The organism is Massilia consociata (assembly GCF_042432755.1).
Lineage (GTDB): Bacteria > Pseudomonadota > Gammaproteobacteria > Burkholderiales > Burkholderiaceae_D > Telluria > Telluria consociata.
In genome coordinates, this window is the sequence record NZ_JBHLWP010000009.1 from 57,069 (window position 1) to 112,247 (window position 55,179).

The 55,179-nt window shown below is 66.6% G+C and carries 55 protein-coding genes and 1 tRNA gene (2 of these 56 running past the window's edge); 44 read left to right on the forward strand and 12 right to left on the reverse strand.

The annotated features are described in order from the left end of the window. On the forward strand, nt 1-1,042 hold the 3' portion of the coding sequence (locus ACFFJK_RS07290; RefSeq protein WP_379678514.1) for a metallophosphoesterase. The gene continues 89 nt to the left of window position 1, outside the view; only the last 1,042 of its 1,131 coding nucleotides appear in the window; its start codon lies beyond the left edge, outside the window; its stop codon occupies nt 1,040-1,042. Nucleotides 1,043-1,169: 127 nt separating this feature from the next. After that, the gene (locus ACFFJK_RS07295; protein WP_379678515.1) at nt 1,170-2,600 is read left to right on the forward strand and encodes a M20/M25/M40 family metallo-hydrolase; all 1,431 of its coding nucleotides are present in this window, start codon (nt 1,170-1,172) and stop codon (nt 2,598-2,600) included. Between the two features lie 107 nt (nt 2,601-2,707). Here the strand turns inward: ACFFJK_RS07295 and ACFFJK_RS07300 are convergent, their stop codons facing one another. Beyond that, nucleotides 2,708-3,064, reverse strand: coding sequence for an Lcl C-terminal domain-containing protein (locus ACFFJK_RS07300; RefSeq protein ID WP_379678516.1), 357 nt, complete (start codon nt 3,062-3,064; stop codon nt 2,708-2,710). A gap of 327 nt (nt 3,065-3,391) precedes the next feature. Between ACFFJK_RS07300 and ACFFJK_RS07305 the strand changes: the two genes are divergently transcribed. Next, nucleotides 3,392-4,720, forward strand: a complete 1,329-nt coding sequence (locus ACFFJK_RS07305; protein ID WP_379678517.1) for a DUF1565 domain-containing protein — start codon at nt 3,392-3,394, stop codon at nt 4,718-4,720. Between the two features lie 242 nt (nt 4,721-4,962). Then, a complete protein-coding gene (locus ACFFJK_RS07310) occupies nt 4,963-6,372 on the forward strand; it encodes a choice-of-anchor Q domain-containing protein (RefSeq protein WP_379678518.1) in 1,410 nt (469 codons plus the stop codon). A 120-nt stretch (nt 6,373-6,492) separates the two neighbouring features. Here ACFFJK_RS07310 and ACFFJK_RS07315 read toward each other — a convergent pair whose 3' ends face one another. Further along, nucleotides 6,493-7,164, reverse strand: a complete 672-nt coding sequence (locus tag ACFFJK_RS07315; RefSeq protein WP_379678519.1) for an SOS response-associated peptidase — start codon at nt 7,162-7,164, stop codon at nt 6,493-6,495. A gap of 117 nt (nt 7,165-7,281) precedes the next feature. Between ACFFJK_RS07315 and ACFFJK_RS07320 the strand changes: the two genes are divergently transcribed. Both ACFFJK_RS07320 and ACFFJK_RS07325 read left to right on the forward strand, forming a co-directional pair. Further along, on the forward strand, nt 7,282-7,689 hold the full coding sequence (locus tag ACFFJK_RS07320) for a hypothetical protein (protein WP_379678520.1): 408 nt from the start codon (nt 7,282-7,284) through the stop codon (nt 7,687-7,689). A 9-nt stretch (nt 7,690-7,698) separates the two neighbouring features. Next, on the forward strand, nt 7,699-7,908 hold the full coding sequence (locus ACFFJK_RS07325; RefSeq protein WP_379678521.1) for a hypothetical protein: 210 nt from the start codon (nt 7,699-7,701) through the stop codon (nt 7,906-7,908). A 219-nt stretch (nt 7,909-8,127) separates the two neighbouring features. Here ACFFJK_RS07325 and ACFFJK_RS07330 read toward each other — a convergent pair whose 3' ends face one another. Then, nucleotides 8,128-8,769 carry a PEP-CTERM sorting domain-containing protein gene (locus ACFFJK_RS07330; RefSeq protein ID WP_379678522.1) on the reverse strand — a complete coding sequence of 214 codons (642 nt, stop codon included), beginning with the start codon at nt 8,767-8,769 and terminating at the stop codon, nt 8,128-8,130. A 299-nt stretch (nt 8,770-9,068) separates the two neighbouring features. On the opposite strand from ACFFJK_RS07330, the gene ACFFJK_RS07335 reads away from it, so the two are divergent. The 13 genes from ACFFJK_RS07335 (at nt 9,069) to ACFFJK_RS07395 (ending at nt 22,000) form a co-directional block, all read left to right on the forward strand. Then, nucleotides 9,069-9,470 (forward strand): hypothetical protein, encoded by a 402-nt coding sequence (locus ACFFJK_RS07335; protein ID WP_379678523.1) that lies wholly within the window; start codon nt 9,069-9,071, stop codon nt 9,468-9,470. Nucleotides 9,471-9,665: 195 nt separating this feature from the next. Then, a tRNA-Leu gene (locus ACFFJK_RS07340) sits at nt 9,666-9,750 on the forward strand. 372 nt (nt 9,751-10,122) lie between these two features. Beyond that, the gene (locus ACFFJK_RS07345) at nt 10,123-10,914 is read left to right on the forward strand and encodes a ParB N-terminal domain-containing protein (protein ID WP_379678524.1); all 792 of its coding nucleotides are present in this window, start codon (nt 10,123-10,125) and stop codon (nt 10,912-10,914) included. Nucleotides 10,915-10,957: 43 nt separating this feature from the next. Beyond that, on the forward strand, nt 10,958-13,228 hold the full coding sequence (locus tag ACFFJK_RS07350; protein ID WP_379678525.1) for a penicillin acylase family protein: 2,271 nt from the start codon (nt 10,958-10,960) through the stop codon (nt 13,226-13,228). A 36-nt stretch (nt 13,229-13,264) separates the two neighbouring features. After that, on the forward strand, nt 13,265-13,819 hold the full coding sequence (locus tag ACFFJK_RS07355) for a sugar O-acetyltransferase (RefSeq protein WP_379678526.1): 555 nt from the start codon (nt 13,265-13,267) through the stop codon (nt 13,817-13,819). Nucleotides 13,820-13,943: 124 nt separating this feature from the next. Further along, nucleotides 13,944-14,498: a thymidine kinase gene (locus ACFFJK_RS07360; RefSeq protein ID WP_379678527.1), complete on the forward strand. Its 555-nt coding sequence runs from the start codon at nt 13,944-13,946 to the stop codon at nt 14,496-14,498. A 13-nt stretch (nt 14,499-14,511) separates the two neighbouring features. Continuing rightward, on the forward strand, nt 14,512-15,102 hold the full coding sequence (locus tag ACFFJK_RS07365) for a hypothetical protein (protein ID WP_379678528.1): 591 nt from the start codon (nt 14,512-14,514) through the stop codon (nt 15,100-15,102). A 170-nt stretch (nt 15,103-15,272) separates the two neighbouring features. Beyond that, complete coding sequence (locus ACFFJK_RS07370) at nt 15,273-17,591, forward strand: carboxy terminal-processing peptidase (protein ID WP_379678529.1); 2,319 nt, start codon at nt 15,273-15,275, stop codon at nt 17,589-17,591. Between the two features lie 188 nt (nt 17,592-17,779). Further along, nucleotides 17,780-18,553, forward strand: coding sequence for a PEP-CTERM sorting domain-containing protein (locus ACFFJK_RS07375; RefSeq protein ID WP_379678531.1), 774 nt, complete (start codon nt 17,780-17,782; stop codon nt 18,551-18,553). Nucleotides 18,554-18,681: 128 nt separating this feature from the next. Continuing rightward, nucleotides 18,682-19,884: an acyl-CoA dehydrogenase family protein gene (locus ACFFJK_RS07380; RefSeq protein ID WP_379678532.1), complete on the forward strand. Its 1,203-nt coding sequence runs from the start codon at nt 18,682-18,684 to the stop codon at nt 19,882-19,884. 10 nt (nt 19,885-19,894) lie between these two features. Further along, on the forward strand, nt 19,895-21,043 hold the full coding sequence (locus tag ACFFJK_RS07385; RefSeq protein WP_379678533.1) for an acyl-CoA dehydrogenase family protein: 1,149 nt from the start codon (nt 19,895-19,897) through the stop codon (nt 21,041-21,043). After that, complete coding sequence (locus tag ACFFJK_RS07390) at nt 21,040-21,552, forward strand: MaoC family dehydratase (protein WP_379678534.1); 513 nt, start codon at nt 21,040-21,042, stop codon at nt 21,550-21,552. Before ACFFJK_RS07385 ends, ACFFJK_RS07390 begins: the two co-directional genes overlap by 4 nt. Then, complete coding sequence (locus ACFFJK_RS07395; RefSeq protein WP_379678535.1) at nt 21,545-22,000, forward strand: MaoC family dehydratase; 456 nt, start codon at nt 21,545-21,547, stop codon at nt 21,998-22,000. Before ACFFJK_RS07390 ends, ACFFJK_RS07395 begins: the two co-directional genes overlap by 8 nt. A 205-nt stretch (nt 22,001-22,205) precedes the next feature. Here the strand turns inward: ACFFJK_RS07395 and ACFFJK_RS07400 are convergent, their stop codons facing one another. The 3 genes from ACFFJK_RS07400 to ACFFJK_RS07410 form a co-directional block, all read right to left on the reverse strand. Then, nucleotides 22,206-23,438, reverse strand: coding sequence for an acyl-CoA dehydrogenase family protein (locus ACFFJK_RS07400; protein WP_379678536.1), 1,233 nt, complete (start codon nt 23,436-23,438; stop codon nt 22,206-22,208). Between the two features lie 26 nt (nt 23,439-23,464). Then, a complete protein-coding gene (locus tag ACFFJK_RS07405; RefSeq protein WP_379678537.1) occupies nt 23,465-24,532 on the reverse strand; it encodes a phosphotransferase in 1,068 nt (355 codons plus the stop codon). An 84-nt stretch (nt 24,533-24,616) separates the two neighbouring features. After that, entirely contained in the window at nt 24,617-25,339 is a 723-nt protein-coding gene (locus tag ACFFJK_RS07410) for a histidine phosphatase family protein (protein WP_379678538.1), read from the reverse strand. 155 nt (nt 25,340-25,494) lie between these two features. Between ACFFJK_RS07410 and ACFFJK_RS07415 the strand changes: the two genes are divergently transcribed. The 16 genes from ACFFJK_RS07415 to ACFFJK_RS07490 all read left to right on the forward strand — a co-directional run bounded on the left by ACFFJK_RS07415 (nt 25,495) and on the right by ACFFJK_RS07490 (nt 41,738). Further along, nucleotides 25,495-27,198: a GspE/PulE family protein gene (locus ACFFJK_RS07415; RefSeq protein ID WP_379678540.1), complete on the forward strand. Its 1,704-nt coding sequence runs from the start codon at nt 25,495-25,497 to the stop codon at nt 27,196-27,198. After that, on the forward strand, nt 27,198-28,439 hold the full coding sequence (locus ACFFJK_RS07420; protein WP_379678541.1) for a type II secretion system F family protein: 1,242 nt from the start codon (nt 27,198-27,200) through the stop codon (nt 28,437-28,439). The genes ACFFJK_RS07415 and ACFFJK_RS07420 overlap by 1 nt, the downstream gene beginning before the upstream one ends. Beyond that, on the forward strand, nt 28,439-28,951 hold the full coding sequence (locus ACFFJK_RS07425) for a hypothetical protein (protein WP_379678543.1): 513 nt from the start codon (nt 28,439-28,441) through the stop codon (nt 28,949-28,951). The genes ACFFJK_RS07420 and ACFFJK_RS07425 overlap by 1 nt, the downstream gene beginning before the upstream one ends. A gap of 41 nt (nt 28,952-28,992) precedes the next feature. Continuing rightward, nucleotides 28,993-29,475: a type II secretion system protein gene (locus tag ACFFJK_RS07430; RefSeq protein WP_379678544.1), complete on the forward strand. Its 483-nt coding sequence runs from the start codon at nt 28,993-28,995 to the stop codon at nt 29,473-29,475. 55 nt (nt 29,476-29,530) lie between these two features. Then, the gene (locus tag ACFFJK_RS07435) at nt 29,531-30,064 is read left to right on the forward strand and encodes a GspH/FimT family pseudopilin (protein WP_379678545.1); all 534 of its coding nucleotides are present in this window, start codon (nt 29,531-29,533) and stop codon (nt 30,062-30,064) included. Next, on the forward strand, nt 30,054-30,647 hold the full coding sequence (locus tag ACFFJK_RS07440; protein WP_379678546.1) for a type IV pilus modification PilV family protein: 594 nt from the start codon (nt 30,054-30,056) through the stop codon (nt 30,645-30,647). Before ACFFJK_RS07435 ends, ACFFJK_RS07440 begins: the two co-directional genes overlap by 11 nt. An 11-nt stretch (nt 30,648-30,658) precedes the next feature. Further along, on the forward strand, nt 30,659-31,549 hold the full coding sequence (locus tag ACFFJK_RS07445) for a prepilin-type N-terminal cleavage/methylation domain-containing protein (RefSeq protein ID WP_379678547.1): 891 nt from the start codon (nt 30,659-30,661) through the stop codon (nt 31,547-31,549). Then, complete coding sequence (locus ACFFJK_RS07450) at nt 31,546-32,007, forward strand: pilus assembly PilX family protein (RefSeq protein ID WP_379678548.1); 462 nt, start codon at nt 31,546-31,548, stop codon at nt 32,005-32,007. Before ACFFJK_RS07445 ends, ACFFJK_RS07450 begins: the two co-directional genes overlap by 4 nt. Continuing rightward, on the forward strand, nt 32,004-35,054 hold the full coding sequence (locus tag ACFFJK_RS07455) for a DUF6701 domain-containing protein (protein ID WP_379678549.1): 3,051 nt from the start codon (nt 32,004-32,006) through the stop codon (nt 35,052-35,054). The genes ACFFJK_RS07450 and ACFFJK_RS07455 overlap by 4 nt, the downstream gene beginning before the upstream one ends. Before the next feature lie 135 nt (nt 35,055-35,189). Beyond that, nucleotides 35,190-36,128 (forward strand): type IV pilus biogenesis protein PilM, encoded by a 939-nt coding sequence (gene pilM, locus ACFFJK_RS07460; protein WP_379678550.1) that lies wholly within the window; start codon nt 35,190-35,192, stop codon nt 36,126-36,128. Next, nucleotides 36,125-36,763 (forward strand): PilN domain-containing protein, encoded by a 639-nt coding sequence (locus ACFFJK_RS07465; protein WP_379678551.1) that lies wholly within the window; start codon nt 36,125-36,127, stop codon nt 36,761-36,763. The genes pilM and ACFFJK_RS07465 overlap by 4 nt, the downstream gene beginning before the upstream one ends. Further along, a complete protein-coding gene (locus ACFFJK_RS07470) occupies nt 36,760-37,521 on the forward strand; it encodes a hypothetical protein (RefSeq protein ID WP_379678552.1) in 762 nt (253 codons plus the stop codon). The genes ACFFJK_RS07465 and ACFFJK_RS07470 overlap by 4 nt, the downstream gene beginning before the upstream one ends. Continuing rightward, the gene (locus ACFFJK_RS07475) at nt 37,518-37,940 is read left to right on the forward strand and encodes a hypothetical protein (RefSeq protein ID WP_379678553.1); all 423 of its coding nucleotides are present in this window, start codon (nt 37,518-37,520) and stop codon (nt 37,938-37,940) included. The genes ACFFJK_RS07470 and ACFFJK_RS07475 overlap by 4 nt, the downstream gene beginning before the upstream one ends. Further along, nucleotides 37,937-39,733, forward strand: a complete 1,797-nt coding sequence (gene mshL, locus ACFFJK_RS07480) for a pilus (MSHA type) biogenesis protein MshL (RefSeq protein WP_446686050.1) — start codon at nt 37,937-37,939, stop codon at nt 39,731-39,733. The genes ACFFJK_RS07475 and mshL overlap by 4 nt, the downstream gene beginning before the upstream one ends. Continuing rightward, nucleotides 39,733-40,623 carry an ExeA family protein gene (locus tag ACFFJK_RS07485; protein WP_379678554.1) on the forward strand — a complete coding sequence of 297 codons (891 nt, stop codon included), beginning with the start codon at nt 39,733-39,735 and terminating at the stop codon, nt 40,621-40,623. Before mshL ends, ACFFJK_RS07485 begins: the two co-directional genes overlap by 1 nt. Next, the gene (locus ACFFJK_RS07490; protein ID WP_379678555.1) at nt 40,605-41,738 is read left to right on the forward strand and encodes a tetratricopeptide repeat protein; all 1,134 of its coding nucleotides are present in this window, start codon (nt 40,605-40,607) and stop codon (nt 41,736-41,738) included. The genes ACFFJK_RS07485 and ACFFJK_RS07490 overlap by 19 nt, the downstream gene beginning before the upstream one ends. Before the next feature lie 79 nt (nt 41,739-41,817). On the opposite strand, the gene ACFFJK_RS07495 is transcribed toward ACFFJK_RS07490, so the two are convergent. Both ACFFJK_RS07495 and ACFFJK_RS07500 read right to left on the reverse strand, forming a co-directional pair. After that, nucleotides 41,818-42,975 carry a pyridoxal phosphate-dependent aminotransferase gene (locus ACFFJK_RS07495; protein WP_379678557.1) on the reverse strand — a complete coding sequence of 386 codons (1,158 nt, stop codon included), beginning with the start codon at nt 42,973-42,975 and terminating at the stop codon, nt 41,818-41,820. A gap of 25 nt (nt 42,976-43,000) precedes the next feature. Next, nucleotides 43,001-43,456, reverse strand: coding sequence for a putative toxin-antitoxin system toxin component, PIN family (locus ACFFJK_RS07500; protein ID WP_379678559.1), 456 nt, complete (start codon nt 43,454-43,456; stop codon nt 43,001-43,003). 34 nt (nt 43,457-43,490) lie between these two features. Here ACFFJK_RS07500 and yaaA point away from each other — a divergent pair, with 34 nt between their 5' ends. Then, a complete protein-coding gene (gene yaaA, locus ACFFJK_RS07505) occupies nt 43,491-44,261 on the forward strand; it encodes a peroxide stress protein YaaA (protein ID WP_379678560.1) in 771 nt (256 codons plus the stop codon). A gap of 46 nt (nt 44,262-44,307) precedes the next feature. On the opposite strand, the gene ACFFJK_RS07510 is transcribed toward yaaA, so the two are convergent. Beyond that, nucleotides 44,308-45,147 carry an outer membrane protein assembly factor BamD gene (locus ACFFJK_RS07510; RefSeq protein ID WP_379678561.1) on the reverse strand — a complete coding sequence of 280 codons (840 nt, stop codon included), beginning with the start codon at nt 45,145-45,147 and terminating at the stop codon, nt 44,308-44,310. Nucleotides 45,148-45,244: 97 nt separating this feature from the next. On the opposite strand from ACFFJK_RS07510, the gene ACFFJK_RS07515 reads away from it, so the two are divergent. Continuing rightward, nucleotides 45,245-46,285, forward strand: a complete 1,041-nt coding sequence (locus tag ACFFJK_RS07515) for an RluA family pseudouridine synthase (protein ID WP_379678562.1) — start codon at nt 45,245-45,247, stop codon at nt 46,283-46,285. Further along, nucleotides 46,285-47,061 carry a peptidoglycan editing factor PgeF gene (gene pgeF / locus ACFFJK_RS07520; RefSeq protein ID WP_379678992.1) on the forward strand — a complete coding sequence of 259 codons (777 nt, stop codon included), beginning with the start codon at nt 46,285-46,287 and terminating at the stop codon, nt 47,059-47,061. Before ACFFJK_RS07515 ends, pgeF begins: the two co-directional genes overlap by 1 nt. Before the next feature lie 25 nt (nt 47,062-47,086). On the opposite strand, the gene ACFFJK_RS07525 is transcribed toward pgeF, so the two are convergent. Next, nucleotides 47,087-47,419, reverse strand: coding sequence for a hypothetical protein (locus ACFFJK_RS07525; protein ID WP_379678563.1), 333 nt, complete (start codon nt 47,417-47,419; stop codon nt 47,087-47,089). 66 nt (nt 47,420-47,485) lie between these two features. Here ACFFJK_RS07525 and phaC point away from each other — a divergent pair, with 66 nt between their 5' ends. From phaC to ACFFJK_RS07545, 4 genes are all read left to right on the forward strand, one after another. Further along, entirely contained in the window at nt 47,486-49,264 is a 1,779-nt protein-coding gene (phaC, locus tag ACFFJK_RS07530; protein ID WP_379678564.1) for a class I poly(R)-hydroxyalkanoic acid synthase, read from the forward strand. Between the two features lie 248 nt (nt 49,265-49,512). Continuing rightward, nucleotides 49,513-50,076, forward strand: coding sequence for a polyhydroxyalkanoate synthesis repressor PhaR (gene phaR, locus ACFFJK_RS07535; RefSeq protein WP_379678565.1), 564 nt, complete (start codon nt 49,513-49,515; stop codon nt 50,074-50,076). Between the two features lie 158 nt (nt 50,077-50,234). Further along, nucleotides 50,235-51,689, forward strand: a complete 1,455-nt coding sequence (gene rimO, locus ACFFJK_RS07540; protein ID WP_379678566.1) for a 30S ribosomal protein S12 methylthiotransferase RimO — start codon at nt 50,235-50,237, stop codon at nt 51,687-51,689. A 38-nt stretch (nt 51,690-51,727) separates the two neighbouring features. Continuing rightward, nucleotides 51,728-52,891 carry a cystathionine beta-lyase gene (locus tag ACFFJK_RS07545; protein ID WP_379678567.1) on the forward strand — a complete coding sequence of 388 codons (1,164 nt, stop codon included), beginning with the start codon at nt 51,728-51,730 and terminating at the stop codon, nt 52,889-52,891. 171 nt (nt 52,892-53,062) lie between these two features. Here the strand turns inward: ACFFJK_RS07545 and ACFFJK_RS07550 are convergent, their stop codons facing one another. Both ACFFJK_RS07550 and trxC read right to left on the reverse strand, forming a co-directional pair. Next, on the reverse strand, nt 53,063-53,425 hold the full coding sequence (locus ACFFJK_RS07550; protein WP_379678568.1) for a DUF4870 family protein: 363 nt from the start codon (nt 53,423-53,425) through the stop codon (nt 53,063-53,065). Between the two features lie 40 nt (nt 53,426-53,465). After that, nucleotides 53,466-53,918 (reverse strand): thioredoxin TrxC, encoded by a 453-nt coding sequence (gene trxC, locus ACFFJK_RS07555; RefSeq protein WP_379678569.1) that lies wholly within the window; start codon nt 53,916-53,918, stop codon nt 53,466-53,468. Nucleotides 53,919-54,070: 152 nt separating this feature from the next. On the opposite strand from trxC, the gene ACFFJK_RS07560 reads away from it, so the two are divergent. Both ACFFJK_RS07560 and ACFFJK_RS07565 read left to right on the forward strand, forming a co-directional pair. Next, entirely contained in the window at nt 54,071-54,859 is a 789-nt protein-coding gene (locus ACFFJK_RS07560) for a DUF72 domain-containing protein (RefSeq protein WP_379678570.1), read from the forward strand. Continuing rightward, nucleotides 54,853-55,179 carry the 5' end (the start) of a Mut7-C RNAse domain-containing protein gene (locus ACFFJK_RS07565; protein WP_379678571.1) on the forward strand. The gene runs 456 nt beyond the window's last position, so only the first 327 of its 783 coding nucleotides appear in the window; the start codon lies at nt 54,853-54,855; its stop codon lies off the right edge, out of view. Before ACFFJK_RS07560 ends, ACFFJK_RS07565 begins: the two co-directional genes overlap by 7 nt.

Consider the following 55,179-nt stretch of genomic DNA (forward strand, 5'->3'; position numbering starts at 1 on the left):
CCTGGCTGCCAACGTGGCCGGCGTGCTCTTCCTGGTACTGTTGACCGTGCTGGTGCCGGTCGGGCTGATGTCGGCCTCGCTGCGCCGGCGCCGCTGGTCGGATCTGGTGTCGTGGGCCGGACTGCTGTCGATGGGCCTGTTTTCCTCGCTGCTGGTCACGACCCTGGTGCGCGACCTGGTGCTGCTGGTGCTGCGCATTGCCGGCATGCTGACGCCTGAAATCATCCGCGGCAGCGCCATGGCCGTGCCGCTGGCAGCGCTGGCGGTCACGCTGCTCGGCTTCATCAACGCGCGCCGGCTGGCCCGCGTGAAAAAGGTGGATGTCCCGATCGCCAACCTGCCGCCGGCCCTGCACGGCTATGCCATCGCCCAGGTGTCCGACATCCACGTGGGCCCGACCATCAAGCGTCCCTACCTGAACGCCATCGTCAACCGTGTCAACAAGCTGGGCGCGGACGCGATCGCTGTCACCGGCGACCTGGTGGACGGCAGCGTGCACCGGCTGGCGCTGCACACCCAGCCGCTGTCGCGGCTGGCGGCGCCGGACGGCGTGTTCTTTGTGACCGGCAACCACGAATACTACTCGGGGGCGGAAGAGTGGATCGCGGAAGTGCGGCGCCTGGGCCTGACCGTGCTGCTGAACGAGCACGTGATCCGGCGCCGCGGCGGCGCCGGCCTGATGATCGCGGGCGTGGCGGACTACACGGCGCATTACTTCAACCCGGATCACAAGAGCGACCCGCGCAGGGCGGCCGCCGGCGCCCCGTCCGACGTGCAGGTGCGGGTGCTGCTGGCGCACCAGCCGCGCAGCGCCCCGGAAGCCGAGGAAGCGGGATATCACCTGCAGTTGTCCGGCCACACGCACGGCGGCCAGTTCTTCCCGTGGAACCTGTTCGTTCCGTTGCAGCAGCCTTTCGTGGCCGGCCTGCACCGGGTACGCGACATGTGGGTGTACATCAGCCGCGGCACCGGCTACTGGGGGCCGCCGAAGCGTTTTGGGGCACCCTCGGAAATCACGCTGGTGCGGCTGGTTCCGGCGTGAGCGGTTCGGCCCGCCGCGCCGGCAGCAGGCGCCGGCGGATACCTGTGTAAATACGACAATTTTTCACTGCAAAGTCTTGTCGGATGCGCTATCGTTCGGTTCTTTGAACCGAAGAAGGATTCCACGCATGAACCGCGCCCGCCTCCCTGTCCTGACCGTTCTCGCCGCTGCGCTGCTGAGCGCGCCGGCTTTTGCAGCCAGCCCCGGCAACGATCCGGCAGCACTCGCCAAGATCCGCGACACGGCGATGCAGAGCGACTATGCGTGGGAACGGATGGCGGACATGACCGACCTGATCGGCCCACGCCTGTCGGGCTCCCGGGGAGCGGCGGCCGCGGTCACGCAGGTCGCCGATGCCATGCGCAAGCTCGGCGCCAAGGTGACCCTGCAGCCGGTGAAGGTGCCGCACTGGGTACGCGGCATCGAGACCGGCGAACTGGTCGAATACAAGGGGCGGCCGGACGGCATCACCCAGCGCGTCGTGCTGACCGCGCTCGGCGGTTCCGGCGCGACGCCGGCCAAAGGGCTGACCGCCCCGGTCCTGGTGGTCAAGAGCTTCGACGAACTGAAGGCACGTGGCGCCGAGGTGAAGGGCAAGATCGTCCTGTTCGACGTGGCCTTCGACACGCATATGGCCGACCGCGGCCTGGCCGGTCCGGCCTACGGCCAGGCCTCGGCCTTCCGCCGCGACGGCCCGCGCCTTGCCGCCGAACTCGGCGCTGTCGCGGCGCTGGTGCGCTCGGTGGGCGGTGCGGCATACCGCCTGCCGCACACGGGCTCGACCGCCCTGCAGGACAACGCGCGCATCCCGGCCGCTGCCGTCACCGCCGAAGATGCCATGCTGATGGACCGCCTGTCCAGGCGCGGCCCGCTCAGCATGCGCCTGGTACTGACGCCCCAGAACCTGCCCGACGCCGACAGTTACAACGTGATCGCCGACCTGCCGGGAACCGACAAGCCGGACGAGATCGTCATCGTCTCGGGCCACCTCGATTCCTGGGATCTGGCCACCGGCGCCCACGACGATGCCGCCGGCGTCGCCAGCGCGATGGCGGTGCTCGATGTCCTGAAGAAGCTCGACTACCGTCCGCGCCGCACCATTCGCATGATCGCCTGGATGAACGAAGAGAACGGCACCCGCGGTGCGCGTGGTTATCTCGCGGCCGAGCAGGCCAATGCCGAAAAGCACATTGGCGCGATCGAAAGCGACAACGGCGCAGGCCGTCCGTTCGGCCTGCGCGCGAGCGTACCGGCCGCCTCGAGCAAGCTGTTCGCGCCGCTGCAGGCGGCGCTGCAGCCGATCGGCGCAGGCGTGTTCCAGCGCCAGGACGCGCTGTCGACCGGCGATTTGTCGGGGCTGGAGCGCGCGGGCGTGCCGAGCTTCGCACCGCTCATCGACACCTCGAGCTACTTCAACTATCACCATACCCCCGCCGATACCCTCGACAAGGTCGACCCCGACAACCTGCGCCGCCATGTGGCGGTGATGGCTGCGACGAGCTGGTACCTGGCGAACATCGAGCAGCCGATCGGCCGCGCGAACGTGCCCGAGCGTTAATGTGCCGCGCCTGCGCCCCGTTGGCGCCGGCCGGCGGCGCACGATCTGCCCGCCATCTACTATCTATATAGAAGGGCGGAGAGTGCGCGGCCGGTGCCACCCGTGCGTCAGGGGATGGGAATTCGCCTGATCGCACGGGCGTGGCCCCGGTAGGGGCGGCCGTAGATGGTCTGGATGCCGCTGGCGAAATTCTGCCCCCAGACCAGCTGGGTACGGGTCTCGTGCGGCTCGCTCGACCAGTACCAGTTGCGCTCGAAGGCTTCGCGCAGGTTCGCGAACAGCAGTGCCAGCTCGCGGCGCGTCGGCAGGACGCCGCCGTGGGCTGCCGCCCATTCGGTGGCGGTTGGCCAGCTGACGTCGGCAGCATCGCCGGGCAGCAGGATCAGGTGGTAGTCGGGCTCATCTTTCCCTAGGATCAGGCCCGCGTATGCCTCGCCGTCTTGCAGCGTGGCTCGAACTTGCATGTACTCGCCCATTTAACATTTCCCTTTGGTTGGTAGCAGTCTGTTAAGACAGTACAGACAGGGCTTTAGTTGCGTCGATTGTTCGATCTAGCTCATGCAAGTGTTTGATTTCCCTCTAGAAATTATTCTTAAAGCTTTGTTACTCTCCGAAAATTTTTTGAAAAAAGATTGAACTAAGGAAGTTTCCACCGCTCAAAGGTTACGTATTCACTTTTGATCCTTGGAATCTTCCTCATGAAAAAACTCGTTACTTTTGCTTCGGACGTCCGTGTCAACGCAATGCTGTGCTGCAGCGCTGCAGTACTGCTGACCGCATGCGGTGGCGGCATGACCGACACCACCGGCAGCCAACAGTCCTCCACTGCAGCCCAGGTCACCAGCGACACCGGCGCCGCGGCAACGGTTGAGGCTGCAGCCGCTCCGGTGGCAGCAAGCCCAGCGGCGGACGCCGACCAGGCCGCCACCGCAACGACCCAGGAATTCGAGCTGGCCGGCTACGAAAGCCACCCGCTGGAGCCGCAGGCCGAGCAGTCCGCCGAGACCGCCCCGATCTCGACCGCCGACGGCGCGACGCGCTCGCTGGCCTCGGTCGTCGCGACCCCGGCCACCACCTACAACTACTACGTGTCGCCGAACGGCTCGGACACCGCCGCCGGCACCAAGGCAGCACCGTTCAAGACCCTGGCGCGCGCAGCGAAGGCCGCGACCAAGCCGAGCACCACCGTGTGGGTTGCCCCGGGCACCTACGCCGGCGGAGTCCGTACCACCGCCAACGGCACCGCGGCTGGCCGCATCTATTACGTCTCGACCACCAAGTGGGGCGCCAAGATCGTTCCGCCGGCGAACTCGACCATCAAGAGCGCCTGGGACAACCGCGGCCACTACGTGAGCATCATCGGCTTCGACGTCGACGGCAGCAAGCTCGGCAGCGGCACCAAGTGGACCCTGGGCATCTACACCGGCGGTTCGTACAACGTGATCAAGGCCAACCGCGTGCATCACCTGGCCACCACCATCCCGTGCAACAGCGCAGGCGGCTCGGCGATCGGCGTGGACAGCTACTACAAGGGCGTCAAGGGTGACGTCATCGGCAACACCGTGCACGACATCGGCCCGGCCGGCTGCACCTACGTCCAGGGCATCTACCACTCGACCTCGGGCACCATCATGAACAACGTGGTGTACCGCGTGGGTTCGGCGGCGATCCACCTGTGGCACGATGCGACCGACCTGAAGATCATCAACAACACGGTCAGCTCGTCGGTGTTCGGCATCATCGTCGGCGGCGGCAACTACTACTTCACCTCGGCCGGCGCGAACAACGTCCACGTGCACAACAACATCGTGTTCGACAACAAGTACGGCATTTCGGAGCAGGGCAAGACCGGGACCAGCAACACCTACAAGAACAACCTGATCTTCCAGAACACGACCTACAACATCTCGCTGCGCAACGGCCTGAAGGCCACCAACACCGTCGCCTCGAACCCGCTGTTCGTCGGCTACTCGCGTACCGCGGCAACGCCGAACTTCAAGCTGAGCACCAGCTCGCCGGCAATCGGCCGCGGCCTCGCGACCTACGCGCCGAAGGAAGACATCGACGGCCGCGTACGCAGCACCACCACCGGTTTCGACCTGGGCGCTTACCAGCACTAAGCACCAGGCCGCACCCAGCAGTACCAGGCAGTACCCGTAGTTCTCAAGGCAGTTCCCCCACGCGCATGCGGCCCGGCCGCATGCGCCACCCGAGGGCCACGCACCGAGCGTGCGCCTGATCGAGCAACCCGGAGAACGCCACCGTTGCGGTGGCCTGCTGTACCGGACATCCGGTGCACGGGGCAGTTTTTTGCCGTCGCTCCGACGCCCACTCAAGTTTCGGGCAAACAGGAAAAGATTAGATGAACAAGACCTTCGCTTTCGCTTCGCACATCCGCCACCACGCCGTCCTCTGCAGCAGCGCCGCCATCCTGCTGGGCGCCCTGGGCGCAGGCAACGCCGTTGCCGCCACCTCGGCCCCCGCTCCGACCCTCGAGAGCGCGACCGCAGCACAGAAGGAGCAGATCCGCCAGCTGTACCTGACGCTGCTCGGCCGTGAACCGGATGCCGCGGGCTGGGCATGGTGGGCCGACTCGCTCGACAAGGGCGTGAGCATCGACTACATCGCCGCCCAGATCAAGGCCAGCCCGGAATACGCGAACCGCAAGCCGACCGTCACCCCGAGCGACACCTCGACCGGCGGCATGCCGAAGATCCCGGCCACCACCTATAACTACTACGTGTCGCCGACCGGCTCGGATACCGCCGCCGGCACCAAGGCAGCACCGTTCAAGACCCTGGCGCGCGCCGCCAAGGCCGCGACCAAGCCGAGCACCACCGTGTGGGTTGCCCCGGGCACCTACGCCGGCGGCATCCGCACCACCGCCAACGGCACCGCGGCCGGCCGCATCTATTACGTCTCGACCACCAAGTGGGGCGCCAAGATCGTCCCGCCGGCCAACTCGACCATCAAGAGCGCATGGGACAACCGCGGCCACTACGTGAGCATCATCGGCTTCGACGTCGACGGCAGCAAGCTCGGCAACGGCACCAAGTGGACCCTGGGCATCTACACCGGCGGTTCGTACAACGTGATCCAGGCCAACCGCGTGCATCACCTGGCCACCACCATCCCGTGCAACAGCGCAGGCGGCTCGGCGATCGGCGTGGACAGCTACTACAAGGGCGTCAAGGGTGACGTGATCGGCAACGTGGTGCATGACATCGGCCCGAAGGGCTGCACCTACGTCCAGGGCATCTACCACTCGACCTCGGGCACCATCATGAACAACGTGGTGTACCGCGTGGGTTCGGCGGCGATCCACCTGTGGCACGATGCGACCGACCTGAAGATCATCAACAACACGGTCAGCTCGTCGGTGTTCGGCATCATCGTCGGCGGCGGCAACTACTACTTCACCTCGGCCGGCGCGAACAACGTCCACGTGCACAACAACATTGTGTTCGACAACGAGTACGGCATCTCGGAACAGGGCAAGACCGGCAAGAACAACACCTACCGCAACAACCTGGTGTTCCAGAACCCGAAGTACAACTTCCGCCTGCTCAATGGCCTGACCCACACCAACACGATCAGCTCGAACCCGCTGTTCGTCGGCTACTCGCGTACCGCCGCGACGCCGAACTTCAAGCTGAGTACCAGCTCGCCGGCGATCGGCCGCGGCATCTCGACCTACGCACCGGCAACTGACATCGACGGCCGTGCGCGCAACACGAGCACCGGCTTCGACCTGGGCGCATACCAGCACTGATCAGCACTGATCAGCACTGATCGGTCCGATGCGGGGCGGGCACCATCGCCGCCCCGCCTGCGGACACCCGACGACAAACCCGCACGTGCGAACGTGCGGGTTTTTTACCATCCGGTCAAATCATTCGCCCAGGGGCAGGGCCATCTGCGGGTCCTGGGCGCCGGCGCGGTTCACCGCGGTGCTCACCTTGTACCATTCGAAGGCGTCCGAGGGCAGGGCGGCGCGGCGCGCCAGGTCGAGGGCTTCCTCGGCCGACAGCGCCGGGTCGAGCCAGAGTTCGGCGTCGGGCGCTTCCAGCACCACCGGCCGGCGGTCGTGGATGTCGAGCATGCCCTTGTCGGCCTCGTCGGTCACCAGCACGAAGCCGGCTTCGGCCCGGTTCTCGGTGAAGCTGCCGAAGTTCGCCAGCGCCAGCATGAACAGCGGCTTGCGCTCCTTGCGGTGGATGTGCCAGGGCTGCTTGTGGCCCTTCTCGCCGGTCCATTCGTACCAGCCCTCGGCCGGCACGATGGCGCGCCCGTTCTTGAGCAGCGGCTTCCAGTAGCGGTTGGTGAGCTTGTCCATGCGCGCATTGACCACGATCGGCACCTTGCCCTCGGCCCAGCGGGGGCGGTAGCTCCAGAACACGTCGTCCACGCGGCGCTCGCCGTCCTGCACGTGCATCACGGGGCGGTAGCTGCCGGGCGAGACGTTCCAGGCGGGCCCGGATTCGCTGTCGTAGACCGCGTCCGTCCAGCCGAACACGCCGGCGTAGTAGCGAGCCGTCTGGCTCTGGTCAAATCGTCCACACATGGGGGCATGGTACGCCAGCCGCAGGCAAGGCGTTGCACGGTAGCGTTCCAAGCCGGGCCACCGGGCGCGCGCGCAGTGGTATGCTCGCGGGTGATTCGATCGACAGGAGAAACAAACATGGCATCTGGCTGGTGGAGCGTCCTCAGGACCGTCCCGTGGAGTGAAGTGATCAATGCCGCGCCGCAGGTGGCGACCGGCGCGCGCCGCTTGTGGGACACGGTGGCGCGCAAGTCCGGGGGCACGCCGGGCATGGCGCCGGACCCGATGATGGCCGAGGCCGAAGCGCACGACGACGTGTTCGGCACGCTCGTCATGCGCGTCGAGAAGAACGAGGCGACGCTGGCCGACCTGCGCAACCAGATGCTGCAGGCCTCCGAGATCATCGCCAACCTGGCCGACCAGAACGCACAGCTGATCGCCAAGATGGAAGCGGCGCGCACCCGCATGCTGTGGCTGGGCGTGGCGACCGGCGTGTCCGGCGTGCTGGCGCTGGCGGCGCTGGCGCTGGTCGTGGCGCGCACCTAAAGGAACGGCATGAAAGCGGTACTGATCTTTGCGACGCTGTTCATCTTCATCTCGATGCTGCTGAATGCGTTTCGCAACCGCGGCAAGCTGGACGACAAGGCGAACCGCGCCGTCGCCGGCCTGGCGGGCTCGATGCGGTTCTTCGTGTACGGATTGCTGTTTTTCGTGGGCGTGGTCTGCCTGGCGGTGGCCTACCAGAGCTGGCGGGCGGCGCCATAGCCGCCAGCGGTGCTGGACCCTAGAAAGTTTCAAGAAGGATGTACGAACACGCTGACACGCGGACGGGATGAAGTGGCGCTTGAGAGCCGGGAGGGCAACCCTATCTCGGTATTGTTCTCTGGTGGATAGTTCCACCTTTCTCCGCGTGTCTCCAGCTCAGTGCCAACTGAGTTCTTGACCGCTGCCCGGTGGGCAGCGGTTTTTTTTCGGCTCGCTCTTTCAGTTTGCGGTCTTGCGGCGCATGCCTGCCAGGCCCAGCGCGCCCAGCGCCAGCAGCGCTAGGCTGCCGGGCTCGGGTACCGGGGCGGGGGCCGGACCCGGATTCACGTAGGTCGGGACGGCCGGCGCGATGCCGTCGTAATAGCCGCCGACAAAGTCGAGATAGCTCGCAAGCTGCGGGTCGACGACGCCCCTGGAAGCCGAGCCGGAGAGCGTTCCGGAAAAGCTTTCGAAGCCGCAGCCATTGTCTCCGCACAGGTAGATGGAATTGGCATGGTTCGCGGTGTAGCTGAAACTTCCCTGCGCGCCGCGCGAAAAAGCGATGTCGAGCCAGGTTGTCTGGTCGGCGCCGAAATCGCTGGAGATGGAGAAGTTGGTCGGACCATCGTTGCGGAAATACGTGGTCGTGGCGCGAATGACGGTGGCGCCTTCCCCCTGCTGCACCGGCGTCAGCGACTGGATGAAAGGATAGGGCGTGCCGGTCACCAGTTGGTCGATCCAGAAGTAGGCGATCGACTGGTCGGATTCATGCTGGACGATGTGGCCGGATACGGGGCCGCTCAGGTCATACTGGATGTAGCCCGCAAAGGCGTTCAGGGACAGCAGGGAGCCGGCTGCCAGGGCGAGGAGTCGTTTGATCATGGTAGAGGGGAGGTCGCTGTGGGAACTGCGCCGTACCGTGAGCAATTCTCATGCCACTTAGAAATAAGCTTTTATTATCATCTGCTTGGCTGATTGTTGGTTACTTTTGTTGGGTTCCCTGTAAAACTTTTCGACGGAGTTGCCGAGCCATGTCGGTTGCGCTCCGGTTGCCGCCGCACACGCGCAAGGCCGGAGAGCGTTGCTTACAACGATAGGACAATTGATGACATTTGTACAAATGGCAGGTCCTATAATTTAGTTGCGCAACGGCACGCTACGATGCCGGAACTGAGGTGGAAATGAAAAAGATTGTTTTTGGTGCGGCGATTGCTGTCCTGTTGAGTGCGTGTGCGAGTAGTTCGGTAATTTTGGTTGGCCATGCACGCCCCGCGATTCAGCCGAGTGCGGTGAAGCTGTATCTCGAGCCGCCGGCATCCTATGAGCGCATTGCGCTGCTGGAGACGTCCAGCGAAGCGTCGTGGGCCGTGACCAACCAGGGCAAGACCGACAAGATGGTCGAGCGCCTCAAGGAAGAGGCAGCGAAGCTGGGCGCCAACGGTGTCCTCCTGACGGCTACCGGCAACAAGCAGGAGCCGGGCGCAGTATTCGTCCCGGTGACAACCGGCGGGGCTGTGATCCTGCCGGCCAATGCCGAACACAAGAGCGGCACCGGCATCGCCATTTTCGTTTCTCGAGAATAGACGTGCCTGAGCCGGAGCCCTGTTCTCGTCAGCATGGCCGGTGTTCAGCGGGTTTTTTCGTTTTCCGCACATGGATTCACGGCCAGCTGAGCGCAGCATCCGCCACGCATGGATACCCTGACCACCACCATGGCCGGCACACGTAGCTCAACTACTAACACTGTGGCTGCTGCACGTAGTACAATCCCCGCCGACGCGGGCATGGCGAAATTGGTAGACGCATCAGACTTAAAATCTGCCGCCGTGAGGCGTGCCGGTTCGATTCCGGCTGCCCGCACCACGATCCTCCTGCGCCCAAGCCGTTTGTCACAATGCTTCCCGCTCCCCCGAACATTTCCGACATGGCGGCGAGGATAGTTGCCCTATCGCAGCAATCTCCAACCCCATACAATTTCCTCCTGCGCTTGACTTCGCAATGAACTGTTGAGGTGTCATAAACGCAGCTTCGCCGACACGTCATGTCGTGCGGCGCAAGACAGGCGCTCGAACCTGTTCGCCCTTGGTCGACTATGGATCAGGAGTGGAGGGACAGAAATTCAACTTTACCGCTCGTAACCAGGTTTTTCTCTCATCCATTGGTCCTCCCGCCGGGATGGTGTAGCATGCCGGACGGCGCCCCGACCCTGGCGGCGCAGTAGCAAGAGGACAAGAATTGAACATCACCATCAACGACGAACTGCGTGCCTTCGTCGACCCGCTGACCGACATCGAATATGCCGCGCTCGAGCGCAGCCTCCTTGCCGAGGGCTGCCGCGACGCGCTGGTGCTGTGGCGCGACACGCTCATCGACGGCCACAACCGCTACGAGATCTGCCAGAAGCACGGCATTCCCTTCCGCACCGTCCATAACAACAACTTCGCGTCGATCGACGACGTGATGCTGTGGATGATCGACAACCACCTGGCCCGCCGCAGCGTGTCGGACTTCCAGCGCGGCGTGCTGGCCCTGAAGAAGAAGGAAATCGTCACCGCCCGCCTGGCCGAGCAGATGGCCCAGGAGCCGCCCAAGCCCGAGGCTGACGACCTGGATTCGCGCCCGCCGCCGCCGTGGAACACCCGCGAAGAGGTGGCCAAGGCGGCGCGCGTGTCGGCCAACACCATCAGCCAGATCGAGCGCATCCAGAAAGCCGCGACGCCGGAACTGCGCGAGGCCGTGCGCACCGGCGCCATCTCGATCAATGCCGCCGCCAACGTCGCCCAGCTGCCCGAAGAAGTGCAGAAGGCGGCCGTCGCGGGCGGGCGTAAGGAGCTGCAGCAGGCCGCGCGCCAGGTGCGCGAACAGAAGATGGCCAGCCGCCCGAAGAAGGAGACGCCGCCAGCCGACCCGGCCGACGAGCTGGCCGCCGCGCGCGCCGAGATCGCCTCGCTGAAGGACCGCGTCGCCACGCTGCTGAACGAGAACGAAGTGCTCAAGCAGCGCCTGGTCCACGCCGGCGCCGCCTAGGCGCCATCGCCCATAACAACAAGGAACAACAAGGAGACCACGCATGTTCATCCCCCGCCACATCCTGCCGTTCGCGCTTGCCGGCGCGTTCGGCGCCGCCTTTCCCATGGCCGCCGTTGCGCGCGATGCGGCGCCCGAGGCGGTGCCCGAGGCTGCGCCCGCGGTAAATCAGGCCGCAAGGCAGGCCCCCGGCGCCGCCGAACTGGCGCGCTGGAAGAAGACGGCGGCGCGGGTGACGATCATGCGCGACAAGTGGGGCATTCCGCACGTGTTCGGCAAGACCGATGCGGACGCCGTGTTCGGCCTGCTGTACGCCCAGGCCGAGGACGACTTCAACCGCGTCGAGCTCAACTACATCAACGCGATGGGCCGCCTGGCCGAGGTCGAAGGCGAGAAGGAGATCTGGCGCGACCTGCGCATGAAGATGTACATCCAGCCTTCCGACATGCAGGCCAAGTACGCGGCCAGCCCGGCCTGGCTCAAGGCATTGATGAACGCCTTCGCCGACGGCCTGAACTACTACCTGCATACGCACCCGGAAGTGAAGCCGAAGCTGATCACCCGCTTCGAGCCCTGGATGGCGCTCTCGTTCAGCGAGGGCAGCATCGGCGGCGACATCGAATCGATCGACCTGAAGGAACTGGAGCGCTTCTACGGCAAGCGCCCGCAGGCGACGCCACGGGACACGGCGGCGCTGGCCAACGGCCACGATGCCGAGCCGCGCGGCTCGAACGGCTTCGCCATCGCCCCCAAGCTGTCCGCTTCCGGCAATGCGCTGCTCCTGATTAACCCCCATACCTCGTTCTACTTCCGTCCGGAAGTGCACATGGTCAGCGAAGAGGGCTTGAACGCCTATGGCGCCGTCACCTGGGGCCAGTTCTTCATCTACCAGGGCTTCAACGACAAGACCGGCTGGATGCACACCTCGGGCGGCGGCGACGTGATCGACGAGTACCTCGAAACGGTGGTCGAGAAGGGCGGCAAGTTCTTCTACAAGTACGGCAAGCAGGAGCGGCAGGTAAAGGCGGTGCCGGTCACGCTGCCCTACAAGACCCCGTCCGGCGCCATGGCCAGCAAGACCATCACCGCTTATTTCACCCACCACGGCCCGATCGTGCGCGAGGAAGCGGGCAAGTGGGTGTCCGTCAAGATGATGGACGAGCCGCTCAAGGCCCTCACGCAGTCGTACACCCGCACCAAGGCGCGCGACTACGACGCCTTCTACAAGGCGATGGAACTGCGCACGAATTCCTCGAACAACACCGTGTACGCCGATGCGAAGGGCAACATCGCCTACTTCCACGGCAACTTCATCCCGAAGCGCGACCCGCGCTTCGACTGGACCAAGCCTGTGGACGGCAGCAACCCGGCCACGGAATGGCAGGGTCTGCACCAGATCAAAGAAACGATCACGCTGTTCAATCCGGCCAGCGGCTACATTTCGAACACCAACAACTGGCCGTTCAGCGCCTCGGGTGCGAGCAGCCCGAAGCGCCAGGACTACCCTGACTACATGTGGTCGCTGCCCGAAAACGCGCGCGGACGTCACGCCGAGCGCGTGCTCAAGGATGCCAAGGGCTTCACCCTCGACAGCCTGATCGCGGCTGCCTACGACAGCCACCTGACCGCCTTCGAGCCGCTGCTGCCGCAGCTGCTGGCCGACTACGACGCACTGCCCGCAAGCGACGCGCGCAAGGCCGCGCTGGCAGGGCAGGTCGCGGCGCTGCGCGCCTGGGACCTGCGCTATGGCGTGGCCTCGGTGCCGACTTCGCTGGCGATCTACTGGGGCCAGGACATGGTCGCCCAGCACGCGCAGCGCGCCCGTGCGGCGAACGTGCCAACCGTCGACTTCATCACGAACAGCCTGAACCCGCAGGAGCGCCTGGCGTCGCTGCAGCGCGCCTCCGACAAGCTGGTCGCCGACTTCGGCACCTGGCAGACGCCGTGGGGCGAGATCAACCGCTTCCAGCGCATCAGCGGCGACATCGACCAGCAGTACGACGACAGCAAGCCGAGCTGGCCGGTGGCCTTTGCCTCGGCCAACTGGGGTTCGCTGGCCTCGTTCGGCATGGTGGCCAAGCAGAAGACCAAGCGCATCTACGGCGATCGCGGCAACAGCTTCGTCGCCGTGGTCGAGTTCGGTCCAAAGGTGCGGGCCAAGAGCATCCTGGCCGGCGGCAACAGCAGCAACCCGGCCTCGAAGCACTTCGCCGACCAGGCCGAGATGTACAGCCGCGGCGAGTTCAAGGATGTCCTGTTCTACAAGGAAGACATCGAGCAGCACCTGGAGCGCAAGTACCATCCGGGCGAGTAGGGTGTGCGGCTGCGTCACGCCCACGGGAGAACCAGAATGCGGATGAGCGAGCGAGACAAGATGCTGGCGGGCCAACCCTACCATGCCGGCGACCCGGAACTGGTGGCCGAGCAGGCCGCCACCGCCGCCTGGCTCGCGCGCTACAATGCCGCGCTGGGCCAGCCGGCGGCGGTCTGGCGCACCCTGCTGGCCGAACGCCTGGCGGGCCTGGGCGAGGGCAGCATCGTGCGCCCGCCGTTCCACTGCGACTACGGCTGGAACATCCGCATCGGCAGCAGGGTCTTCGTCAACTTCAACTGCATCATCCTCGACGTCGCCGCGGTGCGCATCGGCGACGACACCCGCATCGGCCCGGCGGTGCAAATCTATACCGCCGAGCATCCGATGGACGCGGCCGTGCGCCGCGGCGGCCTGGAGTCGGGGCGGCCGGTGACGATCGGCAGCAACGTCTGGATCGGCGGCGGCGCCATCATCCTGCCCGGGATCACGATCGGCGACGATGCCGTGATCGGGGCTGGGAGCGTGGTCACGCACGACGTGCCGGCAGGCGTTTGCGTGGCCGGTAATCCGGCCCGTCCGCACGGTGCCTGAGGCGGCTTCCCCACTGGTGCCGCCGCGACCCCGCTTGTTATAATTCCAAAATTCTCCCGCACTTCGACGTCGGCAGCATCTGTACGCAACCCCGCACGCAAACTCCGCACGCAAAAACAAGGCCGTGGCAAAACTCTATTTCAGGTATTCGGCGATGAACGCCGGCAAATCGACCTCGCTGCTGCAGGTGGCGCACAACTATGAAGAGCAGGGCCAGCAGGTCAAGCTCTACACGGCGGCGATCGACGACCGCTACGGCGTCGGCGTGATCACGTCGCGCCTGGGACCGCAGCGCCAGGTCGACCTGTTCGACCGCGACACCGATTTCCTGGCCACGGCGCCGGCGGTGGCCTGCATCCTGGTGGACGAAGCCCAGTTCCTCACCACCGCGCAGGTGCAGCAACTGCACCAGGTGGCCCAGGTGCGCGGCGTTCCCGTCATCTGCTACGGCCTGCGCAGCGACTTCCGCGGCGAACCCTTCCCCGGTTCGGCCTACCTGCTGGCGCTGGCCGACGACATCGAGGAAATCAAGAACATCTGTACCTGCGGCAAGAAGGCGACCATGAACATCCGCGTCGATGCCGAGGGACGGCGCATCCGCGAAGGCGAGCAGGTGAGCATTGGCGGCAACGAAAGCTACCGCCAGGCCTGCGGCCGCTGCTTCTACAGTTCCAACTGACCCGGACCGGACCATGGCGCTGCAGGACTGCGCGGCCTGGCTGCCGTCCACGGCGTGTGGCGGCGCCGGCGTGTTCGCCGACATGCTGCTGTACCTGGTGCCGTCGGGCGCCCTGGCCCTGCTGCTGTGGATCGCATCGCGCGCCCATCCGGCCTTCTTCGTGTTCACGGCGGCCGGCACCCTGTGCCACGAACTGGCGCATTTCTCGGTCGGCCTGCTGACCAATGCCGAGCCGGTCGGCATGAGCGTGATCCCGCGCCGTATCAAGCGCCCCCGCGGCGCAGCGGGGAAGGGTCATAACTGGGAACTCGGTTCGGTGACCTTCGCCAACCTGCGCTGGTATAACGCGGCCCCGAGCGCCCTGGCGCCGCTGCTGGTGCTGGGCCTGCCGTTCGCCGTGGCCTGGTGGCGCACCCGGCACGGCTGGGTGTTCGAACCGCTCGACCTGCTGCTGGCGCTGTTGCTCGCACCCCAGTTCCTGTCCTTCTGGCCGTCGCCGGTCGACTGGCGGCTGGCCGCGCGCTCCTGGCCCTGGATCCCCTTGATCCTTGCCGTACTGGCCATCATCTGGCACGTCGAACTGCTCCAGCTTGTCAAAGGGTGAATGCTTGGCTTATGCCAGCCTTAAGTCCTTCGCCTTTGCCGCCTTAAAAGCATGCAAGCTGGCTCTGCCCGCATACGGCTTCCTGTAGAATGGGCCGCATCGTGCGGTCAGTGCCGCCAGCCCCGGCGCCAGCGCCGGGGGCGCAAGAATTCCGATTCGGAGAGCAACGAATGAAGAAGCACCATCTGTTCATGGCCGCAATGGCCTTCGCCATGTCCGCCCACGTGGTGACCGCCCAGCCGGAAAAGGAAAAGGCCGCGCCCGCGCCCGCGCAGCCGGTGAAGGTCGCGTCCGTCAAGGCCGCCGCCGCCGGCTCTGCCGCGGGAACGCTGCAGATGAAACCGCTTGCCGAGCAGACCCAGGCGGCGCTGTGGGCCTCGCGGGTGCTGGGCCGCTACCACTACAAGGTGGTGCCGCTCGACGACGCGATGTCGGTCAAGATCTTCGACAATTACTTCCAGTCGCTCGACAGCGAGAAGCTCTACTTCACGCAGGTCGACATGGACGGCTTCGCGCCGCTGCGCACCAAGATGGACGATGCGATCAACCAGGAGGACCTGACCGGTCCGTTCGCCATCTACAACCTGTACCAGAAGCGTTTCACCGAGCGCATGACCTACGCGCGCGAGCTGCTCAAGACCACGCCCGATTTCACCCTCGACGAGACGCTCGAGCTCGACCGCGAAAAGGCGCCGTGGGCCAAGTCCGAGGCCGAGATCCGCGAGCTGTGGCGCAAGCGCGTCAAGAACGACTGGCTGCGCCTGAAGCTTGCAGGCAAGGACGATAAGGCAATCCGCGCGACGCTCGACAAGCGCTACGACAACTATGTCGGCCGCATCCGCAAGCTGAACAACGAGGACGTGTTCCAGATGTTCATGAACGCGTACGCCACTGCCATCGAGCCGCATACCAACTACCTGGGTCCGCGCTCGGCCGACAACTTCGACATCGCCATGCGCCTGTCTCTGGAAGGCATCGGCGCGGTGCTGCAGTCGCGCGACGAATACACGGTGATCCGCGAGATCGTCCCGGGCAGCCCGGCGGCGCTGTCGGGCAAGCTGAAGGTCGGCGACCGTATCGTCGGGGTGGCGCAGGGCAATGGCCCGTTCACCGACGTGCTCGGCTGGCGCATCGACGACGTCGTGCAGCTGGTGCGCGGCGAGAAGGGCTCGGTCGTGCGCCTGGACGTGCTGCCGGGCGATGCCGGTCCGGACGCCAAGCACGTGACCGTGTCGATGGTGCGCAAGAAGATCAGCATGGAAGAGCAGGCGGCCAAGAAGTCGATCATCGAAGTCAAGGACGGCGCCGTCAAACGCCGCATCGGCGTCATCTCGCTGCCGACCTTCTATCTCGATTTCGAAGGGCGCCGCCGCGGCGACAAGGATTATCGCAGCGCGACGCGCGACGTGGCCCGCATCCTTGGCGAACTCAAGAAGGAGAAGGTCGACAATGTCCTGATCGACCTGCGCAACAACGGCGGCGGTTCCCTCACCGAGGCCGTCGAGCTGACCGGCCTGTTCATCGACAAGGGGCCGGTGGTGCAGCAGCGTGACGCGAGCGGCCGGGTCGAAGTGGAATACGACACGGTCCCGGGCCTGGCCTGGGATGGCCCGGTGGGCGTCCTGATCAACCGCGGCTCGGCCTCGGCATCCGAGATCTTCGCCGCCGCGATCCAGGACTACGGCCGCGGTCTCGTCATCGGCGAGCCGAGCTTCGGCAAGGGCACGGTCCAGACCCTGATCAACCTCGACCGCTTCTCGCCTGGTGAAAAGGTGCGCTACGGCGAGCTCAAGATGACCATCGCCCAGTTCTTCCGCATCAATGGCGGCACGACGCAGCTGCGCGGCGTGACGCCGGACATCAAGCTGCCGGTGCTGTCGGACGTCGAGAACTTCGGCGAATCGTCCTACCAGAACGCGTTGCCGTGGGTGGCGATCAAGCCGGCCTCGTACACGGCAGCAGGCGACATCAAGGAGCTGATCGCTCCGCTGCAGAAGCGCCACGAGACGCGCATCGCCAAGGACAAGGAGTTCCAGTTCCTGCAGGAAGACATTGCCGAGGTCATGCGGGTGCGCAAGGAAAATGCGATTTCGCTGAACGAGGCCGTGCGCCGGAAGGAGCGTGACGCCCAGGAAGCGCGCGCCAAGCTGCGCGAGGCGCGCCTGGCAGGGGCCAGCGGCACGGCGAGCGACGAGCCGGCTGCCGGGCCGGGCGGCAAGGAAGCCCGTGGCAAGGTCCCGGCGTCGACCAAACCGGCCAAGGCGGTAGTGGCGGTGCGCGGTGCGCCGCGCCAGGACGATGGCCTCCAGTTCGACGAGCGCGACCTGCAGGCGGAACTGGCGGCCGAGAAGGCGGCCAAGGACGCCAAGGACATCCTGCTGCAGGAAGCCGCTCATATCCTCGCGGATACCGTCGGCATGCTGCGCACCGACACCCGCATGGCCGCGCGCGCCATGCCTTACATGAACCAGCCACGCAGCGGCAATTGACGAGCTTGCGGCGCCCGTATGGGCCGCTGCACGCAAGCCAGCCTCGATCACGAGGCTGGCTTTTTTTTTGCCCGTACATACCCCGCGCACTGTTGAGCTAGCTCTAATGTTGAGTTTTTTTTATTTATGTTAGGATAACTTTACAGTTGCAATAACAATAATTGAACGTCATCTAAGGAGTTAATATCATGGCAATTCGTCACCTCGTTGTTGCTGCGCTGCTCGTCGGCGCAGGTGCTGCCCAGGCTGATACGGTTTCGAGCACGTCCGCACCACCGACCTTCCTGTCCAACTGGACGGCTGGCAACGGGGTTGACGTCCTGGGCTCGGGTGTCCTGCAAGGCAATCTCAAGCTGATCGGCGGAGTTGCTCACTCGGCAGGCTCGGACGCGCGTCTGGAAGACATCCTGAGCGGTGCTGCTGCCGGGACCGTCGGCCAGGACGGCGGACAGGCCACCGTCTTCTTCGCTCGCGGGATCGAAGCGAACTACGCAATCGGACAAAACCTGGCGATCATGGCTGCATCGATGGGCGCCAGCACCTCGCTGGTGAACTCGGCCGAGGGCGCCAAGATCCAGACCGGCGCGCCGGCTACCTCCGGCGGGGGCGCTGCCACGGGCGGCGGCAACGCCGGCGGCAATGGCGCTGGCAATGGTAACGGTGCCGGCAACGGCAACGGTGCTGGCAATGGCAACGGCGCCGGCGCCGGCAATGGCAATGGCAACGGGAACGGCGCCGGCAACGGCAATGGAAACGGTCTCGGCAACGGCAATGTGCCGAATGACAGCGGCCTGATCCCAGCGCCTGGCAATTCCGAAAACGCCAACCTGGGCAACAGCGGCCAGCAGCGTCCGGGCCAGGGCCAGCAGAATTCGACCGCCATCCCTGAGCCGTCGAGCGTCGCACTGATGCTCGCAGGCCTGCTGGGTGCCGGTGCGCTGACCCGCCGCCGCGCACGCTGATCGGTCGCGCCGCAGGGCTGGCCGCCGGCCCTGCAGCTAGCGCAGCAATCCCCCTCGGCGGCAAGTTTGTCATGTACAATCCTTGTGAACGATCGTGCTTTTCCGGGCGACGATAACAAGGAGACGACATGGACCTGCATTACACGGACGAGGACCTGGCCTTTCGCGACCAGGTCCGCGCCTTTCTCGATTCCCACCTTCCCAAAGACCTGCAAGCCAAGGTGCTGGGCCACCGGCGGCTGAGCAAGGACGACTTCGTCCGCTGGCACAAGATCCTGGCGCAACAGGGCTGGGTCGCACCCGGCTGGCCGGTCGAATTCGGCGGCCCGGGCTGGACGCCGGTACAGCGCCACATCTTCGAGGAAGAGTGCGCGCGCGCCGGCACGCCACGCGTCATGCCTTTCGGGATCGACATGGTGGCGCCCGTGATCATGGCCTTCGGTTCCCAGCAGCAGAAGGACTACTACCTGCCACGGATCCTGTCGTGCGAGGATTGGTGGTGCCAGGGCTATTCGGAGCCCGGATCGGGTTCCGACCTTGCCTCGCTCAAGACCACGGCCGTGCGCGGCGTGGACGAGGAGGGCGAGCACTACATTGTCAACGGCCAGAAGACCTGGACCACGCTGGCGCAGCATGCCGACATGATCTTCTGCCTGGTGCGCACCGATCCTTCCGTGCGCAAGCAGGAAGGCATCTCGTTCCTGTTGATCGACATGCATTCGCCGGGTGTCACCGTGCGCCCGATCATCATGCTCGACGAAGACCACGAAGTGAACGAAGTTTTCTTCGACAACGTGCGGGTGCCTACGGCGAACCTGGTAGGGCAGGAGAACCGCGGCTGGACCTACGCCAAGTACCTGCTGGGCCACGAGCGCACCGGTATCGCGGCGGTCGGCCGCAGCAAGCGCGAACTGGCCTTCCTCAAGCGGCTGGCGCGCCGCGAGCAGAAGAACGGCCGGTCGCTGCTGGAGGACCCGCTGTTCGCGGCGAAGGTCGCGGAGCTCGAGATCGAACTGATCGCGCTCGAGATGACCGTGCTGCGCGTGCTGGCCCAGGAAAGCCGGGCGCCAGGGCCGGAAGCCTCGGTGCTGAAGGTGCGCGGCACCGATATCCAGCAGATGCTGACGGAACTGATGCTGGAGGCGGCCGGCCCGATGGCGCTGCCGTTCGACGCGGCCTATCTCGAAGGCCAGGCCGAGCACAGCGTCGCCGGCGACGACGACGCCGCGCCGCTGGCCTCGTACTACTTCAATTATCGCAAGACCTCCATCTACGGAGGCTCGAACGAAATCCAGCGCAACATCATTTCCCAGATGATCCTGGGGCTGTGAGGAGAGACGCATGAACTTCAATTTCAAGGAAGAGCAGCTCCAGTTCGCCGATGCGCTCAAGCGCTGGATCGGGCGCGACTACGGGTTCGAGCAGCGCCGCGCCATCGTGGCCTCGCCCCAGGGTACGTCCGCCCAGGCCTGGGCCACGCTGGTGGAGCTGGGCATGACGGCCTTGCCGGTGCCGGAGGAGCAGGGCGGGTTCAGCGGCAGTGCCGTGGACATGTTCGTCGTCATGCGCGAGCTGGGACGCGGCCTGGTGGTCGAGCCGTATTTCGCGACCGTGCTGGGCGCGCAGTTCCTGAAGCTGGGCGGCGCGCATGCGCCCTTGCTGGAGCAGGTCGCCGCCGGCGACCTGAAACTGGCCTGCGCGCTCGGCGAGCGCCAGTCGCGCCACGACCTGCGCGATATCGCCACCCATGCCACCCGTGTGGAGGGCGCGGATAGCCGCTGGCGCCTGTCGGGCGAAAAGAAGGCGGTGCTCCATGGGGCCGAGGCGGACGTCCTGGTGGTGTCCGCGCGCAGCACGGGCGGGCAGCGCGACGAGGCAGGCATCACGCTGTTCGCCGTGCCGTGCGACACCCCCGGCGTGCAGGTGACCGGCTACCGCACCCTCGACGGCCTGCGCGCCGCCGACGTGCGCTTCGATGGCGTGGAGCTGCCGGCCGGCGCCCTCGTCGGCCAGCCGGGCGCCGGCTGGGACATCCTGGACGCGGCTTCCGACTACGGCGCCGGCCTGCTGTGCGCCGAAGCCCTCGGCGCGATGGAAGCGCTGTTCGACGCCACGCTGGACTACCTCAAGACGCGCCAGCAGTTCGGCGTTCCGATCGGCAAGTTCCAGGCGCTGCAGCACCGCATGGCGGACATGTATATGCACCTGGAGCAGGCGCGCTCGATGGCGCTGCTGGCCGCGGTCACGCTCGCGTCCCCTGACGCGGGCGAGCGCCGCCGCGTGGTGTCGGCGGCCAAATACCGCGTCGGCCAGGCCGCACGCTTCATCGGCCAGCAGGCGGTGCAGCTGCATGGCGGCATGGGCGTGACCGATGAACTGGCGGCGGCGCACTACTTCAAGCGCCTGACCATGATCGACCTGACGCTGGGCGACCGCGACCACCACCTGGCCCGCTTCGTCGCGCAGCCCGGTTTCCGGGAGGCCGCATGAGCGGGGCGGCCGTCAGGGAGCTGCCGGCCAGGCAGTGGTACTTCGAGGACTTCCATCCGGGGCAGGAGATCGACCTGGGCGAGCGCACCGTGACCGAGGAAGAAATCGTCGCCTTCGCGCGCGAATTCGACCCGCAGCCCTTCCACGTCGACCGCGAGGCGGCCAGCGCCTCGATCTACGGCGGCGTGATCGCCAGCGGCTGGCATACCTGCAGCATGATGATGCGGATGGTGGTGGACGGCCTGATGTGCTCCGCGTCGAGCATGGGCTCGCCGGGGCTGGACGGCGTGCGCTGGCTGCGGCCGCTGCGCGCCGGCGACACCTTGCGGGTGCGCTACCTCACCACCCGGGTCAAGGCCTCGGACTCGAAGCCGGACCGCGGCGTGGTGTGGTCGAAGTGGGTCGCAAGCAACCAGCACGGCGAGGAAATCTGCACCATCGAGGGGATGGGCATGTTCGGACGGCGGCCCGCTACCGAGCCGGGCAGCGGAGGAAGCGACCATGCCTGAACGCCTGAGCTTTGCCGGCCTGCCCGGCCTGGTCGGCGCCGAGGTGGCGGTGTCCGGCTGGTTCACCGTCGGCCAGGACCGCGTCGACGCCTTCGCCGAGGCCACCGAGGACCGCCAGTGGATCCATACGGACCCGGCGCGCTGCGCGCGCGAGTCCCCGTTTCGCGCGCCGGTGGCGCACGGCTTCCTGACCCTGTCGCTGCTGCCTGCGATGCTGGAAAGCGCGCTGGTCATCGAGGGCATGCGCATGGGACTGAATTATGGGCTCAACAAGGTGCGCTTCCCGGCGCCACTGCCGGCGGGTAGCCGGGTGCGCGGGCGCTGGACGCTGGGGGCGGCGGAGCCGATCGAGGGCGGGCTGCAGCTCACCTGGGACGTGACGGTCGACAGCGAGGGCGGCACACGGCCGGTCTGCGCCGCCGAGTTCCTGGTGCGCGCCTACGCTTGAATCTGTAGGGTGGGCGGCTCCACCTGGGCGCGCGAACAACCCGTTGCACGGATGCCGCCCACGCGTTCATCTCTCCTTCGAGCAGAGCGAACGCTATTCAAGTTCCGCTTGGACGCGTGGGCGGCGCACACGACACTCGCCGTTTACATTGCAGGGTGGAGCCGCCCACCCTACGAATCGACGACCCCGGAGGCGCGGCTGGAGCTCACGCTTCCCGCCTGGCGTACTTCGCCAGTTCCAGCTTCGCAATCGCATTGCGGTGTACCTCGTCCGGCCCGTCGGCCAGGCGCAGCGCGCGGTTCCCGGCCCACTGCCAGGCCAGCGGGAACTCCTCCGATACGCCGGCCGCGCCGTGCGCCTGGATCGCCCAGTCCAGCACGTCCTGCGCCACGGTCGGCGCCAGTACCTTGATCATCGCGATCTCGGCCTGCGCGTGCTTGTTGCCCACTGTATCCATCATCCAGGCGGCCTTGAGCGTCAGCAGGCGTGCGGTGTCGATGCGGATGCGCGACTCGGCGATGCGCTCGCGCCAGACGCCCTGCTCGGAGATCTTGCGCCCGAACGCGACCCGGCTGTCCAGCCGCCTGCACATCAGTTCCAGTGCACGTTCGGCCACGCCGATGGCGCGCATGCAGTGGTGGATGCGGCCCGGCCCCAGGCGGCCCTGGGCAATCTCGAAGCCGCGGCCTTCGCCCAGCAGCATGTTCGAGGCCGGCACGCGCACGTTCTCGAACAGGATTTCGCAGTGCCCGTGCGGGGCGTCGTCGTAGCCGAACACCGGCAGCGGACGCACGATGGTGATGCCCGGCGCGTCGGCCGGCACCACGATCATCGACTGCTGCTGGTGGCGGGCCGCCTGCGGGTCGGTCTTGCCCATCACGATGAAGACCTTGCAGCGCGGATCGCCGGCACCGGAGATCCACCATTTGTGGCCGTTGATCACGTAGTCGCCTCCCACGCGCTCGATACGGGTGGCGATGTTGGTCGCATCGGACGACGCGACATCCGGCTCGGTCATGGCGAATGCCGAGCGGATCTCGCCGCGCAGCAGCGGCTCCAGCCATTGGCGCTTGATGTCCTCCGATGCGTAGCGCTCCAGCGTTTCCATGTTCCCGGTGTCCGGCGCCGAACAGTTGAAGACTTCGGGCGCCCAGGGCACGCGGCCCATGATCTCGCACAGCGGGGCGTAGTCGAGGTTCGACAGGCCTTCCGGCGCGCGCGCCGATCTCGGCAGGAACAGGTTCCAGAGGCCGGCTTCGCGCGCGAGCGGCTTGAGCCGTTCGATGAGCGCCAGCGGCAGCCAGCGCGTGCCCTTGTCGCGCGCATTGGCGGCGATCTCCTCGCCGTAGGCGCGTTCGTTGGGGTAGATGTGTTCATCCATGAAGGCGAGCAGGCGCGCCTGCAGCTCCTTGCAGCGCTCCGAATAGGCGAAATCCATGTGGTGTCCTTGTCCTCGTTGATGCTTCAGCCGCGGCTGCGCGAAGCGAAAGCCCAGGCCATCTCGGCCATTGGCCGTGCCGCCTTGCCGTTCTCCAGGGCCTGTGCACTGGAAGCGGTGCCGTCCACGTAGCGCTTCATGATGCCCTGCATGATCCCGGCCAGGCGGAACATGTTGTAGGCCAGGTAGAAGTCGAAGTCCTCGGTACGGATGGTTTTTCCGGTGCGCTCGCAGTAGCGCGCCACGTACTGTTCCATCGTCGGGATGCCGAGGGCTTGCAGGTCCAGGCCCGCGATGCCGCGGAAACGTCCCGGCGGGATGTGCCAGCTCATGCAGTGATAGGAGAAGTCGGCGAAGGGGTGGCCCAGCGTCGACAGTTCCCAGTCGAGCACGGCCAGGATGCGCGGCTCGGTGGGGTGGAAGATCATGTTGTCGAGACGGTAGTCGCCATGCACGATGGCGGTGTCGTCGCCCGGCGGGATGTGCTGCGGCAGCCAGTCGATCAGGCGGTCCATGGCTTCGATCGGCTCGGTGCTCGATGCCTGGTACTGCTTCGTCCAGCGCTCGATCTGGCGCGCGAAATAATTGCCGGGCTTGCCGTAGTCGCCCAGCCCGAGGGCGGCGTAGTCCGCCGTGTGGAGCTGGGCGATGACGCGGTTCTGCTCGTCGTAGATGGCGGCGCGCTCGTCGACGCTCATGCCGGGCAGCGACTGGTCCCACAGCACCCGGCCTTCGACGAACTCCATCAGGAAGAAGGCGCGGCCGATCACCGCTTCGTCCAGGCACAGGGCCAGCTGGCGCGGCACCGGGAAGCCGGCCCCGTGCAGCGCGTTCATCACGCGGTACTCGCGGTCGATGGCGTGGGCCGAGGGCAACAGCCTGGCGGCGGGGCCGGGCTTGGTGCGCAGCACGTAGTGCCTGCCGTCGGCGCTGACCTTGAAAGTGGGGTTCGACTGGCCGCCCCTGAACTGCTCGACCAGCAGGGGGCCTGCGGGAAAGCCATCCACGTTCGCCGCCAGCCAGGCGCCCAGGGCCTCGACGTCGAATTTCTGGCGTTCGGACACCGGCTTGGTGCCCATCATCTCCTCGTACATCGCGTCTCCATGATTGTCGGTTGTTCTTCATTCTAGCCTGAACCGCCAGGTAAATGTACGGGCGTGCTATTTCTGGCCGAAAGTTCAGCGGCCCTTGCGGTATTGCTCGAACAACTGCTCCATCGTCGTGGTGCGCGCGCCCGGCTGCAATGGCTGTGGCGGCACATGGTTGACGAAGCGGACCACCCAGTCGGCCGGGTCCTCGCCGACGTCGAGCGCGTTGATGCAGCCGGCCGCCTGGGCCAGGCCGCCCAGGAACAGGCGCTGGCCGGTGAGGGCAAGCGACAGGATCGCGCAGTTCACGCCGCCGTGCAGGACCAGCAGCACCGTGTCCCACTCCGGCTGGGCGCGCAGCCGGTCGATGGCCGGGTGGACCCTGTCCATCATCTCGCCGACCGATTCGCCGCCCAGGAAGCGCTGCTCCTCGTCCACCAGGCCTTCGAAGGCGCCGGTGAAGGCGCGCCGCAATGCGTGGGTGGGAATGGCGGACAGGCGCCCGCCGCGGATTTCGTGCAGTTCCGGCCAGGTTTCGGGAACGAGCGCGGGTTCGGACGCCTGGCCGCTGGCAGCCAATACCCGTAGCGCCGTCTCGACGGTGCGCGGCAGGCCGGACACGATGACGCGGTCGAAGCGTACGCCGGCATCGTAAAAGGCGCGGCCCGCGGCGTCGGCCTGCGCCTGCCCGGCCTCGTTGAGGGGCACGGTCTCGGGCAGGTAGGGCCTGCCGCTGTCGTCGAAGTAGGTCACGCTGCCATGGCGCATCAGGTAGATGCGACGGCGCCGGGGGCGGGTGTCGGGTTCGGGCATGCGGTCTCCTTGTGTCGTGTTGGCGATCTTACACGCGAAGCTCGCGCGCGAGGCGAAACGGCCACAGTTGTCTCTCGCCATGTAATTCCACAGATCAATTTTCTTTGGTTCTGACATAAAATGTTCGTTGCAAGATATAACTACAAGGGATGTTCATGGCAAGGCCGGAAAAAATTCGCCTCGGCGAAGTGCTGATCCAGCAAAAGCTGCTGTCGGAAGACCAGCTGAACCAGGCGCTGGCGGACCAGAAGCGCACCGGGCGCAAGCTGGGCCGCGTGTTCGTCGAAAGCGGATTCGTCACCGAGGAGCAGATCTCGGGCGCACTGGCACGCCAGCTCAACATCCCCTACATCAACCTCAAGTTCTACAACATCAACGCCGAGCTGGTGCGCCTGTTGCCGGAAACGGCGGCGCGGCGCTTCCGCGCGCTGGTGCTGGAAGACCGCCGCGAAACCATGCTGGTGGGCGTGTCCGACCCGACCGACCTGTTCGCCTATGACGAGATCGCGCGCCTGTTGAGAAAGGGCGTGGAGCTGGCGGTCGTCAACGAGACCGAAGTGCTGGCCGCGATCGACCGCATCTACCGCCGCACCGACCAGATCACCGACTTCGCGCGCGAGGTCGAACAGGACCTGGGCGACACCTCGATCGACTTCGGCGCCCTGGCCGCCAATCCGGGCCTGGAAGAGGCGCCGATCGTCAAGCTGCTGCAGTCGGTGTTCGACGACGCGGCCCAGGTGCGCGCCTCCGACATCCACATCGAACCGCAGGACGGCCGCCTGCAGATCCGCTTCCGCATCGACGGCGTGCTGCACCTGCAGACCGAAGCCGACATCAAGGTGGCCACGCCGCTGGCGCTGCGCCTGAAGCTCATGGCCGACCTCGACATCTCGGAAAAACGCCTGCCGCAGGACGGCCGCTTCGCGGTGAAGGTGCGCAACCAGCGCATCGACGTGCGTATCTCGACCATGCCGACGCAATATGGCGAGTCGGTGGTCATGCGTCTGCTGAACCAGGGCGGCACCACGCTGCGGCTGGACGCGATCGGCATGCCGGCGCGCTTGGTGGAGCGCTTCCGCGCGCTGGTGCAGCGCCCCAACGGCCTGGTGCTGGTGACCGGGCCGACCGGCAGCGGCAAGACCACCACCCTGTACAGCGCCCTGGCCGAACTGAATTCGGTGGAGAAGAAGCTGATCACGGTGGAAGACCCGGTCGAATACCGACTCAAGGGCGTGAACCAGGTGCAGGTCAACGACAAGATCGACCTGTCGTTCGCCCGCGTGCTGCGCTCGGCGCTGCGCCAGGACCCGGACATCGTGCTGGTGGGCGAGATGCGCGACCAGGAAACCGCCCAGATCGGCCTGCGCGCCGCCATGACCGGCCACCTGGTGCTGTCGACCCTGCACACCAATTCCGCCGCCTCGACCCCGCTGCGCCTGATGGACATGGGCGTGCCGCGCTACATGGTAGGCGGCTCGCTGCAGGCCGTGCTGGCCCAGCGCCTGGTGCGCGTGATCTGCGAGAGCTGCACCACGCCCTACCGGCCGACACCGGCCGAGCTGACCTGGGTGCTCCAGGAGCTGGGCGAGCGCGCCGTGTCGACCCAGTTCTTCCACGGGAAAGGCTGCTCGCACTGCAACGGCACGGGGTTCCGCGGCCGTACCGGCGTCTACGAACTGCTGGAGATGACGCGCGCCGTGACCGAAGCCGTCAACCACCCGGACCCGGGCCATTTCCTCAAGGTGGCGCATGCCGAGATGGAAGGCGAGACGCTGCGCCGCCATGGCGTGAGCCTGGCGGTGCAGGGCCGCACGACCATCGCCGAAGCGATGCGCATCAGTAACCAGCTCGACGACTGATGCCGTACTTCGCCTACAAGGCCAGGAACGCCCGCGGCGAACTGCTGCAGGGCATCCTCGAAGGCGCCGACAGCGGCGCCGTCGCCGACCAGCTGTTCGGCAGCGGGGCCACGCCGATCGAAATCCACCCCAGCCGCAAGGGCCCCGGCTCGAACGAGGGCGGGGAAGGGCTGTGGGCGCGCCTGACCGAGAAGAAGATCACGTCGATGGACGTGCAGCTGTTCAGCCGCCAGCTCTACACCCTGCTCAAGTCGGGCGTGCCGATCATGCGCGGGCTGGCGGGCCTGCAGGAATCCGCCATCAACAAGTCGTTCGGCAAGGTGGTCAAGGACTTGCGCGAGTCGCTCGACTCGGGCCGCGAGCTGTCGGTGGCGATGGCGCGCCACCCGGCCGTGTTCACGCCGTTCTACCTGTCGATGGTGCGGGTGGGGGAGATGACGGGCCGCCTGGAGGAAGTGTTCCTGCGCCTGTTCGACCACCTCGAATTCGACCGCGACATGCGCGAGCGCGTCAAGACCGCGCTGCGCTACCCGACCTTCGTCGTGATCGCGATGGTGATCGCGATGGTGATCGTGAACATGTTCGTGATTCCGCAGTTCGCGTCGGTGTTCAAGTCCTTCAATGCCGAGCTGCCGCTGATGACGCGGATCCTGCTTGCGACCTCGGATTTCACGGTCGCCTACTGGCCGGCCCTGGCGGCCATGATGGCGGGCGCCGTGTTCGGCTTGCGCTCCTGGGTCGCCACGCCCAAGGGACGGATGGCCTGGGACAAGCACAAGCTGCGCCTGCCGATCGCGGGCAAGATCATCCACAAGGCGACCATGGCGCGCTTCGCCCGCAGTTTCGCGCTCTCGACCCGCAGCGGGGTGCCGATCGTGCAGGCCCTGACGGTGGTTGCGCAGACGGCCGACAACGCCTACCTGAGCGCGCGCATCGAGCAGATGCGCGACGGCGTCGAGCGCGGCGAGAGCATCCTGCGCACGTCCACGGCCGCCAACGTGTTCACCCCGATCGTGCTGCAGATGATCGCGGTGGGCGAGGAGTCCGGTTCGCTCGACGACCTGATGGACGAGATCGCGCAGATGTACGAGCGCGAGGTCGACTACGAACTCAAGACCCTGTCGAGCCAGATCGAGCCGATCCTGATCACCTTCCTGGGCGTGATGGTGCTGATCCTGGCGCTGGGCATCTTCCTGCCGATCTGGGACCTGGGCCGGGCGGCCCTGCACGGAGGCAAATGATGAGGCCGGGCCGTCAGCGCGGGGCAAGCCGCTTCGAGTTCGCGGTCTGCGCCGCCATCGTGGCGCTGCTGGCGGGCGCGCTGCTGGGCCACCTGCTTGCCTGGCGCGCGCAGTCCGAGCGCACCGCCGCCTACCACGTGGTCGGGGCCCTGCGCACGGCGCTGGTGGCGCGCGCGGTGCAGCTCGGCACGCTGGGCAGCCACGATGCCGTGCTCGCGTTGACGGAAGAGAACCCGATGACCTGGCTCGGCAGGCTGCCGCCGAACTACCTCGGCGAATACTATTCGCCGGACATGGCGAGCCTGCGCCGGGGCGCGTGGTTCTTCGACCGGACCGACAGGACGGTCAACTATTTGCTAAGTAACGACAGTTTTGCTTCTGGGACATCAAACTTGCTCAAATTCAAGGTAAAATTGTCCAGTTCATCTCATCCGGTCGGCGGTAGCGGTCGGAGCGGGATCCACGGCGCACTGGTCATCGACGAAGTCGAGGCCACGGGCCATCAACATTAAGACCGCGGCACGATCCGCACCACTTCCACGGAGAGAACCATATGAACAAATTTTCCAACAAGGGCGCGCAGGGCGGCTTTACCCTGATCGAGCTGATCGTCGTGATCGTCATCCTGGGCATCCTGGCTGCGACCGCGCTGCCGAAGTTTGCGGACCTCGGCGGCGATGCACGCGCCGCCAGCCTGAAGGCCGCGAAGGGCGCGATCGCATCCGCTTCCGCGATGACGCATGCGAAATCCTTGATCACCAACAAGCCGGATGCTGCCATCGACATGGAAGGTCTGCCCGTGACGATGGTTCACGGTTATCCGCAAGCAAACACCAAAGCAACTGCTGACCAGTTCGCCGCAGTGGCCGGCCTCGGCGCGAATGACTACGATTTCAGCTATGACGACGCTTCGCTGACGGTTCGTCCGAAAGGCGTTTCGGAAAGCAACAAAGGCGTATGCTTCGTGACCTACAAGGCCCCGACCGAGGCCAACAAAGCGCCGTCGATCACCGACAAGTCGGAGAACTGCAACTAAGTATCGTTGAGGCCAGACTGGCGCCGCCTCCATCTTGGCAGTCATCGCACATTCCATGTCCGGTCAAATGAAGAAGGGCCGCCAGGGTGGCTTCACGATGGTCGAACTGATCATCGTGATCGTCCTCGTCGGCATCCTCTCGGCCTTCGCCGCCAGCCGCTTCTTCGACCGCCGCGGCTTCGACGCCGCGGCCTTCGCCGACCAAACCAGTGCGCTGCTGCGCTACGCCCAGAAGACGGCCATCGCGCGCAATGCCCCGGTATACGTCATGCTCGACGACAAGCGCATCGCCCTGTGCTATGACGCGCCGCGGGTCGATTGCGCGCCGGTCAGCCTGGTGCCTACCCCCGGCAACAGCATCGGCGGGCCATCTTCCGATACCCATTGCCGGTTCGGCGGCTGGTACTGCATCGCCCGGCCCGAGGGCGTGCAACTGTCCCGCTCGGTCCCGATGAGCGCATTCAGCTTCGACGGCCTCGGGCGTCCTGCCACGACAGGCGGCAGTTTCGACGGCCTCGTGCTGACCATCGCCAGCGCGGGCGAATCGCGCACCGTGTCGGTGACGCCGGAGACCGGCTATGTCCGCTAAGCCGGCCTTCAGCCGGGGCCAGGCCGGCCTGACCCTGATCGAGATGATCATGTTTATCATGATCGTCGGCGTGGCCCTGGCCGCCGTCATCGGGGTGCTGAACCTCACCACCAAGGGCAGTGCCGATCCGCTGCGCCACAAGCAGGCACTGATGATCGCCGAAGGCCTGCTCGAGGAAGTCCAGCTGGCCAAGTTCACCTTCTGCGATCCGAGCGCGGCCCGGGCCGGCGACGAGGACGTGACGGGCAGCGCAGACTGCGACGTCCCGGAGAACTGGGGTCCCGAACCGGGCGGTTCCCGTCCCTTCGACAACATCAACGACTACGTCAGCGCCGCGGGCAGGGCCGAGAGCCGCTTCAACGGCGCCGACGGGCAGCTGCTGGACGCCAATGGGGAACCCATGAATGTCGCGGGCTATGCCGCCACCGTGACGGTCACGCCCGAGTCGATCGGCGGCATCCCGCTTGCGGACGCCACGTCGGCCGACGTCGACGTGCTGCGCATCCGGGTCGAAGTGCGCTACGGGAGCGAGGCGATCGTGCTCGACGGCTACCGCACGCGCTACGCGCCGAACTTCCTGTGAGTGCGCCGCTGATGAATTCCCCGCAACCCCTGAGCGCCCGCGCACGCGGCTTCACGCTGATCGAGGCGATCCTGGTGATCGTCATCGTCGGCATCATCGGCGCGATCGTCGCCGTGTTCATCCGCGCGCCGGTGCAGGGCTATGCCGACACGGCTGCGCGCGCGGCCGCCAGCGACGAGGCCGACCTGGCGCTGCGCCGCATGGCGCGCGACCTGCGCCTGGCGCTGCCCAACAGCGTGCGCGTGAGCGACGACGGCAGCGCGGTCGAGTTCCTGCTGACCAGGACCGGCGGACGCTACCTGACCCTCGACGACGACGTCGAGGGCTTTCCGGTCCTCGATTTCGACAACGAGAACGAACATCGATTCACCGCGGTCGGCGGCACCATGCGCCGCATCGAACGGGGCGACTTCATCGTCGTCTACAACCTCGGCGGCGGGGCTTCGCCCTCGGATGCCTACGAATACAGGCGCAATGGCATCGACAACAACATCGCCATGGTCGTCGACGTCGACGAGAGTTCCGCCGACAACCCGGTCATCACGATGGAGAGCAACCCGTTCGCCCGGCAAACCACGACGATGCGTTCGCCCAGCAACCGCTTCCAGGTCGTGACCGGCCCCGTTAGCTATGCCTGCGAGACGGCGCCCGACGGCAGCAACGTGCTGGCGCGCTACTGGGATTATCCGATCGCCGCCGGCCAGAACCTGCCGCCGCAAGGTGCGCCGCGGCGCGCCGTCATCGCCACGCATGTCGCCGCGTGCGGCCAGATCTTCCGTTACGGCAGCGACATCACCCGCCGCAGCGCGCTGGTGATCATGAACCTTGCGCTGCAGCTGGCCAACGACCGCGATTCCCGGATCCGCCTGGTCAACCAGGTCCACGTGGACAACACGCCATGAAGCGCATCGCCCGTCCTGCGCCCCTTGCAAGCCGTGCGCGCCAGGCCGGCGTCGGCCTGGTCACCGCGATCTTTCTGCTGGTCGTGCTGGCCGGCCTCGGCGTCGCCTCCGTGACCCTGTTCACCTCGCAGCAGGCCAGCTCCAGCCTGGATGTCGAGGGCGCCAAGGCCTACCAGGCGGCGCGGGCCGGAATCGAATGGGGCCTGTACGAACAGCTGCGCCAGGGGCGCTGCGCGGCGACCAATTCCTTCGGCTTTCCGGACACCAGCGTGCTGGGAAGCTTTCGCGTGACCGTGAGCTGCAGGCCGATCGACTCGTTGAAAGATGCCGACGGCGATCCGCTGATGCGCTGGCGGATCGCCGCGGTGGCCTGTAACCAGCCGGTCAACGGCGCATGCGACGGCAAGGCCACCAACCGTCCCGATTATGTACAACGCAGGCTCGAGGTAGAGATATGAACACCGTGCTGAACTTCACCCGCGCGGCCCTGTGCGCCGGCGTCCTCGCCGCTGCCTCGGCTACCCCGGCGGCGGCCCAGTCGCTGGCCCTGGCCAAGTCCTTCGAGGGCAACATCAATTTCGCGGGTACCCAGGCCAGCCTGCAGAGCAAAAGCGGCGGGTCCAAGGCCTGCGACCTCGATGCCAGCGCGCAGGCCGGCATCAAGCTGCCCGCCGGCGCCAACGTCCTGTCCGCGATTCTGTACTGGGCCGGCACCGGCGCAATCGACCCCTCGGTACTGCTCAACAATACGACGGTCACGGCGCCGCCCGAGCGCCGTTATAGCTCGTCGATCGACGGCCTGACGTATTTCGCCGCCGCCGCGGACGTCACATCCCTGGTCCAGGGCAAGACCGCGTTCACCTTCGGCGGCCTGAGCGTGTCGACCGCCGACATCTACTGCTCGAACAAGCAGAAGGAAAACGCGATGGTGGCCGGGTTCGCGCTGGTGGTGGTGTACTCCCACGCGTCCGAGCGCTACCGTACCGTCAACGTGTATGAAGGCCTGCAGGCCATCAAGAACAGTTCCGTGACGGTGGATATGTCGCACTACACGCCGCCTGCGAACAACACCGGCGCCGGCCGGTTCGGCTACATCGTCTGGGAAGGCGACAAGACCGGCCAGCAGAAGGGCGACCATGTCAGCTTTGGCGGCGAGCTGCTGCGCGACGAGCCCTTCATCCAGAAGGACAACGCGTTCAACTCCAAGAGCGGCGCCAATTCGGACGAGAACTCGGCCGGCATCGACTTCGATATCGTCAACCTGGCCCGTCCGCCGGCGTCCCCCGCGCAGGCCAGGGCGGTCTTCACCACCGCCAACGACCGTGTGCTGCTCGGGACGGCGATCGCGGCGCTGCCGTCCAAGCCTGCCGACCTGGGCATCAAGAAAACCCAATCGGGAGAGTTCAAGCCCGGCAACGAGATCACCTATACCCTGGCCGTGACCAACTACGGCGCGCGCGGCGACAGCAAGGTCGTGGTCAAGGACGAACTGCCGGCCGCCCTGACCTATGTGTCGGCGGGCGGCACCGACTGGACCTGCAAGCTGGCCGAGCGCACCGTCTCCTGCAGCTACGACAAGGAACTGGCGGCCGGGGCCACGGCCAGCGTGCAGGTCAAGGCGCGGATCACGGGCGAAGGGAAGATCACGAACACGGCCGTGGTAACCGGCACCGCCGACGGCAATCCGGACAACAACAGCTCGACGGTCGAAAGCGACGCCGGCAAACCGCTGCCGAGCCTGGAACCCTTCGCGCTGACGGTCGGTCCGTGCCTGGCCGACACCGTCATCAAGTCTTCCGGGACCGGTTGCGCACTGTTTACGGGTCCGGTCATCGCCGGCAGCAAACCCACGATCTACGTCACCCATGCGGTGGCCGGCGTGGCCAAGCCGGTCAGCACCACGCAGGCGACGAGCCACACGGTGCGCTTCAGCCTCGAGTGCAATAACCCGGGCCGGACGGCCGGAACCAGAGCCAGCTATGCCGGCGCGGCGCTCGATACCTGCGTGCCGAACGACACCGCGGCCAGTGCGACCGGGGGCGCGGAGGCAAAGCTGGATTTCGCCGCCAACCAGGTTTCCAGGGCGGCCGAGTTCTACTATCCGGATGCCGGCATCGTCACCCTGCGCATGCGCGACAGCGCCGGCAACGTCTCCAAGGCGAGCTTCGCCTCGATTCCCAAGTCGCTGCGGGCGCGCTACCTGCGCCCCGATCCGGGCAATGTGTTCACGCCGAATCCCGGCTCGATCGCCCTGACGGACCCGGCCTTTGCCGAGGCGGGCGAGCCCTTCCTCGCGGTCGTCTCCGCCTATGGGGTCGACCCGAGCGTTGCGCTGCCGAACTTCGGCAGGGAGACCGGCGCCCATGCACTGTCCGGCCGGCTCGGCCTGCTCGTGCGCGGCAGCGAGCTGGACCAGGAGTTGCTGCAACAGCTGGGCGAGTGGGACGCGGCCGGACCGGGGGAAGTCGCCCGGACCTATGCCTGGAACGAGGCCGGCATCGCCAGCCTCGCACCGGTCGTGAAGGGCTACCTGGGCGCCATCGATCCCGAGACCGGAAAAGCGACCCAGATCGGCGGCACGGACAGCCATTATGTCGACGTCGGCCGCTTCTATCCGGCTTACTTCAAGACCGACGCGGCGCAGAACTTCGCCTGCCTGAAACGCATGAACTGCCCGGCACAGGCGCCGCACCCGATCTCGAGGGCGACTTTCTCCGGCCAGGCATTCGACGTCACGGTCGTCCCCTACGGCCGTAATGGCAGCCCGCTGAAACGCTACCGGTTCCCCTTCGTGCGCGACATCGCCCTGAGCGCCGTCAGTGCTCCCGGCGAAGCCGGGAACGTGCTTGGCCCACTGGTCGACAAGCAGCCCGCGCAGGCCACCCAGCAGGTTCCCGACCAGGCGACCGACCGCCTGGTCGCGTTCCAGCTGCCGGTCCCCTGGGATGCCAGGGCGGGCACGCGTGGCTGGACGGCGCCGACGGCCGTGCATGTGCGCGCCGTTGCGAAAGAGCTGCGCAGGACGGCAGGCGGCCAGGAGGCGCGCGAGATCAGTTCCCGCAACGGCGCCGAGGGCGGCATCATGGTCGTCAACGGCCGCCTGATGGTGGGGAACGTGATCGGCGGCGCCTTGTCGAAAACGCCGGTGCCGCTGCACGCGCAGTTCTGGAGCGGCCTGGCCTGGGAGAACAACCACCTGGCGGCGGTGACCGAGGCGCCCGTGGGGGGGGTGGAGTTCTCAGGCTGCCGCCGGGGCTTGCGCGTGTCCGCCACCGATTCCAGCTGTTATCCCGGCATCAAGCTTGCCGGCGCCGCGACGAATACCGGCACGGTCAGGTTACCGGCGCTGGCGGCCGGCCGGGCAAGCCTCGTGCTGGCGCCGGTGGACCGGAACGGCAGCGTCGACCTGTTCGTCAATGGGTACGAATACCTGCCGAGCACCATCGGACGCGCCAGCTTCGGCCAGTTCAACAGCCCGGTCATCTACATCCGCGAGATGTATTGACAACGGAATCGTGGCAAAGGAGCCTAAAAGCGCATTGTTTTCGGGGAAAAGCGACTTTTTGTGATCGGTTTTGGCGCGGCTTGAATATAATCAAGTCTTTGCCGTACTGAAATCATTTCCGCGATCACCGCTTGCATGCGTTTTTTTAAGAGAGTCAAGAAAAAAGATGGCTGGCTGGCCATCGCCGTCCAGAAGGATGGGATGGCGGCCACCAGCATCAAGCGCGTCGCCGACGGGATGCCGATGGTGCGCTTCGCCCACTTCCTGCCGGGCCAGCCAGGCGCCGCCCTGCTGGAAAAGGCCGCGCGCGAAGCGAACGCCGGCGCCTACCGCTGCGCGACCCTGCTAGCGGCGGGCGATTACCAGTTGATCAACCTCGAGGCGCCGAACGTGCCGCGCGAGGAGATGAAGACCGCGGTGCGCTGGCGCCTGAAGGACATCCTGGATTTCCCGGTCACCGAAGCGACCGTCGACGTGCTCGACATTCCAGTCGACGCCACCGTCCAGATGCGCGCCCAGCAGTCGGTGTTCGTGGTGGCCGCGCGCAACAGCGTCATCCAGCCGCGCCAGCAACTGTTCCTCGATGCGAAGGTCGGGCTCAGCGTCATCGATATTCCTGAAATGGCCCAACGGAACATCTCGGCCCTGGTCGCCCCCGAGAGCCGCGGCGTGGCCATGCTCTCGTTCGGCCAGGAAGGCGGCCTGCTGACCGTCACCTACCGCGGCGAGCTGTACCTCTCGCGCCGCATCGACCTTCCCCTCGACCAGCTGCTCGACCCGGACCACGAGCGCAGGCATGCCAGCTTCGACCGCATCACCCTGGAACTCCAGCGCTCGCTCGACAACTTCGAACGCCAGTATTCCTTCATCAGCATCGCCAAGCTGGTCCTCGGTCCGTCGCCCGTGAGCGGCCTGGACGACTACCTGTCGAGCAACCTGTATACGCCGGTCGAAACCCTCGACCTGGGCGCGCTGTTCGACCTGAGCCGCGTACCGGGACTGCTCGACGCGGCCATGCAGCAGCGCTTCTTCATCGCGCTCGGCGCCGCCCTGCGCGAGGAGGAGGAGGCATGAGCCAGCAGATCAACCTGTTCAACCCGCTGTTCCAGCCGCAAAAAAAAGTCCTGTCCGCGGGGACCATGGCATTGTCGCTAGCCGTGCTGGTGGGCGGCCTGGCCGCGCTGGCCAGCTACGGCAAGGTGCAGACCGCGCACCTGGAGGCCGAAGCCAGGGCCGGCGCGGCGCGCCTGGAGCAGAAGCAGGCGCGGCTTGCCGGCGTCAATGCGGAGTTCGCGCCGCGCCAGAAGGACCTGGGGCTTGACGCCGAGATCGCCGAGGCGCAAGCCCAGCAGGCGGCGCTGCGCAACATCGCGCGCGTGATCGAGCGCGGCGAGCTGGGCGATACCAGCGGCTACGCGGGCTACTTCAAGGCCCTGGCGCGCCAGAGCGCGCCCGGCCTGTGGCTGACCGGCGTGTCCGTGTCCGGCGCCGGCAAGGACATCGGCATCCGCGGCCGCACCACCGACCCGGCCACGGTACCCGGCTACCTGCGCCGCCTGACCCAGGAGCCCCTGATGCAGGGTAAGTCCTTTGCCAGCCTGTCGATCAGCCAGGCCGCGGCGCCGGCCGGGAGCGGCAGCGGCGCGCAGGCGAGCGCCCCGTACGTCGAATTCAGCCTGCAGTCCGTGCCCGAGGAGGCGCGCAAATGAAGGGGCGCATCCTGGCCCTGGCGGCGCGCGTCGACGCGCTCACCCTGCGCGAGCGCGGCCTGCTGTTCGCCGCTGCCGCCGCGGTGATCGTGTTCGTCGGCCACAGCATGGTGCTGGGCCCGATCTACCGCGAGCAGGACCTGCTGCGCGAGCAGATCAGCCAGCAGCGCAACAACCTGATGGGACTGGACGGCGAGATCACCGCCAAGGTCCAGGCCTACCAGGTCGACCCGGACGCGCCGGCGCGCCAGAAACTGGAAGCCATCAGGCAGGAAACAGCCGCCCTGGGCGAGGCGCTGCTGGCGATGGAGCACGGCCTGGTCCCGCCCGAACAGATGGCCCCGCTCATCGACACCATCCTGCGCGCGAACGCGCGCCTGAAGCTGGTGTCGATGCGCACGCTGCCGGTCGAGGCCCTGAGCTCGCCGGGCACGCCGCCGGCGCCTGTCGCCGCGGCTGTCACCCCTGCCGGGCCGCTGCGGGAAGACGCGGCCGGCGCGGCGCGGCTGGTCGATGCGGCGCAGGAAGGCACGGCCGGCGCGCTCAAGGCCGGCACCGGGCTGCTGTACCGCCACGGCGTCGAAGTGACGGTGCGCGGGAATTATCTCGACATGGTCGATTACATGAGCGCGCTCGAGTCGATGCCGACCCGGCTGTTCTGGGGCCGGGCCCAGCTCGAGGTGGAGGAGTATCCGGCCTCCCGGTTGACGCTGACGCTGCATACCCTGAGTCTGGACCGGAAATGGATGAAGCTGTGAAAACCCTGAATTTGCCCTTGAGATTGCCCCTGACCTTGCCCCTGACCTTGCCCCTGACAATGCTGGCCGGCCCGCTGTTTGCGGTCATGCTGGCCGGCCTCCTGGCAACCCTTCCGGCCCGGGCCCAGGCCCTGGCGGACCCGACCCGTCCACCGGCCGCGCTCGACGCCAGCCGCGCCGAGGGCGCCGCCGACGGCCTGCCGCGGCTGCAGTCGGTCCTGGTCTCGCCGCGCGCCGGCGGGCGCCACATCGCCGTGATCGACGGCGAAACCGTGCGCCTGGGCGGGAGCTTCCGTGGTGCGCGGGTTGCACGCATGACCGAGACCGAAGTCGAGCTGGTGCGCGGACGCGAACGCCAGGTGCTGCGCCTGGACGCGCAGGCGGCCACCGTTGCCGGCATGACGCGCGCGGCCCAATGACGAATCGCCTGATGCCCCTGACCATGATGAACAAGCTCTCCCTGATGTCGGGCGCCGTTGCCGGCGCGCTCCTGCTGTCCGGTTGCCAGACCGCGCCGCAGCACGAAACCTACGACGCGATCGGCAAGGAGATGGCCAAGGCCCAGGCCAGGCCGGTGGCCGCCCCGGCGGTGGACGAGGCGGTCGCCAACGCCTTGCTGCCCTCGGCCAGCGCGCTCGCCACCCAGCTGCCGAAGGCGCGGCCCGCGCTCGAGGAACGCTTCAACGTCTCCTTCAACAACGTGCCCGCGCAGCAGTTCTTCCGCTCGATCGTGGCCGGCACCCGCTACAACATGCTGGTCCATCCCGACGTCTCGGGCAGCATCAGCGCCAACCTGAAGGACGTGACCATCGCCGAGACGCTCGAGGCGATCCGCGAGATGTACGGCTACGACTACAAGATCGACGGCACCCGCATCACGATCCGCCCGCTCACCATCCAGACCCGCATGTTTCAGGTGAACTACCTGACCGCCAAGCGGCGCGGCATGTCGAACGTGCGCGTGAGCTCGACCTCGGTGGCCGACGCCGGCAACAACCTCAACCGCAACGGCACCAGCCTGGCCAGCGGCCAGAACACCGGGAACAACGACCGCGGCCTGGACCCGAACGGCAGCGGCAACGTGCAACTGGACAGCACCGACATCCGGACCACCTCCGAGAACGACTTCTGGGGCGAGCTGAGGGCCGCGCTGGAAGCCATCGTCGGCTCGAAGGAGGGCGGCCGCAGCGTCGTGATCAGCCCGCAGTCGGGCGTGCTGGTGATCCGCGCCATGCCGGACGAACTGCGCAGCGTCGACGCCTACCTCAAGGCGACCCAGCTGGCGGTGGACCGCCAGGTGATCCTGGAAGCGAAGATCCTCGAGGTGGAGCTGAACGACAGCTTCCAGAGCGGCATCAACTGGGCCTCGTTCGCCTCGATCAGGAGCTCGCACCCGAACCGGGTCTCGGGCGGCATGATCGCCCCGGGCGCCAATTTGGCGCCGCTGCCCTGGCAGGGCGGCCAGCCGGCCCCGATCGACAACGGGAGCGGCTTGAGCGCGAGCACCGGCTTCTCGCTGTCCAACGCGGCGACGGCGGCCGGCTCGCTGTTCGGTTTCGCGTTCCAGACCAATAACTTCGCGGCCCTGATTTCCTTCCTGGAGTCGCAGGGCCAGGTGCACGTGCTCTCCAGCCCGCGCGTGGCGGCGATGAACAACCAGAAGGCCGTGCTCAAGATCGGCACCGACGAGTTCTTCGTCACCGGCGTGACCAACACCATCAACACCAACGACAGCGGCAGCACCGTCACCCCGAGCGTGACCCTGCAGCCGTTCTTCTCGGGCGTGGTGCTGGATGTCACGCCGCAGATCGACGACAAGGGCAACATCCTGCTGCACGTGCATCCATCGGTGAGCCAGGTCTCCACCATCAACAAGAACGTCGATCTCGGTTCGGCGGGCACCCTGACCCTGCCGCTGGCGGCATCCGCGACCTCGGAACTGGACAGCATCGTGCGCGGCCAGAGCGGGCAGGTGGTCGCGATCGGCGGCCTGATGCGCCAGGTCTCGTCGGGCGACGTCGACCAATTGCCGGGGGCGGACCGGGTGCCGGTGCTGGGCGCGCTGCTGCGCAACAAGAAGCGCGTCAGCCAGAAGCGCGAGCTGGTGGTCTTGATCAAGCCGACCATCGTCGAAGGCGCCAACGACTGGAGCCAGGACCTGCTCGACGCCGGCCGGCGCATCGAGCAGCTCGACCCGCGGGGGCGCAGGTAATGTACGCAGCCCACTTCGGCCTGCGCGAGCTGCCGTTCGGGATCACGCCGGACACCAGCTTCTTCTTCGGCAGCGCCCGCTCGCAGGAAGCGTTGAACACGCTGCTGGTGGCCGCGCGCAGCGGCGAGGGCTTCATCAAGATCACCGGCGAAGTCGGCACCGGCAAAACCCTGTTGTGCCGCAAGTTCATGTCCACGCTGGGCGAGGGCTTCGTCACGGCCTACATCCCGAATCCCTACCTGGAGCCGCGCACCCTGATGCTGGCGCTGGCCGACGAGCTGGAAATCGCGCTGGACCGGGATGTCGACCAGCACCGGCTGCTCAAGGCGATCAACCTGCGCCTGCTGGAGCTGGCCGGCCAGGGCCTGCGCGTCGTGCTGTGCCTGGACGAGGCCCAGGCCATCCCCGTGGAGAGCCTGGAGGCGCTGCGCCTGCTGACCAACCTGGAAACCGAGAAGCGCAAGCTGCTGCAGATCGTGCTGTTCGGCCAGCCGGAACTGAACCGCAAGCTGGAACTGGAATCGATCCGCCAGCTGGCCCAGCGCATCACTTTCCACTACCACCTGGGCGCGCTCAGCCGCGACGACCTGGATTACTACGTAGCGCACCGCCTGCGCGTGGCAGGCTTCACCGGCGCGCGCCTGTTCACGCGGGCAGCCATCCGCGGCCTGTACAAGGCCAGCGGCGGCGTGCCGCGCCTGGTCAACATCATGGCGCACAAGGCCATGATGCTCAGCTACGGCCAGGGCAGGCACGAGGTCGCGGGCAGCCATGTGGCCACCGCGGCGCTCGATACCATCGGCGCGCAGCGCAGGATCCGGACCTGGCTCGCAGGCGGCGCCGCGGCGGCATCGATGGCCGCCGGGCTGGCATGGGTGTTCGCACGATGAGCCTCATCAACCGGATGCTGCAGGACCTGGACGCCCGCGCCGGCCAGCCGGGCGCGGACCCGCTACCGTCCGACATCAGGCCGGTGCCGCCGCCCGAGCGCAGCCTGCCGTCGCGGCGCGTGGCCGTGGTCGCCGGCGCGGTCGCGACGGTCGCGCTGCTGGGCGCCGCCGGCTGGCACCTGCTCGGCAAGGCCCCGGCCGGGGTGGCGGCTTCCGTGCCGGCAGGTGGGGCGGCCATCGCCTCGCCAGTCGTCCCGGCCGCCGTGCAGCCGGCGCCCTCGATACCCGCACCGGTCGTGGCGATCGAGATCCCGGTGCCGCCACGCGAGGATATAGCCCAGGTTGCGGCGCTTCCCTCAGCTGCAATGCAGGAGGGCCCGCTGTTCGAAGCCGAGGCCGTAGCCGCACCGAAGCCTGCGGCGAAACAGGCGGCAAGGGCCGACCGGCCTGGCGCGCCGACGGCGTCCCGTGCGCCGGCAGCGCCGCGCGCCGAACGCGCGCCTGCTCCCGCGAAGGCGTTTCCCGTGAAGGAAGGCCGGGTGGAAACCCCGGCGCAGCGCGCCGAGAATGCGTATCGCCGCGCCCTGGCCAGCCTGGAAGACGGCCGCGTCACCGAGGCCATGGCCACCCTGCAGGCGGCCCTGAAGTCCGACCCGCGCCACGAGGCCTCGCGCCAAACCCTGGTGTCGCTGCTGATGGAGGCGAAGCGTCCGGAGGAAGCGATACGCCAGCTCGGCGCCGCGCTGGCGCTCGACCCGCGTCAGCCGGCAATGGCGATGCTGCTGGCGCGCCTGCAGCTCGAGCGCGGCAGCCCGGGGATCGATACGCTGCTGCGCACCTTGCCGTACGCGGCCGGGAACGGGGAGTACCACGCCTTCCTGGCCGGGGCGCTGCAGCACGAGGGGCGCCACCGCGAGGCGGTCGAACATTACCAGGCGGCGCTGCGGACGGCGCCGCAGAACGGGGTGTGGTGGATGGGCCTGGGCATTTCGCTGCAGGCCGAGAAGCGCGGCCCGGAAGCGGCCGGCGCGCTGCAGAAGGCGCTGGACAGCGGGACGTTGTCGCCGGAACTGCAGGGCTTCGTCGAGCGCAAGCTCAAGCAACTGGTGCGTTGAAAGTACGCGGGCTGCCCGCGCCGGGTTATCGCACGCTCGATCCGAGAGCGTGGGCGGGAGGACCCGCCCGCGCCACGGGTCACAGGCGCTGCAGGCTCTCCAGTGCCGCCAGCAGCGTCTCATCCTTCTTCGCAAAGCAGAAGCGCACGATGCCCGACTCGGTCGGCCGGCTGTAGAAGGCCGATACCGGGATCGCCGCCACCTTCGCCTCGCGCGTCAGCCACTTCGCGAACTCCGCCTCCGGCAGGTCCGAGATGGCGCTGTAGCGCACGCACTGGAAGTAGGTTCCGTCCGCCGGCAGCAGCTCGAAGCGCGAGCCGGCCAGGCCGGCGCGGAACAGGTCGCGCTTCTTTTGGTAGAAGGCGGGAAGCTCCAGGTATGGCGCCGGGTCGGCCATGTAGCCGGCAATCCCGTGCTGCATCGGTGTGTTCACGGTGAACACGTTGTACTGGTGGACCTTGCGGAATTCCACGCTCATGGCGGCGGGGGCCGCCACGTAGCCGACTTTCCAGCCGGTGACGTGGTAGGTCTTGCCGAAGCTCGAGACCACGAAGGCGCGCTCGGCCAGCACCGGGTGTCGCGCCACCGAGGCATGCTGCTCGCCGTCGAACACCATGTGCTCGTAGACCTCGTCCGACAAGATCAGGATATCGGTGCCGGCGACGATGGCGGCGAGCTGCTCCAGGTCGGCGGCGCGCAGGATGCTGCCGGTCGGGTTGTGCGGCGAATTCACGATGATCATGCGCGTGCGCGGCGTGACGGCGGCGCCCACCCGGTTCCATGGCACGCTGTAGCCGCGCTCGCCGACGTGCATCGCTACCGGTACCGGCACGCCGCCGGCCAGTGCGATCGCGGGCAGGTAGCAATCGTAAGCCGGCTCGATGACGATCACCTCGTCGCCCGGATGCACGCTGCAGAGGATGGCCGACTGGATCGCCTGCGACGCGCCGCTGGTAACCGTGATCTCGGCCGCCGCGTCATAGCGGCGGCCGTACAGCGCCGCGATCTTGGCGGCGATCGCCTCGCGCAGGGCCGGCACGCCGGTCATGGGCGGGTACTGGTTGTGGCCTGCGCGCATGGCCTCGTCCACCAGGCCGACCAGCCTGGGGTCGCAGCCGAAGTCGGGGAAGCCCTGGCCCAGGTTGACGGCGCCGTGTTCGACGGCCAACTGGGACATCTGGGTGAAGACGGTGGTGCCGACGTGGGGCAGGCGGGTGCGCAATTCGGGAGTGGTCATGATGGTACGAAGTAAAACGGTGTGGTCATTCTAGCGCGGCGGCGGCGCGGGCCTTGAGCCAGGCCTCGGGCAACATGATCTTGAACAGGCCTTCGCGCATGCAGCGCCGGTTCAGCTTGAGCAGGGCCTTGTCCTTGGTGACGAGGACGGCGGCGCCGGCGTCGCGGGCAATCTCGAGGAACTTCTGGTCGTCGCGGTCGGTGCACACCGGCAGGCGCACGTGCCGGGCATCGGGCGCCACCACCTGGAGCAGGGCATCGAAACGCGCCTGCGCTTCCAGGCGGCCGGCCTCGTCGAGCGGCAGGTGCGGGTAGCGCAGCACCGCTAGGTATTCGTCCCGGCAATCGGCGCGGGTCACCGCCACGGTCTCGCCGGATTCCAGCGCCGCCACCAGTTCGGCCCAGCGCGGGTCGCGGAACACGAACAGGTCGAGGCAGACATTGGTGTCGATGACGATGGGATTGTTTGAAACGGGTATCATGTAGGAAATTTTTCTAGTAAAGCTGTTGCAACCGATGCTGATTGTCCTCTCGCCCGCCAAATCCCTCGACCTCGAATCCCCCAGCACCACCAGCCACCACAGCACACCGGAGTTCATCGGCCATGCCGCCGAGCTGATCGCCGTGCTGCGCCAATATTCTCCCGGCCAGATCGCCGAGCTGATGGACCTTTCGGACGCACTGTCGGTGCTCAACGTCTCGCGCTATGCCCACTGGAGCGAAGACCATCTTGAGGCGCGCCAGGCCCTCATGTCCTTCAACGGCGACGTCTATGCCGGCCTGGATGCGCGTTCGCTCGACCCGCAGGCGCTCGACTACGCGCAGCGCCACGTGCGCATCCTGTCGGGCCTATATGGCCTGCTGCGTCCGCTCGACCGTATGCACCCGTACCGCCTGGAGATGGGCACGCGCCTGGCCAATCCGCGCGGCAGCAACCTGTATGCGTTCTGGGACAGGACGATCACCGATGCGCTGAACCGCCAGCTCGACGAGACCGGAGCGTCGGCACTGGTGAACCTGGCGTCGGAAGAATACTTCAAGTCGGTCAAGCCGAAGCTCCTGGCCGCGCCGGTGATCACGCCGGTGTTCGAGGACTGGAAGGGCGGCAAGTACAAGATCATCTCGTTCTTCGCCAAGCGCGCCCGCGGCCTGATGGCACGCTACGCGGCACAGCATGGACTCACGGATCCGGAGCAGCTCAAGGCATTCGACGTCGACGGCTATGCCTTCGACCCCGCCGTATCGGGAGAGCGCAACTGGGTGTTCCGTCGCCGCCAGGAGGCCTGAGCGCTTCCTGCGCCGGCGCAGCACGCTGCGCCGGCAGGCGGGCTTCTTACTGGATGGCGTCTTTCGGCGCCGGCTTCGGACCGCTCTTCGACCAGAAGCGCCACCATGGGGCGTCGCCCGCGGCGTTCGGGTTCAGGAAGCGGCTGTTCGGGTAGTTCAGCGTGAACACGCGCTGGGTATCGTCGCGCAGCACCGGCATGCCGAGCTTGTCGTAGGAACGCATCATGATGAACAGCGCTTCCTCGCGCGCCGGCGCGTCGCTGTATTCCTGCACTGCGGCCTGGGCGCGGTTCAGCGCGGCCAGGTAGGCGCCGCGGCGGTAGTAGTAGTTCGCCACGTGGACTTCGTACTGCGCCATGGCGTTGATCAGGTAGCTCATGCGCTGGATCGAGTCCGGCGCGTACTTACTGTTCGGGAACTTATCGACCAGCACCTTGAAGGCGGCGAAGGCTTCACGCGTGGCTCTCGGGTCGCGTTCGGTCGGGTCCTGTTCGTAGATGAAGCTCAGGAAGCCCAGTTGGTCGTTGAAGTTGATCAGGCCGCGCAGGTAGTACATGTAGTCGACCTGCGGATGGTTCGGGTGCAGCTTGATGAAGCGCTCGACGGCGGCCAGCGCCTCGGCCTGGTCCTGGGCCTTGTAATGGGCGTACGCAATTTCCATCTGCGCCTGCGCGGCATAGGTGCCGAACGGGTAGTTCGATTCCAGGCGCTGGAACAGCCGGATGGCCGCTTCGTAGTGGCCGCCGGCCATCTCGTCGCGCGCCTCAGCGTATAATTTCTCCGCTGACCAATTTTTGGTTTCGTCGGACCGTTCCGGCAGGATGCTGCAGGCAGACAAACCGACGAGGGCGCAAGCGGCGACCAACACAGACAATTTTTTTTGCATAGCTCTTTGCAAGAAAGTTTTACCTAGATTCAACGAACGGCTGATTATAGCCGATGGGACTCACGTGATATTAACTCCTGCGCCGAATTCGGCGGAAATGCCCTTTGACCCTGACCTGGATGCGAACCTCGACGATGATCTCGAGGCCGGGCTCGAACTCGCCGCGCCCGGCGCCGACACGTCGCCGATCACCCTGCACCTGACGCCCGATGCCTGCGGCCAGCGCCTCGACAAGGTGGTCGCGGGCCTGGTGCCCCAGTTCTCGCGCGCCAGGCTGCAGCTGTGGTTCGAGGAAGGCTTCGTCAAGGTCGACGGCAAGGCGGCGCGCGGCAAGGATACCGCCTACGGCGACGAGACCGTGGTCATCGAACCGCAGGCCGCGCCGGAAGACACGGCCTTCACGCCGGAGGCAATCGCCCTCGACATCGTGTACGAGGACGAGGACATCCTCGTCATCAACAAACCGGCCGGGCTGGTGGTGCACCCGGGCGCCGGCAACTGGTCCGGCACGCTGCTCAACGGCCTGCTGCACCATTGCCCTCAGCTGGTGGGCGTGCCGCGCGCCGGTATCGTGCACCGCCTCGACAAGGACACCAGCGGCCTGATGGTGGTCGGCAAGACCCTGGCCGCGCAGACCGACCTGGTGCGCCAGTTGCAGGCGCGCAGCGTCAAGCGCGAATACTTCGCACTGGTGTGGGGCACGCCGCACCTGTCCGGCACGATCGACGCGCCGATGGGCCGCCACCCGAAGGACCGGGTCAAGATGGCGGTATCGCCGAGCCCCTTTGCCAAGCCGGCCATCACGCACTACAAGCGAATCGCCACCGGCAACCTCGACCGCCGTCCGGTGTCGCTGGTGCGCTGCAGCCTCGAAACCGGCCGCACCCACCAGATCCGCGTGCACATGCAGCACCTGGGCTTCGCCCTGGTGGGCGATTCGGTCTACGGCAAGCAGCACCTGGTGCCGGTATTCCACCGCCAGGCGCTGCAGGCGCGCCGCCTCGGCCTGGTGCATCCGGGCAGCGGCGAGCAGCTCGAATGGACCGTGCCGCTGGCCGCCGACTTCGCGGAGCTCATCGCCAGGGCCGGCATCGCCGAGCCGCTGCTGGACAACGACAGCGACGACGTCGAGGCATGATGGAGCGCAGTGCCCTGGTGTGGCCGGACTGGCCCGACCTGCCGGCGCGCGTCGGCGCGCTGTCGACCACCCGTGACGGCGGCGTCAGCCAGGGCGCGTACGGCGACGGCAAGGGCGGCGGGGGCCTCAACCTCGGCCTGCATTGCGGCGACGATCCACAGGCCGTGCGCGCCAACCGGGAACGCCTGCAGGCTTTCCTCCCGGGCCAGCCGGCGTGGATCGCGCAGGTGCACGGCGCCGAGGTGGTCGATGCGGCGATGGTCGGCCCGTACCAGCCGGTGCGCACGGGCGATGCCAGCTTCGCCACGCGCGCCGGCGTGGTATGCGCGATCATGACGGCCGACTGCCTGCCCGTACTCTTCGCCGACCTCGACGGCAAGGTGGTGGGTGCGGCCCACGCCGGCTGGCGCGGCCTGGCCGGCGGCGTGCTCGGCGCGACCGTGCGGGCGATGCGGGACGCCGGCGCCGGCGAGATCACGGCCTGGATGGGGCCGGCCATCGGCCCGGACGCGTTCGAAGTCGGCACGGACGTGCGCGACGCCTTCCTGGCCGCGATGCCGGACCAGGCGACCCTGGCCGCCTTTCGCCCGCTTCTTGACCAACCGGTAAAATTCTTGGCCGACATGCCGGCTCTGGCGCGCCTGATGCTGGCGCGCGACGGCGTCACCCGGGTGCACGGTGGCGACCTGTGCACGCTGGCTGCGCCGCAACGCTTCTATTCGTACCGGCGCGACCGGGTCACCGGCCGGCAAGCTAGTCTGATCTGGATCAAGTGACGGTGGTGGTGCTGGGCGAGAATGTTCAGCCTCCGGTGCCGCCGCCGCTGCCAGCACTCCCATCGGGTCCGCGGTGGCCGCCCTTGGCGGGGACCGGGACAGCGGCAGGAACAGCGACAGCAACAGCGGCTGCGCCTGCTTCAGGATCCGTTCCCGGCGCCGCTCCCGTGCCGACTGCCGCGTTGCGTGCCTGCGCCGCGCGCCGCGCACGCCGCCGTTTTGACCCTGTGAGATAAAAAACAATGGATAATGGCAGGGCGCAATAGAACAGGAAGGTCATGAGCCCATGGACGATGCTCGGTTCGGTCGCCGCCATCAGGGCGACGACATAAATCCAGGCTACGGCGACAATCCACATGCGTTTTCTCCCTGAACGACGATTTACCAAGCTGTAATACGCTGATTCTAAACAACGGACGCTCACATGAACATGCCTGATCCCCAAGCTATCGCTGCCACCTGGATGTCCCAGTTCACCGACCCGACGGTGTGGCAGGGCTGGACGACGTTTCCACCGATGATGCCGAACATGGTGTCGCCGATGGTGCCACAGATGATGCCCGCGGCCGGCGGCGCCAATCCGCTGGCCGGCCTCTTCAAGGATGTCGGGGTCGGCATTGCGCCGGCGAAGCTGGAGACGATCCGTGACGACTATCTCAAGAAGGCCGGCCAGCTGTGGCAGGACTTTGTTACCGGCAAGACGCCGGCCCTGCACGACAAGCGCTTCTCCGGTTCGGCCTGGAGCGGGAACCCGATGTCGGCGTTCTCGGCAGCCTCCTACCTGCTGAACTCGGAATTCCTGCTGGCGCTGGCCGACGCGGTCGAGGCCGGCCCGAAGGAGCGCCAGAAGATCCGTTTCGCGGTGCAGCAGATGGTCGACGCCATGTCGCCGGCCAACTTCTTCGCCACCAACCCGGAAGCGCAGCATCACATGCTCGAGACCAAGGGCGAAAGCCTGACCAAGGGCCTGGCCAACATGCTGGCGGACCTCCAGAAGGGCCGCATCTCTCAGACCGACGAGTCCGCCTTCGAGGTCGGCCGCAACGTCGGCACGGCCCCGGGCCAGGTCGTGTTCGAGAACGAGCTGTTCCAGCTGATCCAGTACAGCCCGGCCACGCCGACCGTCAAGGCCGTGCCGCTCCTGATGATCCCGCCCTGCATCAACAAGTTCTACATCCTCGACCTGCAGCCGGAAAATTCCCTGGTGCGCTACGTGGTGGAGCAGGGCAATACCGTGTTCATGGTCTCGTGGCGCAACCCGGACCGCACGCTCGGCAACCTGTCCTGGGACGATTACGTGGAAACCGGCGCCATCAAGGCGATCGAAGTCGTGCGCGACATTACCAGGCAGGACAAGACCCACGTGTTCGGCTTCTGCGTCGGCGGCACCATCGCGGCAAGCGCACTGGCGGTGCTGGCGGCGCGCGGCCAGCAGCCGGCGGCCAGCCTGTCGCTGCTCACCACGCTGCTCGACTTCGACAACACCGGGATCCTCGAAGTGTTCGTCGACGAAGCCCAGGTGGCCCTGCGCGAGCAATCGCTCGGCAACGGCGGCTTGATGCCGGGCCGCGACCTGGCCACCACCTTCTCGGCCCTGCGTCCGAACGACCTGGTGTGGAACTACGTCCAGCAGAACTACCTGAAGGGCAAGGAGCCGCCGGCCTTCGACCTGCTGTACTGGAATGCGGACAGCACCAACCTGCCGGGCCCGATGTTCTGCTGGTACCTGCGCAACACTTACCTGGAAAACAAGCTCAAGGTGCCGGGCGCGCTCACCGTCTGCGGCGTGCCGGTGGACCTCGGTGCGATCGATGCGCCGGTCTTCATCTACGGCTCGAAGGAAGACCACATCGTGCCGTGGGAAGCGGCGTTCGCCTCGATGAACCTGCTCAATCCGAAGAACCCGAAGGCCAACCGCTACGTGCTGGGTGCATCCGGCCACATCGCCGGCGTGATCAACCCGGCCTCGAAGAACAAGCGCAGCTACTGGGTGAATGACAAGAACGGCAAGTCGCGCCCGAAGACGGCGGCCGACTGGTTCGCCGGCGCCACCGAAAACAAGGGCAGCTGGTGGCCTGAATGGGCGAAGTTCCTGGCGCAGAACGGCGGCGCCGACGTGCCGGCGCCGAGCGCGTTCGGCAACGAGCGTTACCAAGCGACCGAGCCGGCGCCCGGGCGTTACGTGAAGGCGCGCGCCGACTAAGACGTGGCGTGGCCGGCGGAGCCGGCCACGCTGCCAATGCTATTCGCTGTACATATCAAAATCATCACGTAAGTGAGCAGTCTAATAATTGCTGCACCTGCGCGCAGGTCGTGGTATGGTGTGCCTTGTCCGTCCCGTTGGGCAATATCCTTGTTAAACGGAACGGCCCCGGGGCCGGTTTTTTTGGTAAGCAATCAAAAAATGGCGCGCGATTGACCCTGCCGCAGCGCACAACGATGAGACAAGAGATGAGTAGTGTGAAGAAGAGTGCCGAACGCCTGATCAAGAAGTATCCGAACCGTCGCCTGTACGACACCCAGACCAGTTCCTACATCACCTTGACCGACGTGAAGCAATTGGTGCTCGACGCCGACGAGTTCACCGTCGTCGACGCCAAGACCAACGAAGACCTGACCCGCAGCATCCTGCTCCAGATCATCCTGGAAGAGGAGGCCAACGGCATCCCCATGTTCTCGAGCTCGGTGCTGTCCCAGATCATCCGCTACTACGGCCACGCCATGCAGGGCATGATGGGTTCTTACCTGGAAAAGAACGTGCAGGCGTTCACCGACATCCAGAACAAGTTCACCAGTAACGCCGCCGGCGCGCTGGAAGGCAAGCCCTTCAGCCCGGAAATGTGGACCCAGTTCATGAACGTCCAGGGCCCGATGATGCAGGGCATGATGAACAACTACATCGACCAGTCGAAGAACCTGTTCCTGCAGATGCAGGAGCAGATGCAGAACCAGAGCAAGGCCATGTTCGGCGCCTTTCCGTTCCCCGGCATGACGCCGCCGACCGACAAGAAGTAAGCGGCCGCAGCAAGCCTGGTCGCGCTTTTGCGACATCCCCCGCCCCGCGCATCCGGGCGCGGCAGCCGGCATGCCTCCCTGCCGGCTCCACCGGCTTACTCACCCTCGCCGCTTCGGGTACAATCGCGGATTGCCCAGATTTCTTGTGTCGTCCGCCCATGACTGAACTCCGTCGTATCCCCGCTGTTGCCACCGACCCTGCCGCTGCCGTCGCCGCGCCTGCCGCCCCCTCGCTCGTGATCCCGAGCCCGGCGCCCGGCGTCGCCGCGCCGAAGGTGGGCTTCGTGTCGCTCGGCTGCCCCAAGGCGCTGGTCGATTCCGAGCAGATCCTGACCCAACTGCGCGCCGAGGGTTACCAGACCGCCAAGTCCTACGACGGCGCCGACCTCGTCATCGTCAACACCTGCGGCTTCATCGACGCCGCGGTGCAGGAGTCGCTCGATGCGATCGGCGAGGCGCTGGCCGAGAACGGCAAGGTCATCGTCACCGGTTGCCTGGGCGCGAAGAAGGACGCCGCGGGCGACGACATCATCACCAAGGTGCATCCGAAGGTGCTGGCCGTGACCGGCCCGCACGCGGTTGCCGAAGTCATGGAGTCGGTGCACCTGCACCTGCCCAAGCCGCACGACCCGTTCATCGACCTGGTGCCGGACCATGGCGTCAAGCTCACGCCCAAGCATTACGCCTACCTGAAGATCTCGGAAGGCTGCAACCACCGCTGCAGCTTCTGCATCATCCCGTCGATGCGCGGCGACCTGGTGTCGCGCCCGATCCACGAAGTGCTGCAGGAAGCCGAGAACCTGTTCAAGGCCGGCGTCAAGGAACTGCTGGTGATCTCGCAGGACACCAGCGCCTACGGCGTGGACGTCAAGTTCCGCACCGGCTTCTGGAACGGCCGCCCGGTCAAGACCCACATGACCCAGCTGACCGAAGAGCTGGGCAAACTGGCGAAGCAGTACGGCGCCTGGGTGCGCATGCACTACGTCTACCCGTACCCGCACGTCGACCAGGTGATCCCCTTGATGAGCGACGGCCACGTGCTGCCTTACCTCGACATCCCGATGCAGCACGCGCATCCGGATGTCCTCAAGCGCATGAAGCGCCCGGCCAGCGGCGAGAAGAACCTCGAGCGCATCCAGGCCTGGCGCCGGATGAACCCTCAGCTCACCATCCGTTCCACCTTCATCGCCGGCTTCCCGGGCGAGACCGAGGCCGAATTCGAATACCTGCTGGACTTCCTGCGCGAGGCGCAGATCGACCGCCTGGGCTGCTTCGCCTACTCGCCGGTCGAAGGCGCGACCGCCAACCTGCTTGACAATCCGGTGCCGGAAGAAGTGCGCGAGGAGCGCCGTGCCCGCGTGATGCTGCTGCAGGAAGAAATCTCGCTCCAGCGCATGCAGGCCAAGGTCGGCAAGACGATGCGCGTGCTGGTCGACGAAGTCGGTCCGCGCGAGGCTGTGGGGCGCACCGCCGCCGACGCGCCGGAAATCGACGGCGTGGTCCATATCAAGCGCGCGCTTGCCCCGGGCAAGGCCAAGCCGGCCGTGGGCCAGTTCATCGACGTGGTGATCACCAAGGCCGATGCCCACGACCTGTGGGCCACGGTGGCCTGAGGCCGGACAGAACCAGCCTCGCGCAGCGGGAGCACACGATGAACAAGAAGACGATCCAGACTTCCCTGATCCACAGCGACTACGAAGCGCCCGGCGGCTTCGACGCTTTCCCGCCGGGCATTCACCGCGCCTCGACCGTCCTGTTCGAGAACGTGGCCGCGATGCGCGCGGGGCAATGGAAGGACAAGAGCGCCTACACCTACGGCCTGCACGGCACGCCCACCACCTTCACGCTGGAGGCGCGCCTGGCCGGGATCGAGGGCGGCAGCCACTGCCTGCTCGCCCCTTCCGGCCTGTCGGCGATCGCGATGATCAACTTCGCGTTCCTGGCAAGCGGCGACGATGTGCTGCTGCCGGAGAACGTCTACAACCCGAACCGCGAACTGGGCCGCTGGCTGTCGCAGGATTTCGGCGTGACGGCGCGCTTCTACGATCCGATGATCGGCGCCGGCATCGCGGCGCTGATCCAGCCCAACACAAGGCTCATCTGGACCGAGGCGCCGGGTTCGGTGTCGATGGAAGTGCCGGACCTGCCCGCCATCTGCGGCGCGGCGAAGGAGAAGGGCGTGCCGGTCGCGCTCGACAACACCTGGTCGGCCGGGCTGGCGCTGCGCGGCTTCGATGCGGGCGCCGACATCGTCATGCATGCCTTGACCAAGTACCAGTCGGGCGGAGCGGACCTCTTGATGGGCGCCGTCATCACGCGCGAACGCGCGCTCAACGAGCGCCTGGCGCAGGCGCACATGCGGCTCGGCCTGGGTGTCGGCGCCGACGACGCCTACCTGGTGATGCGCGGCCTGCCGACCATGAAGCTGCGCTTCGAAGCGCACGACCTCGGTGCGCGCAAGGTCGCGGCCTGGCTGAAAGGCCGGCCGGAAATCGCAAAGGTGCTGCACCCGGCATTCGAGGACTGCCCCGGACACGCGCATTGGAAGCGCGACTTCAGCGGCGCGGGCGGGCTGTTCTCGGTGCTGTTCGACCCGCGCCACACCGAAGATCAGACCGACCGCTTCGTCGATTCCCTGGAACTGTTCGGTCTCGGCTACAGCTGGGGTGGTCCGAACAGCCTGGTCATGCCGTACCGGATGGGGGCGATCCGCAGCCGGTGGATGGAAGAGGGCGTGCTGGTGCGCTTCAACATCGGGTTGGAAAGCCCCGACGACCTTATCGCCGACATCGAACAGGCGATCGCCAGGCTCTGACCGGCATCCGGGACCGTACCGGGCGGTGCTGGTCGGGGTGCAGGATGCGGCCGGGACGGGCCAGTTGATGGGCTTAACGGAAGCAGGCGCCGGGAGGCGCCGCTTGCCGATGCACAGAGAAGGGAGGCTCGCGTTCGGGCGAACCTCCCTTTCACATCACGCCGGACCGGGTCAGACCGGCATCGGCTTGTTGCTGTTCAGGTCGAGGAAGCCGCGGATGATGCGGTAGGCCATCCACAGCCAGGCCACGCCCCAGATCACCATGGCGATCGGGATCCCGATCAGGGTCACCCATATCACCCCGCCCAGGATCATCCAGAACAGGTACCACCAGAACGAGCGGATCATCCAGGTGTGGTGCGAATAAACGATCGTTCCGTGCGTGTCCGGACGCTTCACGTAGTTCACGATCAGCACCAGGATCGACAGCGTGCCGACCGAGAAGAAGAAGGTGAGCGCGTGCACCACGTACAGGATGCGCGCGAACTGCTTGGCACCCTCGACGTTCTGGTCTAAAACGAGTTGCTGGGACATGACGTCCTCCTGGTCGTTGTTCAGTTGCTTGAATGGTAACCTATCCGCGCTGCGCCTGGCGCGCATGGGACTGCGCCCAGGCTACGATGTCGCTGGCCCCCATCGCGCCGGCCTGGCGCGCGATTTCGCTGCCGCCCTGGAACAGGGCGATGGTCGGGATGCTGCGAATGCCGAACCGTGCCGATAAATCCTGGCTGCGCTCGGTGTCCACCTTCAGCAGGCGCACCGCGGGCTCCAGTTGCATGGCGGCCTGCGCGAAATGCGGCGCCATCATCTTGCAGGGGCCGCACCAGTCGGCCCAGAAATCGACCAGCACCGGAATGTCGTTGCGCGCGACGTGCCTCGTGAACCGCGCGCTGTCGACGTCGAGCGGCCGGCCTGAGAACAGGGCCTGCGCACACTTGCCGCACACCGGGGCGTCGCGCAGGCGGGCCGGGGCCAGCCGGTTGACGGCGTCGCATTGCGGGCAGACGACATGGATCGCTTCGCTCATCGGGTCCTCCTTCTACGAAATGCCATGATTGTAAGCCCTTCATTGTAAGCACTCCACCGGACGGATGCAGAAGCCGGTGCCAGCCATGCGCCGCCGGCCGCGGGCATTCCGTAGAATCAGGGCATTGCCAGATTGACCATTCCTGCGAAACGATGACCGACAACGCGATGTCCCCCGGCCGGCTGCTGGTCGGGTGTGCGGGCTGGAGCGTCCCGAAAGCCGATGCCGCTGCCTTTCCAGTCGAGGGCAGCCACCTCGAGCGTTATGCCGCCGTCTTCCCGGCGGTGGAAATCAACTCGTCCTTCTACCGGCCGCACCGCCCGGCCACCTATGCCAAGTGGGCCGCCAGCGTGCCCGAGGGCTTTCGCTTCGCGGTCAAGGTGCCGCGCGCGATCACCCACGATGCCCGCATGGAATCGGTCGATACCCTGGTGGCCCAGTTCGCGGCCGAAGCGGGCCAGCTTGGCGACAAGCTCGGCGCGCTGCTGGTGCAGTTGCCGCCCAAGTTCGGTTTCGTCGACGAGCCCGCGCGGCGCCTGTTCGGCCAGCTGCACGAACTGTTCGGCTGCGTGGTGGCGTTCGAGGCGCGCCACCCGAGCTGGTTCTCGGACGCCGCCACCGAATTGCTGCGCGAGAGCAGCGTGGTGCGCGTCATCGCCGATCCGGCCGCCGGCCAGCCGGGTCCGCACGTGCCGACCAGCGAGCAGTCCGTGTACGTGCGCCTGCACGGCAGCCCCCGCATCTACTATTCGCGCTACTCGCCCGCGTACGTGGAATCGGTGCGGCGCGTGCTTGCACGCCAGGTGGCCGCCGGCCGCACGTGCTGGTGCATTTTCGATAATACCGCAGGGTTCGAGGCGGTGCCGAACGCACTGGAGTTGATGCACGGACAATATGCGCAGCCGCCCGACGAAACTGCAATACTGTCTGCACCATGGTAACCGCTACCTTCCGCTTCTACGATGGGCTGAACGAATTCCTGCCGCGCGGGCGGCGCGGGCGCGATTTCACCACGTCCTGCGCCCGCGACGCGACCACCAAGCACATGATCGAAGCGCTCGGCGTACCCCACACCGAGGTCGAGCTGGTACTGGTCAACGGTGAATCCAGCGGTTTCGGCCGCCTGCTGGCGCAGGGCGACCGCGTGGCCGTGTATCCGGCCTTCGGTACGCTGGACGTGCAGGCCGTGCAGCGCCTGCGCAGCTGGCCGCAGGGGCGCCTGCGCTTCGTGGCCGATGCCCACCTCGGGGGGCTGGCGCGG

Bases quoted from the DNA above. Each gene is read 5' to 3' on its own strand.
- ACFFJK_RS07430 (WP_379678544.1), top strand. From the start codon at position 28,993: ATGAACAAATTTTCCAACAAGGGCGCGCAGGGCGGCTTTACCCTGATC.
- ACFFJK_RS07405 (WP_379678537.1), bottom strand. From the start codon at position 24,532: ATGTACGAGGAGATGATGGGCACCAAGCCGGTGTCCGAACGCCAGAAA.
- ACFFJK_RS07385 (WP_379678533.1), top strand. From the start codon at position 19,895: ATGAACTTCAATTTCAAGGAAGAGCAGCTCCAGTTCGCCGATGCGCTC.
- ACFFJK_RS07400 (WP_379678536.1), bottom strand. From the start codon at position 23,438: ATGGATTTCGCCTATTCGGAGCGCTGCAAGGAGCTGCAGGCGCGCCTG.
- ACFFJK_RS07560 (WP_379678570.1), top strand. From the start codon at position 54,071: ATGACCGACAACGCGATGTCCCCCGGCCGGCTGCTGGTCGGGTGTGCG.
- ACFFJK_RS07440 (WP_379678546.1), top strand. From the start codon at position 30,054: ATGTCCGCTAAGCCGGCCTTCAGCCGGGGCCAGGCCGGCCTGACCCTG.
- phaC (WP_379678564.1), top strand. From the start codon at position 47,486: ATGAACATGCCTGATCCCCAAGCTATCGCTGCCACCTGGATGTCCCAG.
- ACFFJK_RS07395 (WP_379678535.1), top strand. From the start codon at position 21,545: ATGCCTGAACGCCTGAGCTTTGCCGGCCTGCCCGGCCTGGTCGGCGCC.
- mshL (WP_446686050.1), top strand. From the start codon at position 37,937: ATGACGAATCGCCTGATGCCCCTGACCATGATGAACAAGCTCTCCCTG.
- rimO (WP_379678566.1), top strand. From the start codon at position 50,235: ATGACTGAACTCCGTCGTATCCCCGCTGTTGCCACCGACCCTGCCGCT.
- ACFFJK_RS07495 (WP_379678557.1), bottom strand. From the start codon at position 42,975: ATGACCACTCCCGAATTGCGCACCCGCCTGCCCCACGTCGGCACCACC.
- phaR (WP_379678565.1), top strand. From the start codon at position 49,513: ATGAGTAGTGTGAAGAAGAGTGCCGAACGCCTGATCAAGAAGTATCCG.
- ACFFJK_RS07445 (WP_379678547.1), top strand. From the start codon at position 30,659: ATGAATTCCCCGCAACCCCTGAGCGCCCGCGCACGCGGCTTCACGCTG.
- ACFFJK_RS07350 (WP_379678525.1), top strand. From the start codon at position 10,958: ATGTTCATCCCCCGCCACATCCTGCCGTTCGCGCTTGCCGGCGCGTTC.
- ACFFJK_RS07330 (WP_379678522.1), bottom strand. From the start codon at position 8,769: ATGATCAAACGACTCCTCGCCCTGGCAGCCGGCTCCCTGCTGTCCCTG.
- ACFFJK_RS07310 (WP_379678518.1), top strand. From the start codon at position 4,963: ATGAACAAGACCTTCGCTTTCGCTTCGCACATCCGCCACCACGCCGTC.
- ACFFJK_RS07510 (WP_379678561.1), bottom strand. From the start codon at position 45,147: ATGCAAAAAAAATTGTCTGTGTTGGTCGCCGCTTGCGCCCTCGTCGGT.
- ACFFJK_RS07450 (WP_379678548.1), top strand. From the start codon at position 31,546: ATGAAGCGCATCGCCCGTCCTGCGCCCCTTGCAAGCCGTGCGCGCCAG.
- ACFFJK_RS07410 (WP_379678538.1), bottom strand. From the start codon at position 25,339: ATGCCCGAACCCGACACCCGCCCCCGGCGCCGTCGCATCTACCTGATG.
- ACFFJK_RS07335 (WP_379678523.1), top strand. From the start codon at position 9,069: ATGAAAAAGATTGTTTTTGGTGCGGCGATTGCTGTCCTGTTGAGTGCG.
- pilM (WP_379678550.1), top strand. From the start codon at position 35,190: ATGCGTTTTTTTAAGAGAGTCAAGAAAAAAGATGGCTGGCTGGCCATC.
- ACFFJK_RS07515 (WP_379678562.1), top strand. From the start codon at position 45,245: ATGCCCTTTGACCCTGACCTGGATGCGAACCTCGACGATGATCTCGAG.
- ACFFJK_RS07325 (WP_379678521.1), top strand. From the start codon at position 7,699: ATGAAAGCGGTACTGATCTTTGCGACGCTGTTCATCTTCATCTCGATG.
- ACFFJK_RS07300 (WP_379678516.1), bottom strand. From the start codon at position 3,064: ATGCAAGTTCGAGCCACGCTGCAAGACGGCGAGGCATACGCGGGCCTG.
- ACFFJK_RS07545 (WP_379678567.1), top strand. From the start codon at position 51,728: ATGAACAAGAAGACGATCCAGACTTCCCTGATCCACAGCGACTACGAA.
- ACFFJK_RS07305 (WP_379678517.1), top strand. From the start codon at position 3,392: ATGACCGACACCACCGGCAGCCAACAGTCCTCCACTGCAGCCCAGGTC.
- ACFFJK_RS07355 (WP_379678526.1), top strand. From the start codon at position 13,265: ATGCGGATGAGCGAGCGAGACAAGATGCTGGCGGGCCAACCCTACCAT.
- ACFFJK_RS07550 (WP_379678568.1), bottom strand. From the start codon at position 53,425: ATGTCCCAGCAACTCGTTTTAGACCAGAACGTCGAGGGTGCCAAGCAG.
- ACFFJK_RS07380 (WP_379678532.1), top strand. From the start codon at position 18,682: ATGGACCTGCATTACACGGACGAGGACCTGGCCTTTCGCGACCAGGTC.
- ACFFJK_RS07500 (WP_379678559.1), bottom strand. From the start codon at position 43,456: ATGATACCCGTTTCAAACAATCCCATCGTCATCGACACCAATGTCTGC.
- ACFFJK_RS07525 (WP_379678563.1), bottom strand. From the start codon at position 47,419: ATGTGGATTGTCGCCGTAGCCTGGATTTATGTCGTCGCCCTGATGGCG.
- ACFFJK_RS07455 (WP_379678549.1), top strand. From the start codon at position 32,004: ATGAACACCGTGCTGAACTTCACCCGCGCGGCCCTGTGCGCCGGCGTC.
- yaaA (WP_379678560.1), top strand. From the start codon at position 43,491: ATGCTGATTGTCCTCTCGCCCGCCAAATCCCTCGACCTCGAATCCCCC.
- ACFFJK_RS07375 (WP_379678531.1), top strand. From the start codon at position 17,780: ATGGCAATTCGTCACCTCGTTGTTGCTGCGCTGCTCGTCGGCGCAGGT.
- ACFFJK_RS07465 (WP_379678551.1), top strand. From the start codon at position 36,125: ATGAGCCAGCAGATCAACCTGTTCAACCCGCTGTTCCAGCCGCAAAAA.
- ACFFJK_RS07320 (WP_379678520.1), top strand. From the start codon at position 7,282: ATGGCATCTGGCTGGTGGAGCGTCCTCAGGACCGTCCCGTGGAGTGAA.
- trxC (WP_379678569.1), bottom strand. From the start codon at position 53,918: ATGAGCGAAGCGATCCATGTCGTCTGCCCGCAATGCGACGCCGTCAAC.
- ACFFJK_RS07315 (WP_379678519.1), bottom strand. From the start codon at position 7,164: ATGTGTGGACGATTTGACCAGAGCCAGACGGCTCGCTACTACGCCGGC.
- ACFFJK_RS07485 (WP_379678554.1), top strand. From the start codon at position 39,733: ATGTACGCAGCCCACTTCGGCCTGCGCGAGCTGCCGTTCGGGATCACG.
- ACFFJK_RS07420 (WP_379678541.1), top strand. From the start codon at position 27,198: ATGCCGTACTTCGCCTACAAGGCCAGGAACGCCCGCGGCGAACTGCTG.
- pgeF (WP_379678992.1), top strand. From the start codon at position 46,285: ATGGAGCGCAGTGCCCTGGTGTGGCCGGACTGGCCCGACCTGCCGGCG.
- ACFFJK_RS07435 (WP_379678545.1), top strand. From the start codon at position 29,531: ATGTCCGGTCAAATGAAGAAGGGCCGCCAGGGTGGCTTCACGATGGTC.
- ACFFJK_RS07390 (WP_379678534.1), top strand. From the start codon at position 21,040: ATGAGCGGGGCGGCCGTCAGGGAGCTGCCGGCCAGGCAGTGGTACTTC.
- ACFFJK_RS07365 (WP_379678528.1), top strand. From the start codon at position 14,512: ATGGCGCTGCAGGACTGCGCGGCCTGGCTGCCGTCCACGGCGTGTGGC.
- ACFFJK_RS07370 (WP_379678529.1), top strand. From the start codon at position 15,273: ATGAAGAAGCACCATCTGTTCATGGCCGCAATGGCCTTCGCCATGTCC.
- ACFFJK_RS07490 (WP_379678555.1), top strand. From the start codon at position 40,605: ATGGGTGTTCGCACGATGAGCCTCATCAACCGGATGCTGCAGGACCTG.
- ACFFJK_RS07470 (WP_379678552.1), top strand. From the start codon at position 36,760: ATGAAGGGGCGCATCCTGGCCCTGGCGGCGCGCGTCGACGCGCTCACC.
- ACFFJK_RS07425 (WP_379678543.1), top strand. From the start codon at position 28,439: ATGAGGCCGGGCCGTCAGCGCGGGGCAAGCCGCTTCGAGTTCGCGGTC.
- ACFFJK_RS07415 (WP_379678540.1), top strand. From the start codon at position 25,495: ATGGCAAGGCCGGAAAAAATTCGCCTCGGCGAAGTGCTGATCCAGCAA.
- ACFFJK_RS07295 (WP_379678515.1), top strand. From the start codon at position 1,170: ATGAACCGCGCCCGCCTCCCTGTCCTGACCGTTCTCGCCGCTGCGCTG.